48 protein-coding genes and 2 pseudogenes (2 of these 50 running past the window's edge) are annotated in these 57,671 nt (G+C 28.3%); 5 read left to right on the forward strand and 45 right to left on the reverse strand.

The genetic code is table 11. From position 1 onward, the window contains the following. Together AACH12_RS08185 and AACH12_RS08190 are read right to left on the reverse strand one after the other, a co-directional pair. Nucleotides 1-30 carry the 5' portion of a protein kinase domain-containing protein gene (locus AACH12_RS08185; RefSeq protein WP_338534931.1) on the reverse strand. It extends 2,853 nt beyond the left edge of the window, so only the first 30 of its 2,883 coding nucleotides appear in the window; it begins with the start codon at nt 28-30; its stop codon lies off the left edge, out of view. 14 nt (nt 31-44) lie between these two features. Continuing rightward, nucleotides 45-479, reverse strand: a complete 435-nt coding sequence (locus tag AACH12_RS08190) for a hypothetical protein (RefSeq protein WP_338534932.1) — start codon at nt 477-479, stop codon at nt 45-47. Between the two features lie 387 nt (nt 480-866). Between AACH12_RS08190 and AACH12_RS08195 the strand changes: the two genes are divergently transcribed. Beyond that, complete coding sequence (locus AACH12_RS08195) at nt 867-2,168, forward strand: D-serine ammonia-lyase (protein ID WP_338534933.1); 1,302 nt, start codon at nt 867-869, stop codon at nt 2,166-2,168. A gap of 49 nt (nt 2,169-2,217) precedes the next feature. Here AACH12_RS08195 and AACH12_RS08200 read toward each other — a convergent pair whose 3' ends face one another. The 5 genes from AACH12_RS08200 to AACH12_RS08220 all read right to left on the reverse strand — a co-directional run bounded on the left by AACH12_RS08200 (nt 2,218) and on the right by AACH12_RS08220 (nt 7,477). Then, on the reverse strand, nt 2,218-3,606 hold the full coding sequence (locus AACH12_RS08200; protein ID WP_338534934.1) for a S1C family serine protease: 1,389 nt from the start codon (nt 3,604-3,606) through the stop codon (nt 2,218-2,220). A 20-nt stretch (nt 3,607-3,626) separates the two neighbouring features. Continuing rightward, nucleotides 3,627-4,079: an Hsp20/alpha crystallin family protein gene (locus tag AACH12_RS08205; RefSeq protein ID WP_338534935.1), complete on the reverse strand. Its 453-nt coding sequence runs from the start codon at nt 4,077-4,079 to the stop codon at nt 3,627-3,629. A gap of 97 nt (nt 4,080-4,176) precedes the next feature. Beyond that, nucleotides 4,177-5,601, reverse strand: coding sequence for a sensor histidine kinase (locus tag AACH12_RS08210; protein ID WP_338534936.1), 1,425 nt, complete (start codon nt 5,599-5,601; stop codon nt 4,177-4,179). 9 nt (nt 5,602-5,610) lie between these two features. Continuing rightward, complete coding sequence (locus tag AACH12_RS08215) at nt 5,611-6,297, reverse strand: response regulator transcription factor (RefSeq protein ID WP_338534937.1); 687 nt, start codon at nt 6,295-6,297, stop codon at nt 5,611-5,613. Between the two features lie 40 nt (nt 6,298-6,337). Then, nucleotides 6,338-7,477 carry an AlbA family DNA-binding domain-containing protein gene (locus tag AACH12_RS08220; RefSeq protein ID WP_338534938.1) on the reverse strand — a complete coding sequence of 380 codons (1,140 nt, stop codon included), beginning with the start codon at nt 7,475-7,477 and terminating at the stop codon, nt 6,338-6,340. A gap of 194 nt (nt 7,478-7,671) precedes the next feature. Here AACH12_RS08220 and AACH12_RS08225 point away from each other — a divergent pair, with 194 nt between their 5' ends. After that, nucleotides 7,672-8,556, forward strand: coding sequence for a selenium metabolism-associated LysR family transcriptional regulator (locus AACH12_RS08225; protein WP_338534939.1), 885 nt, complete (start codon nt 7,672-7,674; stop codon nt 8,554-8,556). Nucleotides 8,557-8,682: 126 nt separating this feature from the next. Here AACH12_RS08225 and recA read toward each other — a convergent pair whose 3' ends face one another. From recA to dapG, 6 genes are all read right to left on the reverse strand, one after another. Next, complete coding sequence (gene recA, locus AACH12_RS08230; RefSeq protein WP_338534940.1) at nt 8,683-9,723, reverse strand: recombinase RecA; 1,041 nt, start codon at nt 9,721-9,723, stop codon at nt 8,683-8,685. A 1,122-nt stretch (nt 9,724-10,845) separates the two neighbouring features. Further along, nucleotides 10,846-12,078: a competence/damage-inducible protein A gene (locus AACH12_RS08235; RefSeq protein ID WP_338534941.1), complete on the reverse strand. Its 1,233-nt coding sequence runs from the start codon at nt 12,076-12,078 to the stop codon at nt 10,846-10,848. A gap of 13 nt (nt 12,079-12,091) precedes the next feature. Continuing rightward, a complete protein-coding gene (pgsA, locus tag AACH12_RS08240; protein ID WP_338534942.1) occupies nt 12,092-12,631 on the reverse strand; it encodes a CDP-diacylglycerol--glycerol-3-phosphate 3-phosphatidyltransferase in 540 nt (179 codons plus the stop codon). Nucleotide 12,632: 1 nt separating this feature from the next. Beyond that, nucleotides 12,633-13,973, reverse strand: a complete 1,341-nt coding sequence (gene rimO / locus AACH12_RS08245; RefSeq protein ID WP_338534943.1) for a 30S ribosomal protein S12 methylthiotransferase RimO — start codon at nt 13,971-13,973, stop codon at nt 12,633-12,635. A 61-nt stretch (nt 13,974-14,034) separates the two neighbouring features. Further along, the gene (locus AACH12_RS08250; protein WP_338534944.1) at nt 14,035-16,611 is read right to left on the reverse strand and encodes a DNA translocase FtsK; all 2,577 of its coding nucleotides are present in this window, start codon (nt 16,609-16,611) and stop codon (nt 14,035-14,037) included. Nucleotides 16,612-16,855: 244 nt separating this feature from the next. Further along, nucleotides 16,856-18,055 (reverse strand): aspartate kinase, encoded by a 1,200-nt coding sequence (gene dapG, locus AACH12_RS08255; RefSeq protein ID WP_338534945.1) that lies wholly within the window; start codon nt 18,053-18,055, stop codon nt 16,856-16,858. Nucleotides 18,056-18,375: 320 nt separating this feature from the next. On the opposite strand from dapG, the gene AACH12_RS08260 reads away from it, so the two are divergent. Continuing rightward, the gene (locus AACH12_RS08260; protein ID WP_338534946.1) at nt 18,376-20,076 is read left to right on the forward strand and encodes an oleate hydratase; all 1,701 of its coding nucleotides are present in this window, start codon (nt 18,376-18,378) and stop codon (nt 20,074-20,076) included. Nucleotides 20,077-20,117: 41 nt separating this feature from the next. Here AACH12_RS08260 and AACH12_RS08265 read toward each other — a convergent pair whose 3' ends face one another. The 19 genes and pseudogenes from AACH12_RS08265 to AACH12_RS08355 form a co-directional block, all read right to left on the reverse strand. Then, on the reverse strand, nt 20,118-20,681 hold the full coding sequence (locus tag AACH12_RS08265; protein WP_338534947.1) for a TetR/AcrR family transcriptional regulator C-terminal domain-containing protein: 564 nt from the start codon (nt 20,679-20,681) through the stop codon (nt 20,118-20,120). A gap of 61 nt (nt 20,682-20,742) precedes the next feature. After that, a complete protein-coding gene (locus AACH12_RS08270) occupies nt 20,743-22,149 on the reverse strand; it encodes an ATP-binding protein (RefSeq protein WP_338534948.1) in 1,407 nt (468 codons plus the stop codon). Nucleotides 22,150-22,271: 122 nt separating this feature from the next. Then, complete coding sequence (gene ltrA / locus AACH12_RS08275) at nt 22,272-23,555, reverse strand: group II intron reverse transcriptase/maturase (protein WP_338534949.1); 1,284 nt, start codon at nt 23,553-23,555, stop codon at nt 22,272-22,274. Nucleotides 23,556-24,288: 733 nt separating this feature from the next. Continuing rightward, entirely contained in the window at nt 24,289-25,743 is a 1,455-nt protein-coding gene (locus AACH12_RS08280) for an HlyD family secretion protein (protein ID WP_338534950.1), read from the reverse strand. Next, the gene (locus AACH12_RS08285) at nt 25,740-27,965 is read right to left on the reverse strand and encodes a peptidase domain-containing ABC transporter (protein WP_338534951.1); all 2,226 of its coding nucleotides are present in this window, start codon (nt 27,963-27,965) and stop codon (nt 25,740-25,742) included. Before AACH12_RS08285 ends, AACH12_RS08280 begins: the two co-directional genes overlap by 4 nt. Nucleotides 27,966-28,057: 92 nt before the next feature. Then, complete coding sequence (locus AACH12_RS08290) at nt 28,058-28,525, reverse strand: hypothetical protein (protein WP_338534952.1); 468 nt, start codon at nt 28,523-28,525, stop codon at nt 28,058-28,060. A 335-nt stretch (nt 28,526-28,860) separates the two neighbouring features. Beyond that, nucleotides 28,861-29,130 carry a hypothetical protein gene (locus tag AACH12_RS08295; protein ID WP_338534953.1) on the reverse strand — a complete coding sequence of 90 codons (270 nt, stop codon included), beginning with the start codon at nt 29,128-29,130 and terminating at the stop codon, nt 28,861-28,863. A 484-nt stretch (nt 29,131-29,614) separates the two neighbouring features. Next, nucleotides 29,615-29,830, reverse strand: a pseudogene (locus AACH12_RS08300) (cysteine peptidase family C39 domain-containing protein); the annotation flags it as partial. A gap of 91 nt (nt 29,831-29,921) precedes the next feature. Continuing rightward, a complete protein-coding gene (locus tag AACH12_RS08305) occupies nt 29,922-30,389 on the reverse strand; it encodes a hypothetical protein (RefSeq protein WP_338534955.1) in 468 nt (155 codons plus the stop codon). 449 nt (nt 30,390-30,838) lie between these two features. After that, nucleotides 30,839-31,270, reverse strand: coding sequence for a hypothetical protein (locus AACH12_RS08310; protein WP_338534956.1), 432 nt, complete (start codon nt 31,268-31,270; stop codon nt 30,839-30,841). A gap of 261 nt (nt 31,271-31,531) precedes the next feature. After that, the gene (locus AACH12_RS08315; protein WP_338534957.1) at nt 31,532-31,687 is read right to left on the reverse strand and encodes a hypothetical protein; all 156 of its coding nucleotides are present in this window, start codon (nt 31,685-31,687) and stop codon (nt 31,532-31,534) included. Nucleotides 31,688-32,069: 382 nt separating this feature from the next. Beyond that, nucleotides 32,070-32,291, reverse strand: a complete 222-nt coding sequence (locus AACH12_RS08320; protein ID WP_422388918.1) for a cysteine peptidase family C39 domain-containing protein — start codon at nt 32,289-32,291, stop codon at nt 32,070-32,072. A gap of 255 nt (nt 32,292-32,546) precedes the next feature. Continuing rightward, a complete protein-coding gene (locus AACH12_RS08325; RefSeq protein ID WP_338534958.1) occupies nt 32,547-32,771 on the reverse strand; it encodes a hypothetical protein in 225 nt (74 codons plus the stop codon). A gap of 170 nt (nt 32,772-32,941) precedes the next feature. Next, nucleotides 32,942-33,376, reverse strand: a complete 435-nt coding sequence (locus tag AACH12_RS08330) for a CPBP family glutamic-type intramembrane protease (protein WP_338534959.1) — start codon at nt 33,374-33,376, stop codon at nt 32,942-32,944. A gap of 57 nt (nt 33,377-33,433) precedes the next feature. After that, a pseudogene (locus AACH12_RS08335) lies at nt 33,434-33,664 on the reverse strand (cysteine peptidase family C39 domain-containing protein); the annotation flags it as partial. 40 nt (nt 33,665-33,704) lie between these two features. After that, nucleotides 33,705-34,217: a CPBP family glutamic-type intramembrane protease gene (locus AACH12_RS08340; RefSeq protein ID WP_338534960.1), complete on the reverse strand. Its 513-nt coding sequence runs from the start codon at nt 34,215-34,217 to the stop codon at nt 33,705-33,707. A gap of 70 nt (nt 34,218-34,287) precedes the next feature. Further along, nucleotides 34,288-34,482 carry a hypothetical protein gene (locus tag AACH12_RS08345; protein WP_338534961.1) on the reverse strand — a complete coding sequence of 65 codons (195 nt, stop codon included), beginning with the start codon at nt 34,480-34,482 and terminating at the stop codon, nt 34,288-34,290. A gap of 739 nt (nt 34,483-35,221) precedes the next feature. Continuing rightward, nucleotides 35,222-35,656 carry a dUTP diphosphatase gene (gene dut, locus AACH12_RS08350; protein ID WP_338534962.1) on the reverse strand — a complete coding sequence of 145 codons (435 nt, stop codon included), beginning with the start codon at nt 35,654-35,656 and terminating at the stop codon, nt 35,222-35,224. Nucleotides 35,657-35,673: 17 nt separating this feature from the next. Beyond that, nucleotides 35,674-36,945: a M16 family metallopeptidase gene (locus AACH12_RS08355; RefSeq protein WP_338534963.1), complete on the reverse strand. Its 1,272-nt coding sequence runs from the start codon at nt 36,943-36,945 to the stop codon at nt 35,674-35,676. Nucleotides 36,946-37,224: 279 nt separating this feature from the next. Between AACH12_RS08355 and AACH12_RS08360 the strand changes: the two genes are divergently transcribed. Beyond that, nucleotides 37,225-40,599, forward strand: a complete 3,375-nt coding sequence (locus AACH12_RS08360; RefSeq protein ID WP_338534964.1) for an efflux RND transporter permease subunit — start codon at nt 37,225-37,227, stop codon at nt 40,597-40,599. Further along, on the forward strand, nt 40,589-41,686 hold the full coding sequence (locus AACH12_RS08365; RefSeq protein ID WP_338534965.1) for an efflux RND transporter periplasmic adaptor subunit: 1,098 nt from the start codon (nt 40,589-40,591) through the stop codon (nt 41,684-41,686). Before AACH12_RS08360 ends, AACH12_RS08365 begins: the two co-directional genes overlap by 11 nt. 118 nt (nt 41,687-41,804) lie before the next feature. Here AACH12_RS08365 and pnp read toward each other — a convergent pair whose 3' ends face one another. From pnp to AACH12_RS08430, 13 genes are all read right to left on the reverse strand, one after another. After that, nucleotides 41,805-43,898, reverse strand: a complete 2,094-nt coding sequence (gene pnp / locus AACH12_RS08370; RefSeq protein ID WP_338534966.1) for a polyribonucleotide nucleotidyltransferase — start codon at nt 43,896-43,898, stop codon at nt 41,805-41,807. Between the two features lie 196 nt (nt 43,899-44,094). Continuing rightward, nucleotides 44,095-44,358 (reverse strand): 30S ribosomal protein S15, encoded by a 264-nt coding sequence (gene rpsO / locus AACH12_RS08375; protein ID WP_338534967.1) that lies wholly within the window; start codon nt 44,356-44,358, stop codon nt 44,095-44,097. Between the two features lie 157 nt (nt 44,359-44,515). After that, nucleotides 44,516-45,436 carry a bifunctional riboflavin kinase/FAD synthetase gene (locus tag AACH12_RS08380; protein ID WP_338534968.1) on the reverse strand — a complete coding sequence of 307 codons (921 nt, stop codon included), beginning with the start codon at nt 45,434-45,436 and terminating at the stop codon, nt 44,516-44,518. Between the two features lies 1 nt (nt 45,437). Further along, complete coding sequence (gene truB, locus AACH12_RS08385) at nt 45,438-46,349, reverse strand: tRNA pseudouridine(55) synthase TruB (protein WP_338534969.1); 912 nt, start codon at nt 46,347-46,349, stop codon at nt 45,438-45,440. 1 nt (nt 46,350) lies between these two features. Continuing rightward, nucleotides 46,351-47,343, reverse strand: a complete 993-nt coding sequence (locus AACH12_RS08390) for a DHH family phosphoesterase (protein ID WP_338534970.1) — start codon at nt 47,341-47,343, stop codon at nt 46,351-46,353. Beyond that, nucleotides 47,333-47,719, reverse strand: a complete 387-nt coding sequence (rbfA, locus tag AACH12_RS08395; protein ID WP_338534971.1) for a 30S ribosome-binding factor RbfA — start codon at nt 47,717-47,719, stop codon at nt 47,333-47,335. The genes AACH12_RS08390 and rbfA overlap by 11 nt, the downstream gene beginning before the upstream one ends. A gap of 15 nt (nt 47,720-47,734) precedes the next feature. Further along, the gene (gene infB / locus AACH12_RS08400) at nt 47,735-49,852 is read right to left on the reverse strand and encodes a translation initiation factor IF-2 (RefSeq protein ID WP_338534972.1); all 2,118 of its coding nucleotides are present in this window, start codon (nt 49,850-49,852) and stop codon (nt 47,735-47,737) included. A 19-nt stretch (nt 49,853-49,871) separates the two neighbouring features. Further along, nucleotides 49,872-50,186: a L7Ae/L30e/S12e/Gadd45 family ribosomal protein gene (locus AACH12_RS08405; protein ID WP_338534973.1), complete on the reverse strand. Its 315-nt coding sequence runs from the start codon at nt 50,184-50,186 to the stop codon at nt 49,872-49,874. Further along, nucleotides 50,176-50,448 carry an RNase P modulator RnpM gene (gene rnpM / locus AACH12_RS08410; RefSeq protein ID WP_338534974.1) on the reverse strand — a complete coding sequence of 91 codons (273 nt, stop codon included), beginning with the start codon at nt 50,446-50,448 and terminating at the stop codon, nt 50,176-50,178. The genes AACH12_RS08405 and rnpM overlap by 11 nt, the downstream gene beginning before the upstream one ends. Nucleotides 50,449-50,453: 5 nt before the next feature. After that, complete coding sequence (gene nusA, locus AACH12_RS08415) at nt 50,454-51,560, reverse strand: transcription termination factor NusA (protein WP_338537360.1); 1,107 nt, start codon at nt 51,558-51,560, stop codon at nt 50,454-50,456. 33 nt (nt 51,561-51,593) lie between these two features. Next, nucleotides 51,594-52,058: a ribosome maturation factor RimP gene (locus tag AACH12_RS08420; RefSeq protein WP_338534975.1), complete on the reverse strand. Its 465-nt coding sequence runs from the start codon at nt 52,056-52,058 to the stop codon at nt 51,594-51,596. Between the two features lie 325 nt (nt 52,059-52,383). Then, the gene (locus tag AACH12_RS08425) at nt 52,384-52,974 is read right to left on the reverse strand and encodes a class I SAM-dependent methyltransferase (protein WP_338537361.1); all 591 of its coding nucleotides are present in this window, start codon (nt 52,972-52,974) and stop codon (nt 52,384-52,386) included. Nucleotides 52,975-53,431: 457 nt separating this feature from the next. Next, nucleotides 53,432-57,671, reverse strand: partial view of a PolC-type DNA polymerase III gene (locus AACH12_RS08430; RefSeq protein ID WP_338534976.1) — the 3' portion only. The gene runs 53 nt beyond the window's last position; 4,240 of the gene's 4,293 nt are visible here — the last part of the coding sequence; its start codon lies off the right edge, out of view; it ends in the stop codon at nt 53,432-53,434.

The raw sequence follows: 57,671 nt of genomic DNA on the forward strand, positions 1-57,671 counted from the left end.
AAATTCATCAATTAGATTTTCTTTTTCCATAAATACCATCCCCCTTATTTATCACTTAAAAAAGTTGATTCTTTTAAATCATAAAGTATTTCATCGGTATCAAATAGCGACATTTTCTTGTTTATGCAAAAAATCACAACTGCATCCCTTTTAACTTTTGCATATAGTGAATTAAGATTAAAATATCTTAACAGTTTTTGCGTTTCATTAAAATCAAGTTTTAACCCATATGCCAACTGAATACATTTGTTCCTTGTAGGTTTTTTAAAACCATTAAATAATTCATATACATAAGCACTAGATAATCCCGATAACTTAATAACATCCGATTTTTTAAGTTTATTATTTATAAGTAATTCATTTAAAAAATTTTTAGCTTCCTTATCTATAAAATACTTATCAGTCTCATTAAGTATTTCATCTAAATTATTTCCTTCAATTAATTTATTGCTAATCCACTCTGTATCTTTTAAAGTCATGTCTCCCCCTAGTACATAATTAATTTTATATTATTTATAGTTTATAAACTTCTGCTATAAGCAGAAATAATATTTTTTATATTTATATAAGAAACTCAATTATCTTTCTATATTTCACATAATTAATTTATCATAATTTTATAATAAACACAATTTGTTAACATATTTTAAACCGGTATATCTAACTAATACAAACGATTACAAGATATGTTAAAATAATATTTATTCATATTATAAAATTTAATGTATCTATATTATATTATTATAGTAATAGCTTAAAATTAAGGAATTTTAACTAAACTGCTTTTATATAAAGAAAATATACTATTCTAACTTGCTTATGCTATAATAAGCACAATAACATACATACTTAAAGGAAGTGATTTTATGTTTTCTAATCTTGAAAAAAAGTACGAAGAAATTAGCCTTCTAAAAACTCAAGCTCCTATTTTTTGGCAAAATACTAATTATATAAAAGACTACGATTTAATAAAAAACTCTGATTTTTCAATGGATAATGTAATTGATGCAAGAGAAAGATTAAAAAGATTTTCTAAATATTTCATCTCTGCTTTCCCTGAAACAAAAGAAGATAATGGACTCATTGAATCTCCAATATATAAAATTGATAATATAAAAAATAAATTAATTAAAAATTTTAATGGTAATTTGTATCTAAAAGCTGATAGTGAACTCAAGATATCTGGATCAATAAAGGCAAGAGGCGGTATATATGAAGTTTTAAAATTTGCAGAAGAAATAGCAATTAATAATAATATGATTACAATAAATGATGACTACATTATTTTTAATACTGAAAAATTTAAATCGTTTTTTTCTAATTATAGTATAGCTGTAGGTTCGACTGGAAATTTAGGCCTTAGCATTGGTATTATTAGTGCAAAACTCGGATTTAAAGTTGATGTTCATATGTCAAATGACGCAAAAAAATGGAAAAAAGATAAACTACGCTCTTTAGGTGTAAATGTAATAGAATATGAATCAGACTATAGCGTAGCAGTTGAAAACGGACGTAAAATTGCATTAAATAATCCCCTTTGCCATTTCGTAGATGATGAAAGTTCAATTGATTTGTTTTTAGGTTATTCAGTAGCAGGACAACGGCTTAAAGACCAATTAATGAGACTTAATATAACTATAAATAAAGACCATCCCCTATTTGTATACTTGCCTTGCGGAGTTGGTGGTGGACCTGGCGGAGTAACTTTTGGACTTAAATTAGCTTTTGGTGAAAATGTTTATCCTATATTTGCCGAACCAACTAATTCACCTTGTATGATGCTTTCAGTAATGACTGGTCTAAATGAAAATATATCAGTTAATGATATCGGACTTACTAATATAACTTTGGCTGATGGACTGGCTGTTGGAAGAGCATCTGGACTAGTAAGTAAAACATTAAGCCATTCAATTGCTGGTTTTTATACTACTAGCGATGATAGACTTAAGTTTTTATTAAAAGAAATGTATAAAGAAGAAAATATATTTCTTGAACCTTCCGCTCTTATTGGACTTGAAGGACCAAACTATATTTTTAATAGTATCGAAGGAAAAACTTTAATAAACAAATTTGATTTAACCGATAAAATGAATAATTCTATTCACATTGTTTGGGCAACTGGCGGAAGTATGGTTCCTAAAAGTGAAAGAGAGTTATTTTTAAAATAATACAAAATAAAAGCTATGCAATTTAAGCATAGCTTTTATTTTGTCTATATTAATTTTTTTGTGTTGGAACTTTATTCTTGTCACCAAGTTTAACTTTTAAGACCATTTTATCTTTACTGTCTCTTACAATTTTAAGATTTACTTCGTCTCCTACTTTATAGTTTTTCATAACGTTTAATAAATCATCCATTGTGTTAATTCTATTGTCATCAAGTGAAATTATTATATCACCTTTTTTAAGTCCCGCTCTAGCAGCCCCTGAGCCTTCAATTACATCATATACAAAAACTCCAATTGGAACTTCATATGTTTCAGAAGCATTTTTATCTATATCTTTTCCGTAAATTCCAATATAAGGTCTAGAAATATATCCATTTTCTAAAAGCTCTTTTATAATTGGTTTTGCAGAGTTAATAGGTATAGCAAATCCAATTCCTTCAACGCTAGTTTCTGCAATCTTAACTGAATTTATTCCAATTACTTCACCCTTACTATTTAGAAGTGGCCCTCCACTATTTCCTGGGTTAATTGCAGCATCGGTTTGAATTAAACTTAATGAATTTGATCCTTTAAGTTCACGATTAAGCGCACTTATAACACCTACTGTAACTGTATTATTATATCCTAAAGGATTTCCCATTGCTATTGCAGTTTCTCCAACTTTAATATTATCAGAATCGCCTAATATAAGAGGTTTAATTAAGGAAAGAGTTTCAGCTTTTATATCGCTTTTTTTAACTTTAATTACAGCTAAATCTGTTGATTCATCAGCACCTACAATTTTAGCATCAACCATTTCGCCTTTAGATATTTCTGCTATAAGTTGATTGGAATTAGCAACAACATGATTATTTGTTAGAATATATACATAATCATTATCTATTCTAAAAATAATTCCCGAACCTGCGTCTTTACTCATTCTTGTATTATTAAAATAATCTTTATAATAAACCTTATTTGTAATTGCAACCACGCTTGAACCAACTTTATCAACTACATTTGTAACTTCATTTTTAGAATCAGTATAGCTGGTATTAACTTTTTCGGCGCTATTTGATGAAGATGTATAATAAGCGGGCATTAAATCATTTCTATAATAGTGATTTATTGAACCAATGCCGACTCCAGTTCCAATTCCACCAAATAAAAATGCAACTAGTACAAGCGACATAATCTGTCTAAAAGTAAGTGGATTTCTTTTTTTATGTTCTTTTTTATTTATAATTTTACTTTCAGTTTTAATATCTTGATTTAAATTATAATTATTAATAGGTCCACTAGTACTTTTATTTGCCTCAATGCTACTTGTAGCTTCTATATTTTGATTTGAATCATCTAATACAATTTCTTCTATATTTTCTTTATCATTTATAATTCCGTTTTCATTTTCATTCATATTATCATTTAAATCTGTATTTTTATTTTCTTCGTTAATCATATTGTCACCACCAAATTTTTTTATTTAATTTGAATAATTTTTTTGATATTATTGGCTTTTGACTTTTTTAAATTAACTGTTAAAACTCCATCTTCAAACGTTGCTTCAATATCAGACGATATAACATTATCTATTAAAAAACTTCTTCTAAATTCTCCGCACCGTCTTTCTTTTCTAATGTATTTTCCAATTGTACAATTTTCTTCTTTATTCTTTTTTGCAGAAATCGTTAAATAATTATTATCATACTCGATTGCAACATTTTCTTTGCAAAATCCTGGAAGATCTGCAATAATAGCAAATTCATCTTCAGTTTCTATTACGTCGACTTTAAATGAACTGAATTTTTCTTCTAATTTGTTATTGAAAGGTTGTAAAAATTCTTCAATAAAATTATCAAATATTTTATCAAAAACCTCTTCTTTTTTTTCATCGCGATTAATTAATTTATTACCGGTAATTCGCCTAAGCATTGCACACCTCCTAAACCAACAATATCAATTTATATATTATTCATCTATATAAATATTAAATCAAATATATAAAGTAATTATGAATAAAATGTTAATTCTAATTGTTTTTTTTAAAAATTTGTGTAGCTACTGAAAATATAAACATAACACCTATTTTTTCGTCGCTATAAACTTCTATTTTCTCTTCATGAGCTTTAATAATTTCTTTAACAATTGAAAGTCCAAGACCTGTAGATTTTCTTTGCATTCCTCTTGAATCATCTAATTTTGTAAATCTAGTCCATATATTTTTAATATCTTCTTTTGGAATAATCGCACCACTATTTTGAATTCCTATAATAATTTTTTCATCTTTAATTTCTGATTTTATAGTTAATTTCCCCTCAATATCAATAAATTTAAGTGCATTATCCATTAAATTATAAATAACTCTTCTAATACTTTCAACATCACCGTGAGCTAAAATAGATTCTTTAAATAAATTTAAAGTTAATTTAACTTTTTTTTCAATTATTCTACTTTCAAATTTATCAAGTTCATTTAAAAGCATGGAATTAATATCAAAATCTGTTTTATTTAAAGTTAAATTCCCACCTTCCATCGCCGAAAGATCAAGCATATCATTTACCATTTTTGTTAATCTTTCACTTTCGTTAAATACAATTTTTAAATATCTATCTTGCTTATCTCTTTCAATCGTTCCATCAAGTATTCCTCTTGTATATCCTGTTATTGAGGTAAGTGGACTTCTTAAATCATGTGATAAGTTTGAAATAAACTTTTTCTTTTTAGCCTCTTGCTTACATAGTTCATCCGCCATATAATTAAAACTTTCTGCAAGCTCTCCGATTTCGTCGTTTCTATTTACTTTGATTTTTTTATCAAAATTGCCTTTTGCTATATATCTAACTGCATCTGTTAAACTCGAAATTTCTTTATTAATCCTTCTTGTAATTGTAAAAAGAATTATAATTGCAATAAGTCCAGAAATTGATAGGGCAATAACTGTTATCATAAAAATTGCCGATGTAGTTTTATATATTTCCGGCATAGGTACCATCATAAACATACCAAGATGAGCAGAATTATCAACAATTATTGGATAACCAATTACTAAAACTTGATCAGTTACACCATTCATATAACCACGTTTCGTAATTATATTTTTTTCAAAAACTTTTTTAAGATCACCTACAGTAATACCTGAATCACTAAATACTAAGCTATTTTTTTCATTGTTAAGTAAGAATCTTCCATCTGACTTTATAAGCCATATACTTGATCTAGTATATTTTTGAAAAGAAATTAATTCACTTCTCACTTTATCAACATCTAAAACACCTGTTTGACATGCTTCTAAATACATTTCTTGAAATGACTCCGCTTGCTTTAATAAGGTCGCTTTTTTTTCATTAATAAAGAAGTACTGGAGAACAGAATTCGCTCCAGCACTAATAATAATATACGCTATAAAAAGTACAACTAAATATACAATTAATAATTTTTTAAAAATAGTTTTCATAATTTCACCTTACTTGTCTAATCTAAATTTATATCCAACACCCCATACCGTTTTTATTTCCCATTCTGTTTGGTTACTAAGTTTCTCTCTTAATCTTTTAATATGAACATCTACTGTTCTTGTTTCACCTATATAATCATAACCCCATATCTGATCAAGTAACTGTTCTCTAGTAAAAACTCTATTTGGATGACTTGCAAGATGATAAAGAAGCTCCATTTCTTTTGGTGGAATTTCCATCTTCTTACCAAAATAAGTTAAATTAAAATCAGTCATATTAATAATTAAATTCGGAAGAACTAATACATTCGAATCATCAGTCGTATCTGAATATCTTCTTATAACAGCCTTTACTCTAGCAAGCATTTCTTTAGGATCAAATGGTTTAACCATATAATCATCTGCCCCAAGTTCAAGCCCTAACACTTTATCAAATGTATCATTTTTTGCAGTAACCATAATAACGGGAACTTTGCTTATTTTTCTAATTTCCCTTAATACTTCATATCCATCCATTTCAGGAAGCATTATATCAAGTAAAATTAAATCAGGAATATTTTCAGAAAACTTTGTTAACATTTCTTTTCCTGATAAAAATTCTGTTGTAGTGTAACCTTCTTTTGATAAATATAGTGAGATTAGTCCAGATATATTAGGATCATCATCTACTATAAACACTTTTTTATTTCTGCTCATTTCATCCTCTCCATTTCAATTGTTTTATTTAGCTTTTACCTTAGTTTTTGTTTAAACTATTCATTCCTGGCATTACTACTTTAAAAATATTTGTTTTTCTAATATTTATAAATTGTACTCTTTCTTCGAAACTTGATTTTATAAAAAATAATCCTCTATCAAGATTTTTGCCACTATCTACTATTAAAAAAACATTATACAACCAGTTATTTCGTCTTCTAGGATTCGAATTATGTATTAAATTATTAACCCTTTCTTTCCCAAATGTACTACCTGGATTACTTACAACAATTTTTCGCTTTCCAACATTTATAAGTATTTCTCTGGATATATCAAAATAATCCCTATGTATTAAAGCATTAATAACCGCTTCTTTTACAGCATCAACAGGATAATTAATATCTAAATTCATAAAATAGTTAACCACTTTATCAATCATATCAAAAATATTTCCTTTAACAAACACAACCTTTTTATCTTTTGAAAATCGATTTACAATTCTTATACCAGTATAGGGCAAAAAAAGTTGTGGATTCTTACAAAACATAAGTACTCCGCCAAGAGTAGGAACAAAAGAATCACTATCTTTATCATAATGAAAAATGCCAAGATTATTCAGAAGAGAATAATTATCTACTTGATTAATTAAATTTATTTTTCTCAAATAGCTATCAATCAAATCTTTATCATATACATCTAAGCTCATATTAAATAATGGTGTCTTTTCATTGTTTATAATGCCATTATATTGAAGCATACTCGCAATTTCATCTCTTCTAGCAACATCTGTAGTTGAACCCCGTCTAAGATAGAACGCGCCTGTTTGACGCATTTGATGCGGTTTTTGAAAACTCCTAAATATAATAATTACGCAAACTTCTTTTTTTTCAACCTTAACTTTTTCTACTCTTACAACAAGTGGAGGGTCACATCTTAAACTGAGTAATTGCTGAATAGATTCTTCCCTATACTCTTTATCACCAATTCCTTTAATAACTTTTGTCTTATCTACAACACCAATTATTATATATCCTCTTCCGCCTTGGCTGTTTGCAATCGCAATAATATCTTTTGCCATTTCTTTTTTACCTGATTCACATGTAATATCAACTTCTTCTTTAAAATCAAGTTTTGGTCCTTCATTTTGTTTTAGTAAAGAATATAATTTTCCTTTATTCATATATTACTCCTATAAGAATTAATTAGCTTTCAAAAACTTAAAATTTTATTATTAATAATAACTACTTCTAAAGCAAATCTATCTATACATATATTTTAACATACAAATGCATACAATATATTAAAAAAATATTATAAAATCTGTTATAATGTACATGAATGTAAGTGAATTATTCTAAATTATAGAGGTGAAAAATGGATTTTAAACAATTAGAAAGTTTTGTGACAATAGCTAAATTAAATAGTTTTTCTAAGGCTGCTGAAAAATTATTTTTAACACAACCTACAATTAGCAACCATATTCATATACTTGAAAAAGAACTCGATACAGTATTATTAAATAGATCAAACAAGAAAGTTACATTAACAAAAGCAGGAGAAATACTTTTTGAAAATGCAATAAATTTATTAAATAAAAAAGAACAAACCTTTTTTGCGCTTAACGAATATAAAGGCAAACTTGAAGGTAAACTCGAGATTTCTTCTAGTACTATACCAGAACAATATTTTTTAAGCACAGTTATTAAGAAATTTAGTAGCAAATATCCCGATGTAAAATACACGCTCCTTAGAAATGACACAAAACAAGTTATAGATAAAATACTACTTGGGGAAATTGATTTCGGACTTGTAGGAGCCATGGAAAACAATAAAAACTTAGAATATATCAATATACTAGAAGATGAAATCGTTTTAATAGCTCCTAATAATTCAACATTTAAAAACGTTAAAGAGTTGTCAATCGAAAATGTACTAATGTATCCTATAATTTTTAGAGAAATTGGTTCTGGCACAAGAAAAACTGTTGAAACTGCCCTTAAAAATGCAAGAATTGATATAAGTAAATTAAATGTTATTGCTACAATTGAAGATAATGAAACAATAAAAAAAATGGTCGAGAGTGGCTTTGGAATAAGCTTTATGTCTAAAAAAGCAATAATTAATGAAGTAAAACTTAATCTTGTAAAAGAAATTAAAATTAAGGATATTGACATCGTTAGATATTTTTATTTTGTTTTTCATAAAAAACGATCTTTATCACCACTAAGTGAAGAATTTAAAAATTTTATAGTAAACTAAAAACTAAAATATTTTCAAAAAAACAAACTGCTAAAAGCCTCGTTACTTAGACTTTTGCAGTTTATTTTTTGTTTTCTATACTATTATGCAGTTAACATTTATACAGTTTTTCACTATATGATCTTCCTAAATTTCTCCAGTTTCTTGATTCGGAGCATCTACAGTCTCAATCAAATTATAATGAATTCTTACTCTTTCTTCAATTTCATTTAAAATATCTAAATTCTCAAGCAAGTAATTTTTTGAGTTATCTCTACCTTGACCAAGTTTTTCATCTTTATAGCTGAACCAAGAACCAGATTTATTAACAATATCAGCTTTAACAGCACAATCTAAAATACTTCCTTCTTTAGAAATACCCTTACCATACATAATATCAAATTCAGCAATTTTAAATGGAGGAGCCACTTTATTTTTAACAACTTTTACTTTAGTTCTATTACCAATAATTTCTCCATCTTTTTTTAGTGTATCAATCTTTCTTACATCAAGCCTAACACTTGCATAGAATTTAAGTGCATTACCACCAGTAGTAGTTTCAGGGTTACCAAACATAACTCCAATTTTCATTCTTAACTGATTGATAAAAATAACACTTGTATTTGACTTTTTAATAGCACCAGTAAGTTTTCTAAGAGCTTGTGACATAAGTCTTGCTTGAAGACCCATATGACTATCACCCATCTCACCAGTAATCTCAGCTTTTGGAACAAGAGCTGCAACTGAATCTACAACTATAATATCAACAGCACCAGACCTAACTAATGCATCGACAATCTCAAGAGCTTGTTCACCAGTATCTGGTTGAGATAGAATTAAATTATCTGTATCAACACCAATATTTTTAGCATAAACAGGATCAAGAGCATGCTCAGCATCAATAAATGCCGCTACACCGCCTTGCTTTTGTGCTTCTGCTAGAGCATGAAGAGAAACCGTAGTTTTACCTGAAGACTCAGGACCATATATCTCTATAACTCTACCTTTAGGAATTCCGCCTATACCAAGCGCTATATCTAAATCCAAAGAACCCGTTGGAATACTTTCAACATTTAACCTTGAACCCTCATCACCTAATACCATAATTGAACCCTTACCAAATTGCTTTTCTATCTGACCTAGTACAGTATCAAGTGCTTTTTTTCTATTATCATTTACTTTTGCCATTAAAATTTCACCAACCCTTTAAAATTAGAACAAATGTTCTGTTAAGTATATTATATCGAAAAAAACCAGTATGTCAAGACTCGTGAACAAAAAAAGCAGTGCGATTAATTGAAATAAAATAATATTTAAAACAAGCTCCTAAGTTTTAAATATTATTTTATTTCAATTAATCATAGGGCTAAAAGCCCGCGGCCAAGCAAAACGAAGTTTTGATAGGCTGCACTGCTTATATAACCTTAACAAATAATTATTCCACTCAATTAATCATAGGGCAAAGAGAGCGGTGAGTTTAACAAAGTTAAACGTTCCGTACTGCTTATATACCCTTTACAAGCATTAATCATTAAGAAAATTTTTAAAATAATTATTTAATCCAATTAATCATAGGGCTAAAAGCCCGCGGCTAAGCAAAACGAAGTTTTGATAGGCTGCACTGCTTATATACCTTTTACAAATAATTAATCATTAATAAATTTTAAAATAATTATTTAATCCAATTAATCATAGGGCTAAAAGAGAGCGGTGAGTTTAACAAAGTTAAACGTTCCGTACTGCTTATATACCCTTTACAAGCATTAATCATTAAGAAAATTTTTAAAATAATTATTTAATCCAATTAATCATAGGGCTAAAAGCCCGCGGCTAAGCAAAACGAAGTTTTGATAGGCTGCACTGCTTATATACCTTTTACAAATAATTAATCATTAATAAATTTTAAAATAATTATTTAATCCAATTAATCATAGGGCTAAAAGAGAGCGGTGAGTTTAACAAAGTTAAACGTTCCGTACTGCTTATATACCCTTTACAAGCATTAATCATTAAGAAAATTTTTAAAATAATTATTTAATCCAATTAATCATAGGGCTAAAAGCCCGCGGCCAAGCAAAACGAAGTTTTGATAGGCTGCACTGCTTATATACCCTTTACAAGCATTAATCATTAAAAAAATTTTAAAATAATTATTTCATCCAATAAATTTAACAATTTTAACTTTTCTCCGCATAACTTCTATTTTTATTTTAACACAAAATACATATTTTTACAATTCGTTCTTCTACAATAAAATAAAATTCTAAATTTTAAGCCATGTAAAACTTAAAATTTAGAATCTATTACACATTAAGTCGTCACTATTTTCCTAATTTCATTAAATGCAAATAAAGCAGTATTCATCCTAATTCTTTCTCTACCACCTCTAAAGTTCTTTTTAAATATAAAGGTATTATCAAAATATTTTATACCGATATATACAAGTCCAACAGGCTTTTCTTCACTTCCACCATTTGGACCTGCAATTCCTGTAACAGTGATACATATATCAGATTTTGTTTTTTCATAGAGTCCATCTAGCATTTCTAGACAAACTTCTTCACTAACAGCTCCAAATTCATCTAAAGATTGTTCGCTTACATTTAATTCTTTAACTTTTGCTTCATTTGCATAAGTAATTAAAGAACATTTATAAATATCAGATACGCCAGAAAAATCTGTAATTAATTTTGCAATAAGCCCACCTGTGCATGACTCTGCTGTAGATATTGTAAATTTCTTTTCTAAAAGAAGATTTATAGTTGTTTCAGGGAGTGACATATCTTCATAATTAAAAATATATTCACCTATTCTACTTGTAATTTCATCAACTATAGGATTAATCAACTTATAGTTTTCTTCTTCATTTTCACTACTCGAAGTAACTCTAATAAGCACTTCTCCACTTTTAACATATGTGGCAATAGTTGGGTTGCTTTGATTTTCAACTATATCCATAATTTTATCTTCAACTTTTGATTCACCCATACCAAATACTTTAATAAATTTTGAAGTAATTATATTTTTATTCATCTTTTGAAGTTCTTTAGAAGCGTAATTTTCAAACATTGGATTTACTTCTCTAGGCGGTCCAGGAAGTAAAAGAGCCATCTTTTTACCTTTTTTAACTATACACCCTGGCGCTGTACCAAAATCGTTATCTAAAATAATAGAATCTTTAGGGAAATATGCCTGTCTAAAATTATTCTCAGTAATATTTCTTCCGTATTTTTTAAACCTTTCGATTAAACCAAGCTTAACTTCTTCATTAAGTACTAAATCAAGTCCTAATGCATTTGCAATAACTTCTTTAGTAATATCATCCTTTGTCGGCCCAAGTCCACCAGATGTAACTATTAAATCAACTTTTTCGTAAAGTCTATTAATATCCTCAATTATCCTGTCTTCATTATCCCCTACAGTAGAATGGTACATAACGCTAATACCAAGTTCATTTAATTTTCTAGATAGATACTCACTATTAGTGTTTAATGTCATACCCATTAATAGTTCAGTTCCTATTGTAAGTATAGCTGCCTTCACATTATCATCTCCATTAATTTAAAACATTTCTATTTTTATAAATATAATCGATACCAGAAATTACAGTTGCAATAGTTGCAATATATAAAGTAATCATATCAATTCTAATATTTAATCCATTAAATGGTGCATTATTTAATAAAAGCATAATTATAGCTAGTATTTGAGTATTAGTTTTAATTTTGCCCCATATACTTGCAGATATAACGACACCTTCACTTGCTGCAACTGCTCTAAAAACACTAATAATTAATTCTCTTGAAATAATTATAAATACGAAATACGAACTTATTTGGTCCGTTTGTACAAAACCGATTAAAGCCGCAGCAACTAATAATTTATCTGCAAGTGGATCCATAAATTTACCAAGTTTCGATACTAAATTTAATTTTCTCGCCAAATACCCATCTAAAAAATCAGTTATTGATGCAAGAATAAATATAATAAGCGCCACATAATTTGGTGAATCTACACTAAAATTATTAAGTAAAAAATACAAAAATACAGGTACTAATAATATTCTGCTAAGTGTAATTTTATTAGGTAAATTCATATCAAAACTCTCCTATCAAATCATATTCCATAGAATCAATTATTTTTACTGATATAAATTCGCCTGTTTCAAGTTCTTTTTCAGTATTAACATATACGATTCCATCTACTTCCGGTGCATCATATGAACTTCTACATAGGTATACGTTCTCTTTAGGCACTTTTTCTTCTACAATTACTTCTATTTCTCGTCCAAAAAATTTATTAAGATTATCTGATGAAATTTGTACTTGAATAGCAAGAAGTTCATTTTTTCTATTTTCACGAATTTCTTCATCTACTTGGTTTTTCATTTTAGCTGCAGCTGTGTCCTCTTCAAGTGAATAGGCAAACACTCCAACTTTATCAAGTTTTACATCTGAAATAAATTCTTTAAGTTCATTAAATTCCTCATCAGTTTCACCAGGAAAACCAACTAATAAAGTCGTTCTAATAACAATATCACTAACTTTTTCTCTAAGTTTATTTATAACACTGTAAAGCTGCTCTTTAGAAGTATTTCTATTCATTCTTTTTAACACAGAATTAGATGCATGCTGAATTGGTATATCAATATATTTAACAACCTTATCAAGAGTCGCTATTGCATCAATTAATTCATCATCAATTACATCTGGATAACAATATTGCAGTCTAATCCATTTTAAACCTTCAATTTTATTAAGTTCTTTTAAAAGAGCAGAAAGCTTATATTTACCATACAAATCAATTCCATATCTTGTAGTGTCCTGTGCTATTATAATTAATTCTTTAACTCCACCACTAACTAAATCTTTTGCTTCAAGAACTATATCTTCCATTTTTCTACTTCTATATTTACCTCTTAATTTGGGAATAATACAATAGGTACAAAGGTTATCACAACCCTCTGAGACTTTTAAAAACGCATAATAATTGGGAGACAAAAGTATTCTTGGAATATTTTCATCAATATCATCGTCTATATCTCCAGTTGCAGTAATTCTTTTGCTATTAATTTCTTTATTACTTAAAATTTCATCAATAATATAATAAATATTTACAAATTTTGTTGTTCCAATAAATGCATCAACTTCTGGAAGTTCTTTTTCAAGTTCATCCGCATATCTTTCAACCAAACAACCCGCGGCTACAAAAACTTTACATATACCATTTTTTTTATGTTCTAATAGCTCTATAATCGTATTAATTGATTCTTCTTTTGCATCTCCAATAAAACCACAAGTGTTTACAACAATAATATCAGCTTTTGATGGATCAAGTTCAATATTATAATTATTTTTGCTCATTATACCAATCATCATCTCAGAGTCTACTTGGTTTTTAGCACAGCCAAGTGTTTCAAAATATATTTTTAAATTCATAATTTTCCTTTCTTTTATATAAGTATTTATTATTTTATTGATTTACTATCGATCAAATACATCACAGATTTTCGCTAGTAGTGTTAAGATTTTCTCCGCTTGAATCCTCTTCTAAAAAACTTGGTCCAACTAATACTTCTCTTGGTTTACTTCCAGCACTTGGACCTACAATACCCCTTTCTTCCATTTCATCAACAATTCTAGCTGCCCTATTATATCCTATTCTAAACTTTCTTTGAAGCATTGAAACTGAAGCCTGCTTAGAATTAATTACATGCTCTATTGAGGGTCTTAAATATTCATCATCATTATTATCAATAAACAAAGTGCTTGAAGTGTTTTCTAAAATTCCTTCATCATAATTAACTTGACCAGATTGTCCTTTAACAAATGCAACTAAATTTTCAACTTCTTCATCGGAAACAAAGGCACCCTGAACTCTCATAGGTTTAGATAATCCAACTGGTGAAAATAACATGTCTCCTTTACCAAGAAGTTTTTCTGCACCACCCATATCAAGAATTGTTCTTGAGTCAATTTGGGAACTAACTGAAAATGCGATTCTTGACGGAATATTTGCCTTAATTAAACCAGTAATTACATCAACTGATGGTCTTTGAGTTGCAACAATTAAATGAATACCAGCAGCTCTAGCCATCTGTGCCAATCTACATATCGCGTCTTCAACTTGGTTTGGCGCCACCATCATAAGGTCGGCTAGTTCATCTATAATAACAACTATTTTAGGCATTTTTTCAAGATCATTTTTCTCAGCTTTTTTATTGTATGAATTAATATCACGAACAGAAGTTTCAGCAAAAGTATTATATCTATTTGTCATTTCCTGAACAGCCCAATTTAATGCAATAGATGCTTTTTTAGGATCAGTCACTACAGGAAGTATCAAATGAGGTATACCATTATAATTATTAAGCTCAACAACTTTAGGATCTATCATAAGGAGCTTTACTTCATCAGGCCTTGCATTAAAAAGAATTGATGCAATTAAGGTATTAACACATACACTTTTACCAGAACCTGTAGCGCCTGCAATAAGTAAATGTGGCATTTTAGATAGATCACTTACTATAGAGTTACCTGAAATATCTTTTCCAAGTGCAAAGCTTAATTTCGATTTACTATCCCTAAACTCTTTAGTATCAAGGACATCTTTTAAAGTTACAAGCGAAGTATTTTTATTTGGAATTTCAATTCCTACTGCTGCTTTTCCTGGAATTGGAGCGATAATTCTAATTTGCTGAGCTGCAAGTCCAAGAGCTATATCATCTGAAAGATTAACTATTTTACTAACCTTAACACCAGGGCTTGGTTGAAGTTCAAACATTGTAATAGCTGGCCCCTTACTAATTTGAACAACTTTTGCTTCAACTTTAAAGCTAGCTAAAATTGATTCAAGTTTCCTTGCAATATCTAAAATTTCTTTTTTATTTGATGTTCCTGTAACTTTACTATTACTAAGCATTTTTACACTTGGAATAATATAATTTTCATACTCCATATGTGATGCTTTTTCTAGATCATTTTCAATTTTCTTAACTTCTTTTTTACTAATTTTTGAATTTTCTTTTTTTATCTCTTTATTTGTTTTTACTTGAACGTTTTGAGTTTCACCGGACTTATTCATTTCATTATTATTAATACTACTAGCTGTACTTGGCTCACTCACAACATTTGATTTTACTTCGTCATCAAATGCATTGATTTTAATACTCATACTTTCTTCTGACGAAGTATTTACAGCATTACTGGGTAAACTTACACTAGTAGAAGTTTTTTCTATATTTTTATCAAGAACATAATTATTGCTATCAAAGTCGCTAAATTTTTCAGTTTTTTTCTGCTTTATCTCTTCTATATTTTGTTTAATGTTTTCTTTTGATACAGCTTTCTTCTCTTTGTATTGTCTATTAGCATTTGTAACTACATTCGTTGCAAATTTCTTTTGTGAATTAAAGATATCTACAATTGAAATTTTGGTGCCGATTACAATTGCAATAAATAAAAGAATAAGGGAAACAACATAAGTTCCAATTTTTCCAAACAATCCAACTAATGCATAGGATAAAAGCGTACCTATAGAACCAGACGACGTACCAATTACGCCGTAGTTAAATGCAGTAATCACTCCATCTATAGATAAAACTTTAATATTAGTAAGTTTATAACCTTCCATAGAAATATCATAAATTAAATTACTATATATTGCTAAAATACTAAAAAATCCAAGTAAAATAGAAAATATATACTTTTTTCTAACAGTTTTAAGGTTATTGTTTATAATGAAAAATATAATAAAAAATACAACATAAGGTACTATATATGCAGTTTTAGAAAATAGGCCAAGATATATTTTTTTTATGGTTTCACCAACAATTCCCATAGCAAAAGTGTGTAAACTAAATACAGAGATAACTGTAAAACCTATCAAAAGAATCAATTTCACTTCATAAATTAATTTAGATTCAAAGTTACTCTTTTTTTCGCTTTTTTTTGAACCATTAGTTTTTTTAGTATTCACTTTTTTAGATTTAGTAGATTTTTTTACACTACTACTTTTTTTAGCATTAGGTGATTTTTTTGTTTTACTTTCTTTTTTTACGCTATTTTTCTTATTCATAAAAACCTCCCCATCCAGAGTATTATATCATAGGTTTGGTGATTTAGGGTAAAAAAAGCCCATAAAACATAGCGCGCTGTAACAGCTAACCATATTCTATGAACTATTTGTCCGATGCCTTAGAGTTCTAATACCCCCACTTCTTAAAAAAACGGGGGATAAAGAACTCTAAAAAGGCCCTGGATTATGTTTTCTAAGATTCAGTGGGAGTAAAAACTCCCTCCGAATCCAAGAAATTCATTTATTAAAGATTAAATTCATTATGAAGCACATTTATGGCATCATTTTTTCTACTACTATCAATTAAGCACCAAATTGTAGTATTTGAATCACTTGATTGTAATATTTCAATGCTATTTCTACTTAAGGAAAGTACAATCCTTTTCATTACTCCAGGTATTCCATTAATTCTATGTCCTATAACTGCTATTTTTGAGCAATTATATTTTATTTCATATTTTAAAGAAAGTTCTTCAATTATCTTATTCAATTCTTTTTCTTTTTCCATTTTAATTGTAAACACTTTTTCATCTTCAAAGAAATTTATCATATCAATAGAAATTTTTTCTTTTTCCATCTTATTAAGTAACATTTCATTTCTATAATCACTTGAACTTATATAAATAGTATATTGCAGTATATCGCTTTTAGCTGTTACCGCTGTAAACAAACCTTCTTTTGAAAACATTTTACCCTCATTATCAATCCCAATTGTAGTCCCTTTAGAATCATTAAAGGTATTCTTAATTTTTAACTGTTTATTACTATGTTTTGCAACTTCAACTGCTTTATGATCTACTACTTTTGCACCATCTATTGCCATCTGATATATTTCATCATAAGTTACAGTATCAAGAACTCTAGCACTCGAAACTATTCTTGGATCCGCAGTCATTATCCCATCAACATCTGTATATATTTCTATAGACTCAGCATCAAGTGCAGCTCCAAGTATTGCAGCAGTGTTATCACTTCCACCCCTACCTAAGGTAGTTATTTCTCCATTTTCACTAACACCTTGAAATCCTGTTACTACAACTATATTATTTTCTTTTAAATACTTTAATATTTTTTCAGGATTAACTCTTATAACATTTGCATCGCTAAAATTATCATCTGTAATAATTCCTGCCTGAAACCCTGTAAGAGCAACAGAAGAAGCACCATATTTCCTTATTGTGCTTGACATAATTGTTGATGAAATTATTTCACCACACGACATTATAAGATCTAAGTCGCGTTTTGATGGCTCTTCATATGAACTTTTTACAAGATTTATAAGAGTATCAGTTGCATAAGGGTCACCCTCTCTACCAATTGCAGATACAACAATCACTGGATAAAAGCCTTCATTTTTAAGTTTTACTGCTCTTCTTGCAATAAGTTCTCTTGTTTCACTTGTTTTTACGGATGTTCCTCCGTATTTTTGAACTATAATTTTCATGTATTTATCCTTTATTTTAGACTCTTAGTCATTAGTATATTTTTTTTACAATAGCAATTATATCATACCAGTTTCTTAACTTCTACAAATAGAATATATCAAAATTATAACAATAATGTAGCTTTAGAGCACCTGATTATTATTTTACCTAAAATTAAGTGAATTGTTTTTAATTATTAGTTGATTACACTTACAATGCCATCATCTATCTACACAAATCCCCCATATTGTGTATTTCCTTTTAAGCTAATAATTATATAATTTAATTAATCAAATATTTTATTAACTTATTTAAAAACAAATAAAAGGAGATGCTATTTATGGGTAGTTATAATAATATTAATACTGTAAAACCTAAAGGAATTGAAGATAAAAAAGCATACTTAGTTGGAAGTGGAATTGCCTCATTATCGGCTGCTTTTTTCTTAGTACGCGATGGTAAAATGCCAGGTGAAAATATTAGTATTTTAGAAAGAAAAAATATAAATGGAGGTGCTCTTGACGGTTCTGGTAATGCTGAAGATGGTTATGTAATTCGTGGTGGAAGAGAAATGGAAGACCATTATGAGTGTACTTGGAATATGTTTGGCGATATTCCAACTATAAAAAATCCTGATCGTTCTGTTTTAGATGAATTTGTTGAAATCAATAAGTGGGATCCTACTAAGTCTGTTGCAAGAGTAATTTACGATAGAGGAATTAAAGCTGATACTTCAACTTTAGGACTTTCTGAAAGTCATGTTAAGCAACTTGCTAAATTATTTTTAGTTAAAGAATGTGATCTTGGTGCTGCAACAGTTGAACAATTTTTTGATCCAACATTTTTAGAAACAAATATGTGGTTATTTTGGAGAACTATGTTTGCATTTGAAACTTGGCACAGCGTTGTAGAAATGAAAAGATATATGCAAAGATTTATCCATTTAATGCCTGGTATGAATAAACTTCAAGGAATTTTATTCTCAGAATACAACCAATACGATTCTTTTGTTAAACCACTCGTTAAATGGTTAAAAGACCATAAAGTTAATTTTGTTAATAATACTTTAGTAACTGATTTAGATATTGATATTACTGACTCAGAAAAAGTTGTTACTGGTATTCATATTGTAAAAGATGGAAAAGTTGATCTTATTAAAACTTCTAAAAAAGATCTTGTGTTTGTAACTAATGGTTCGATGACTGAAAATTCAACAATTGGAGATGATAATAACGCTCCCGAGTTAATTAGAGGACCCGGTGCTGTATGGAACCTTTGGGATAACATTGCATCAAAAGATCCATCATTTGGAAAACCTGAAGTTTTTCATGGTAATATTGATAAAACCAAATGGGAGTCATTCACTGTTACTTTTAAAAAATCTAAATTTGCTAAAGTATTAGAAGATTTAACTGGTATTGATCCATATTCTGGTAAAGGTGCAACTGGAAGTGTTATATCAATTAAAGATTCTAATTGGCTAATGAGTTTTACTATGAGCAGACAACCGCATTTTGAAAATCAACCTGATGATGTATTAGTTCTTTGGGCATATGGATTGTTTATTGATAATGAGGGCAATTACATTAAAAAGAAAATGAGTGATTGTACAGGACGAGAATTATTAAAAGAGCTTCTTTATCATTTAAATGTAGATGAAAGTCTTATGGATGAAATAATAGATAGTGCAATTGTAAAACCTGTTATGATGCCTTATGTAACTAGTCAATTCATGCCTAGAGTAAAAGGTGATAGACCTGAAGTAATTCCAACTGCAAGTAAAAACTTAGCTTTCTTAGGCCAATTTGCTGAAGTTGAAGACGACTGTGTCTTTACTGTTGAATATTCTGTTAGATCTGCAATGATGGGTGTTTATGGACTACTAAATTTAGAAAAAGAAGTTCCAGAAATATATGCTAGTAAATTCGATATTAGATCTCTTGCTACTGCTGGAAAAGTAATGAATTCTGGTAGACCTTTCCCTGCTGAGGGTATAATTAAAAAACTCTTAAAAGATACAACTATGGAAGGTTTAATATAATTCATTTAAATGTATTGTAACTAAATTAAAATGAAGGCTATTTAGCCTTCATTTTCTTTATACTTACATAATGCATTATAAATATCACCATCTAAAATAATATCTAAATCTTCAACTATAACCTTTGGATCTGTTTCCATTTTATTTTTTATCCAATCGAGTATAATACCTACAAGAGCAATTTCATAAAATTTAGCAATTTTATTTTTGCTTATATCGGACACTTCCAGATTTGAACTTACTTCATTAATCACGTTTAAAATAAGTACTGTTACATCTGAAATAAGATGACTTTCTATATAATCCCTATTAATCGTTGCATAAATATTTAAAATTATTTTTTTATTATCATTTAAATAATTTAATAATTCTAAAAATCCCTTTTGCCAAGTATTATAAGTTTTATTTTTTCCTAAAATATCTGAAATTTCCGTTTTTAAAGTCCATTCCAATAAATCGTAAATATCCTGAAAATGATAATATAAAGTTCTTCTATTAAAACCACTTTCACTTGTAATATCATTAATTGTGATTTTATCAAGTGGCTTATTTAACATTATTTTTTTTAATGATTTAGCTAAAGCTTTCTTTGTTACATCGGACATTTTCCACCTCACTAAAATCTACAAATTGTCTAAATACATTCTAACTACTACTTTTATTATTTTAAATTAATGTGACGACATCTTTAGAATAATCCACTAAAAATAAATTGTCTTCCCGTTTTGAGCACTCAATAAGTTTACTAGTAAAACCTGATTTTGAAAATAATATATAATATGATTTTTTAGGTGTAATTTCAATTTTATCGCTTTTCAATTTTAATTGATTAAGGATTTTAACCCCAACTTTTTCATTTCTCCATTTGCATTCGCCAAATATAAAATTATTATTAATATCAAAAGCTAAAATATCAATTTCTTGATTTTTATCCCACCATTTACCTATTTTAATAGGTCTAATAGGTAATTTTTTCTCAATACCCATTTTTCTAACATATTCTATAGATATTTTTTCAAATTCATTTGATACAAACATTAGCATCCGCTCTCGAATAACATCTTCAATAATAATATCTTCTGAGCCTTCCAATAATTCAGATAAATATGGATATACAAAGGAATAATGAAATCTAAAATAGCCATTATCAATTTTGTAAATTCCTGATCTTTTTTTAACTTGCTCTTTTATTTTAATTGTTGCCGAATATTCTTTTTTTATTATCCCTAAATCTATTAGGCTGTTTATATAAAATGGTAGTTTAGTCTTTTCTATTTTTGTTTTTTGATAAATATCATTTAATTTGGAATCTCCAAGTGCTATTGATTCAATAATTGCATTATAATTAGAAACTTCTCTTAATTCTTGTTTTAACAAAAACTCAATTTCATTAAAAAGAACTGAACCATTACTTAAAATGTTTTTCTTCAAATTTATTTCAAATGTATCTTTAGGATTAATTAAACTTAAATAATACGGAACTCCACTAAATACACTATAATAATTTAAATGTTCCTTTAGATTTCCTTTGCCCATAAAAGCTCTTGATGATTCAAAGTCTAGCTCTCTCACTTTATAAATACCTGTTGTTCTACCATACAAAGGATTTTTCTCACTAAGTATCTCTTTTTCCATAAAACTCATTGAAGAACCACATATTATTATCATAATGTTTAATTTACTAAAATAATGATCCCAATGATTTTGCAAAACAGATGGAATGCTCTTATTATTTTGAACCATATATGGAAATTCATCCATTACTATTACCATTTTCTTATTATATATGGTTTGATCTGAAATAAATCTAAACAAAGCTTCCCAATCAGAAAATTGTGTATTATAAATTTGTGCATTATAGTGATTAATAACTATATTAGACATTTTATTTAACTGTACATTATCAGTTATCTGAACAGCTGAATAAAAAATATGATTTTTATCTTTTACAAATTCCCTGATAAGAGCTGTTTTACCAATTCTTCTACGACCGTATAATACAATAAACTCAGCTTTTTTGCTAGTATATTTTTCCTGAAGAAATTCTAGCTCTTTTTTTCTGCCAACAAACATACGACGTCGAGTAGACAACTCTCGACTCCACCTCCTTATTTAGCAAGGGTAGTCTATTTGCCCCTCACAGAACCCAACGTGCCCTATTAAGGCATTAGGCTCTTCATATAATTCTTACAAAATTACCATATATCCACATAAATTTTAGGTTCTTTTATTGGAAAATGCTCCAATAATAATCTATAACGTTTAACATTCAAATAACTTCTTTGACTACGTCTTGTTAAAACTTTATAAAACGCTTCTAGTATGAACCTTCGAAAGTTAACAAGGCTTCTATAGTTTCCAGATATACCATAATATGCATAGTGACCAATTAATTTCTTATTTATTTTCTTAATAAGTTCAGGTATTCCTATATGCATATTTACTTTCAACCAATTTTTAACATTTGCCTTCTTAACTTTTAATTTCTTCATACTTGTTTTATGCATCACTCTATATCTACCGGTAAGCGTTTTACCATTAATATGTGTGAAACCAAGAAAATCGAAGCTTTCAGTTTTACCATCCAAACTATTATCTCTAGCGAATCTACCAAATTTTATTATCTTACTTTTATCTTCTGATAATTCCAATCCAAATTTATTTAATCGCTTTATTAACGATTGATAGAATTTATTTGCTTCATTTTCATACTGAAAGAAACACACAAAGTCGTCTGCATATCTTACGATATAAGCGTCACCTTTAAGTTTTGATTTTACAACTTTTTCAAACCAAATATCAAGTACATAATGCAAGTAAACATTTGCAAGTACTGGCGATATTATTCCTCCTTGAGGTGTACCTTTATCACTTTCATAGTAATTCATTTCCTCAATTATTCCTGCTTTTAGGAATCTTTTGATATATCTAATAAAATTTTTATCTTCAATATCATGTTCGAGAAACTTTATTAACCACTTATGGTCTACATTATCAAAGAAGCCCTTAATATCCGCATCTACAATGAAATTAATTTTCTTTCTCATTATTATTTCATTAACTTTCTTTATTGCTTGATGAGCATTTCGGCCTTTTCTGAAACCATATGAGAAATTGTAAAACTTATTTTCATATATTTCATCTAATATATTTCTCATTGAACCTTGGACAAGTTTATCCTCATACGAAGGTATACCCAATGGACGCATTTTATCACTTGCATCTTTTGGAATATAGGTTCTTCTAACTGCTTTTGGCTTATAACTAAATCTTTTCATTCTACTAATTAGATTACTCACATTATCATCTAAATTTGCATCATAACTTTCTTTTGTTATGCCATCAATACCTGCTGTCTTCCCTTTGATTTGCCTATTATGTTCTTCCTTAATAGTCTTTTCATTAACGTAGTGCATTAAAGTTTGAACCTTTTTATGCTTTCTTGTTAATTTTGCTATTCCACTAAACTCATTTTCCATCTTTTCTTTACCTCTAGTGTAATTGATGTTTCATCTAACAAAACGATTTATATGTTAGTCCCTTCCCTCCACCTTCGTTACGGGTTTCATTAGTACTATGAACTAATCCGACTTCTTATATATCTTTTCCAATACCTTAGATTAAATGATCCTTGTGTACTAGATACTCCTTTGAAAAAAAAAACATTAGAGAACATATAAGATCTCACAGGTATGCAGTGTGTAACACTCTTAGACTCGCCATGCTCTAGGACCCCGGTGGACTTAAGTTATTCTCGCATTTTACGAACAACTTATTTTGCTTACTATCGAGGTGACAATATCAGCTTCCACTTTCTATAATCTAACGAGGCTCAATCACTTCACGCTTTCGCATTACGGCTCGAATAGTTTCTTGTCTACGCTTAAACCTTATCTCGCGACTTCGGCTCCAAGACTAGATACTAGCGATTTGCTAAATCTTACTAGGTTGGATTTCCACCAACTATACACACGACACCGAACTGTCGCACCACCTCAATTTAAGATTAACATAAGGCGTTTGTATAGTCAAGACTATATAAGTCGTGACTATATAAATATATTTGCGCAAATATTCCTTTAGGGTAGAAAATAAGAATTTAGCAAAGTATGTATCAATCTACTTAACGTGAAATAGTTTCCATTAAAGTAAAATTAATTAAAAATGACTATAGATATTATTTATTAATATCTATAGCCGCTTTTTATGTTTTTATCCCCAAAGATCAATCTTCTCTAGCAAGAAAAACAATAATTTCTTTGATTTTGTAACAACCTTTGCTTGGCATGTCATACCAATCTTTATCTCAGCTTTTTCGCCTTTATAACTGTAAAGAGGCTTATTTTCTACATTTGCCTCAACTATAAAGTAGTTTATTCCAGATTTACTTATAGAAGAATCTTTACTTATCTTTTTTACTATTCCTTTAAGTTCACCGTATTCTCTGTAAGGAAGCGCATTAAAATGATATTTTATTGTATCTCCAACTTTTATATTTGATATTTCTGACTCTGGCATTGAGATTTGAACTAAATATGCACTATCGCTTTTAGGTATTATTGTTGCTATTTCTGTTCCCGCTCCTATATAATCTCCTACTGTATATTTTTGTTTTATATTTAAGTATCCATTTGCTTCTGCTCTAACAACACTTTTTTCAATATTAATTTTAACTTTTTCTAAATTTTCTTTTAAATTTCTTAATGTTTGATTTTCATTTACAATACTATTATTTATATCTATTATTGTTTTCATTTCAATCGGTAGGTATACTCTTCCATTTACCTTGTTATTGGGTGAGAGCTTTTTTACATTTGACTCTAAATTTTTTATTTGTTCTTCTAAATCTACCATTTGATTTTTTATTGAAGTTTGAAATGAATTTATATATTGATCATATTGCAGTTTACTTTTTTCATAATTTACTTTCATTATTTGATAATCATCTTTTGAAATAGCTCCACTACTATAAAGTGTTTTCGACGATTCATATTTTTTCCTATATTCAGTCAAACTTTGACTAAGTTCTTCAATTTTTAGCTTGTATTCAGTATATTTTAAAGAATATAAATCTTTTTCGCTAAAAATACTTTTACCTTGTTTTACAGAATTATCTAAATTTTTAATTCCTTTTAACTTTGTATTTAATGAATTTAATGAATTTTTACTTGAACTTATACTTTCTTTTGATGCAATTAAATTATCTGCAAAACCTATATATTTAAAATAATATTCCTTTTCTTTTTCATTATTTTCATCAAATAAATTTTCTTTATTTAATATGCTTATTTTATACTTCTCTAAATTATTTAATTTAATCTCATTTGTATTTACTTCTTCTTCTAATAATTCCTTAGTAGCAAGCAAATCATTATGACTTATAATATATAAAATATCACCTTTTTTTACTAGTTTACCTTCAATTAAATTTGTTTTTTCAATCTTTCCAGTAACCTTATTATTAACTAGGCTTACGCCTTCATTAGGTCTTACTATTCCACTTCCTTTTGACACTATATCTATATCTGAAAAATACATCCATGTAAGGGAAACAATTATAATTGAAAGAACTATATATATAAAATACACTACTATTGGATAAGGTTTTGACTCCATTACTTCGCGGCTATCAGTAAGTTCTGATAGATTCATAGTAAATTCCTTCATCTCACTTCCTCCCCTAGCATATTTATTTCTATCTCACTTGCTTCTTTTACTTCCTTGTCCATAGTTTGTCCTTTCCAAAGATCAAAGTATCTTCCCTCTTTCTCTATTAATTCTTTATGAGTACCTGATTCAATAATTTCACCTTTATCCATAACAAAAATTCTATCACACCTCATAATTGTACTTAATCTATGCGCTATTATAAATGTTGTTACATTTTCTGTTACTTCATTTATAGTTTTTTCTATCGCTTTTTCAGTTATAGAATCTAAACTACTTGTAGCTTCATCTAATATAAGAATATCTGGTTTTTTTAGTATTGCTCTTGTAATTGATAATCTTTGCCTTTGTCCACCAGAAAGATTTGCACCATTTTCATCTAATCTTGTGTTATATCTAAGTGGAAGTTCATTTATAAAATCATGTGCCTTAGCAAGTTTTGATGCTTCTATCATTTCTTCTAAAGAATCATTTTCCAATCCTAAAGATAAATTTTCTCTTATACTACCACTAAATAAAAACGTCTCCTGAGGAACATATGCTATTTTTCCCCTTAATGACTCTATATTTATATCTTTAATATTATTGCCATCTATAAGGATTTCTCCTTTTGTTGGCAAGTAAAAATTTATTAATAATTTAACCAATGTAGTTTTTCCAGAACCACTTTCGCCAACAAAGGCTATCTTTTCTCCCTCTTTTATATGCATATTTATATTCTTTAAAACCATTTCACGAGTTCCATATCTAAAATCTACATTCTTTAAAATAATATCTCCTTTTAAAGATAGGGGAGAAAGTTTTTTATGTTCATCATCTTTTTTTTCAACTTCAAGATCAAGTATTTCTCCTAGTCTATCAGATGCGACTATTGCAGTTTGCATCATGGGTTGAAGATTAATTAAGTTTTTTACTGGATCAATAAAATATGCTAAAAGTGAATTGAAAACTAAAAGCTGACCCATTGTAAGTTTTCCATCAAGCACATTAATTGCACCAACCCAAAGAATTACAACACCACCAATAGAACCTACAAAAGTAGTAATTGATCCTCTTACATTATCTATAACTCCACCTTTAAAAACATGTTTAAGAAGAACAACAAATCTTTTTTCTGTTTTTAATTTTGATTCCTTTTCAGCATTAAATGCTTTTACCGTTTCTATACCATTTAAAGATTCAACTAAGTATGAAGTAAGCTGTGAATTTTCTTCCATTTGCTTTCTATTAATGTCCTGAATAGGCTTATTAAACATAAAGACTATAAGACCATATAAAATAAGCATAATTACTGCAATGCCAAATAGCATAGAATTATAATTATAAAGAATAATACCTCCCGCTATCGCCATTAATGTATCTATCATAATACTTAAAGTAGCACCAGAGATTGCTTCACGAATTTTAGATGCATCCATAAATCTTGATATAATTTCACCCGTTTTACGAGTTCCAAAAAAATTCATAGGTAAATCTAAAACGTGGTTATAATAGCCAAGTATCATTGGTATATCTATCTTTTGACTTAAATGAAGTAATAACTGAGTTCTAAATGCATTAAGCATTATTTTAAATAAATATAAAAGTATAATTCCTATGCTTAAAACATTTAGAGTGTGTCTTAGATTTCCTGGTACAATATCATCGAGTAAAAATTTAAAATAAAATGCTCCTAAAATTCCAAGAACCGTATATAAAATAGATGCAAAGAAAATATGCATTAAAAATTTTTTCTGAGCTTTTAAAAGACCAAAAAAACGTTTAAAAAGACCAATAGTTTTATCACCCTTTTCAAACGACGCCGTTGGTGTCATTATTATTAAAACACCTGTCCAAATCTTAAAAAACTCTTCTGATGTAAATTTAGTAAGACCTTTTGCAGGATCACTAACCACAACTAGATCTTTTTTTTTATCAATCTTTTGAATAACCATGTAGTGAAGAAGCTGTCCATCAACTACAACATGAGCAACTGCCGGAAGTGGAAAACCAGAAAAAAACGCGTCTTTATCGCCCTTTACTCCTTTAGAAGAAAAACCAAGTTTTTCAGCAGCTTTTATCATGCCAAACGCATTAGTTCCTTTTTTATCAGTTCCAGCTACTTCTCTTATTTTAGTTATTGGTATTTTAAGTCCATATTGTTTGGAAATTGTAGCAAGACAAGCAGCACCACAGTCTGTTATGTCGTGTTGTTTTATGCAGTAGTATTTTTTTTTGAACATTTTGGTTTCCTTTCTATGTATGAAGTTAGTAGGTATGTACTAACTTTTTTTGACTACTTTTATTCTGCGCTTCATAGTTATTATTTTGATGCTTAAAGCTTATTTGGATTTACTCCTATATAACATTCTATCTCTGGGTTATTTACATCTGTTACTTGCATAGGCTGTACACAATATAATGATGTTATACTTTGATAATTATTTTGATTTATATAATTAATCATTTCCTCGGCAGACTTTCCTAGTCCATTTGGGTCACCTATATGCTTTTTGTATATTGCATTTTTTAAAACAAATTCTTTTTTCAATGTATATTCATTTGGAAGTTTTACTTCTCTATCTACTGATAAAAGAATTTCTACATCTAAAAATTGTTTTCCTTCTTTTAACTGCATACTATATGTAGATGTTATAAGGCCACTTTTTAAATTTAGTTTTTCTTCTTTAACTATTTCACCTATTTTTTGAATTTCTTCATTTAGTTCTTCTTGGTATAGTTTTTTTCTTATTGATATTACGTTTGTTAGGTTTATTTCTTGGTTTTCTTTTATTGGTTGCATGGGTTTCTCCTTTGGGTATATTGTGATTTATACTAGCAAATTGAAATTTTAAATTTACAATCTGCTAGTATGGTAAATTTTTACATACTCAACAAATCAAAATAACCAGGTTTTGGAATCTTTCCTAATCCCCTTATTATTTATCAATCTGCAATTATTTTATTATATAAGTATATACACTTAAAAAAATCACAGCTAAAATATATCCCAAAATAAAATCTTTTATATTCCTTTTGAATTTATTTGGTAATAATTTCTTTTCAGAAACTACGAATTTTATATAATAAATTATTAATGGAATTAATGGCATTAAAATTATTGTTGAAGAAATCATCTTAGTTATGTCTCCAGTATCCTTCATTATATAAATTTCTAGACGTACTTTCACTAGAATAATCTGTTCTAGGTGCGTCATTAACAGCTAAACCTACTCCACCCGATATTACACCAGCAACAAAATAACCTACCGCTCCAGCAGTTATAGCTACTGGTAAAACAGGAGCTACAGCAATAAACATTGCTCCTGCTGCAGCCCCCATTACTACTGCAACCATATCTCCACCATCAACCATCATCATTTCATCATAACTCATTTCCTTAAACATTCTCTTTCCTCCAAATTTTGTTTTAGCCTTACAAGTAAAAATAAATATGTTTATCTAATATGTAAACTAGTTTTTCATGATCATACATTTCAAATTCATACTACAATTTATTGCAAAAGCTTGATTAAAGTTTAACACCCCCCGACTTTTTGTCAATATTTTCTTTTGAAAATATATGTATATTTTCAATTATTTTACTAAAGATATTGATTTCACTTATGTACAAATTTTCTTTTATTGAAATTAGTTTCAATTTGTTTTGTGTATTGAAAGAAATCTATGTGATTTCTTAAAAATTTCTATTTATTGTTTTTTGAACTCGAATATTAAACTTCTAGTTAGAACGATATAATTTTAACATCATCGTGTGTATTTCGTACGCACTTTTCATATTAACTTTATATATTTTTATAGTTAGAACATTCTAGATACTTATCTTCAGTATATTTTTTAGTTAATTTTATATATATTGTTTATTTTAGTTTTCATCTGTTTTTACTCCTTTAGCAGAAAATATTAACTTTTCATCAACTTTAATCATACCTAGAGCATTAGTTCCTTTTTTATCAGTACCAGCTACTTCTCTTATTTTTGTTATTGGTATTTTAAGTCCATATTGTTTTGAAATTGTAGCAAGACAAGCAGCACCACAGTATGTTATATCATGTTGTTTTATGCAGTAGTATTTTTTTTTGAACATTTTGGTTTCCTTTCTATGTATGAAGTTAGTAGTTTTTACTAACTTTTTTTGACTACTTTTATTCTGCGCTTCATAGTTATTATTTTGATGCTTAAAGCTTATTTGGATTTACTCCTATATAACATTCTATCTCTGGGTTATTTACATCTGTTACTTGCATAGGCTGTACACAATATAATGATGTTATACTTTGATAATTATTTTGATTTATATAATTAATCATTTCCTCGGCAGACTTTCCTAGTCCATTTGGGTCACCTATATGCTTTTTGTATATTGCATTTTTTAAAACAAATTCTTTTTTCAATGTATATTCATTTGGAAGTTTTACTTCTCTATCTACTGATAAAAGAATTTCTACATCTAAAAATTGTTTTCCTTCTTTTAACTGCATACTATATGTAGCTGTTATAAGGCCACTTTTTAAATTTAATTTTTCTTCTTTAACTATTTCACCTATTTTTTTAATTTCATCATTTAAGTCTTCTTGGTATAGCTTTTTTCTTATTGATATTACATTTGTTAGGTTTAGTTCTTGATTTTCTTTTATTGGTTGCATAGGTTCTCCTTGTGGTTAGTAGTATTTTTATACTAGAGTATTGAAAATTTCTTTTTTATATGTTAATGAAACAAGGTATTATTTAAATTCGATATATTCCACCTTGCAATTCTTGTCCATAGTTGTATTTTTAATATTTGAATTTTATTATTACAAGTTAAATATGTTAATTCAATTTATAATGTACCTCCTAAGCGTATTTTAAGTTAACAAAATGCATAAACTTTTTTCTTTACCTATCAATTTTTATTTTTTCAAGTTTTTGTTTTTTATTTTCTTTATACACTAAAATCGAAAATTTAAAAAGTATCTCTTAAAACATATCAAAGAATGGCATAGCAGCATCATAAGAACTCATAGAAGTGAATTTTTCTCACAGGTTGGACTAGATCCATTAATTTCTTCGTTCTGGTTCATTTATTGTTTTTTATCTCACAACGTCTAATTTATTATTTCATTTTATGCTTCTTAATAAGCTCATTAATAATTCGAACCGAATTTATAGTATTTACTCCTCCACCCATTGCACCCCACGCGATTATTCTATGAAATTTAGAATAGTCATTTTCGAAATTCACAAAAATACTTATAATAGCAAATAATCCTAAACAATAAATGATAGAAATAGCAATACTAAATTTACTCCTTTTAAATTCTAAAACTGCATATACGATTAATAAAAGTAATGGTATATACATCCAAGCGAAACTATATTTAATAAAGAAAGTTGTTACCAGCATAATTACTGATATTCCAGGTATTAATTGTTCTAAAACTTGTTGTAAAATATCCTTTTTGCATTTTTTTTCAACTTGCTTCACCTCATTCAATATTTTACAAAATAAATTTCTTAAATGTTTATTACATATCACAATTAACATAAATTCAGTTCTTTCCAATGTTGATTGACTAAGTAATTTCTATTAACAATCATAATTTTGAGACCCTTGAAACACTCGTATTAAATTTATTAGCTACATCTACTATTATAATAATCAACTGACTTCAGAAAGAAACATAAAACCAAACTATTGTCATGACAAATTTTCCACAAAAATTATTACACGTAATTTTCTATATTATCGTATCCTAAATTAAGATAAAAAACTAAAAAAGGGGAGTATATCTCCTTTTTTTATAATTTATTTTAGTGCAGCATAGATTGAAAGTCCAGCTATCATTATTCCAAAGGCAATCAAAAGTACACCACCTGCAATCACTGCACCTTTAACCATTTGTTCATTAGTAAAGCCACCATGTACTGTGTAAAATTCATTTATATTTAATTCTTGAAACATAAGTAATCCTCCCCCAATTTAATCATTTGCAAAAATATTTGATTTCCAGCATATACATATGTAATTATGTATATTTTTTTCTCCAAAGGGTTATAAATGAAAGAAAATTTGGTTTTTATTTAATATATTAAATTTTCACTTTTCCAAACAATACATCTAAGTGAAATCTATTGTCTTAATTATAGTTTAACACTTACATGTGTATTTTATAATTATTTTTTATAATTATTTTACTTTTTTATATATATACTTTTTTGGTTTAAAACTAATATATTGTTATTATTAGTGATATACCTCGATTATGTTATTATTAACAATATGTATTCCTTATTTAAATTATTATGTATGTAAATTAAATGTTCTCGTTAAACTTACACCTAATTTAGTTATTTAGAAACTCTTCCTTATTGCCCTTTACTCCATTAGCAGAAAAATCAAGCTTTTCAGCAGCTTTAATCATTCCAAAAGGATTAGTTCCCTTTTTATCATTTCCTGCTGCTTCTCTTATTTTTGTTATTAGTATTTTAAATCCGTATTGTTTTGAAACAACTAAAAGACAAGCAGACCACAGTCTGTTACGTCGTGTTGCTTTATGAAGTAGTATTTTTTTTGAACATTTTGGTTTCCTTTCTTAATTTATGTATGACACTATTAAAATTTACATGATTTAATTTGTACTTTCGCATCTTATTGCATCTCAACAAATAGAAATAAATAGTATGGCTAATACAATATTTGGAACTACACTACCACCAACTATTCTATATGTTTATTGTAGTATTTTGAATTTATACCAAAATATATTAAGTTAAACAATATACATTTTCGTGGATGATTTTTTTTATTACAAACTACAAATTTATTCATCATTTTTTTTCATAGTCTCAATTATTTTAATCTTCTCAAGTTCATTCACAACAAATATCAAGACATACGTCAATAAAATCATTGTATATCTATTAAATGATTTATTAATTATTTGAATTACTACTATAACCATAAGTCCAATAGTTCTATGTAATAATTGTGAATTTTTTTTTGCTTTTGTACTTTTTATCTGCGATTGAATATATCTATCAAACATTTAAAACACTCCTATGATTTTTGATTAACCTAACAAGTTGTTTGGACTACCTAAATAAACAAAGACTTCAGCTATTTTAAAATTCAGTTTTTCATATTTCTAATACAATCATATGGCAAATACAATCATTAAAGTTACACATAAATTTCTTAAACTATGTATTATAAATACTATTTTAAAAGATGATAATTTCGTTTTTTATTTTCATATAATAAATATACATAGGCTAAATACAAATCTATAAGTGTTATATTTATAATATACAACATATCATATGAGTGACTTATTCCAAATAAAATTCCTGAAATAATACATATTAGTAATTTATTTTTTGATATATATTTTGTTTTTTTAAGAAATTTAATTACTAAATGCTGAAATATTAAAGTTTCTATTAGAGGGCCTATTAAAGAACCTACTATTATTTTATAAAAAAATGTTGAATCTATTAAATTTACAGATCCATTTGACTGTTGAATATTCGGAAATACATATGTCACAATCGGATAAATTAAAACCACAATAATAAAAGAAAAAACTACTGAAAAAATTATAAATATCCAGTCTGGCATTAAAAAAATGCACCTATTAATTTTTAATAACATTTATTTGTCTCCTACATTTGAATAAAAAAACTTACTCCAAATTAAGTTATTTAGAAACTCTTCCTTATTGCCCTTTACTCCTTTAGCAGAAAAACCAAGTTTTTCTGCAGCTTTTATCATGCCAAATTCATTAATTCTTTTTTTATCAGTTCCTGCTACTTCTCTTATTTTAGTTATTGGAATTTTAAGTCCGTACTGTTTTGAAACAGTTGCAAGACAAGCAGCACCGCAATCTCTTATGTCGTGTTGTTTTATGCAGTAGTATTTTTTTGAACATTTCGCTTTTATTTCTATAGTTATAGACAAACGCTAACAAAATTTGCATATTTTATGTAAAGCTTATTAATAGCACTGCTACTAAATTATAACTAGCATGAATTTTTACAATAAACCAAAATGATTTTTCTAAACTTCCCGATTCTTTCTTTTCTAAAATTATCAACTTCGCAAATAACACACCAATCGGAAATGCATATAACGCATACACAAGACTATATCCCAAATGAGCTAAAGCAAAAAAAGACGATGAAAATAAAATATATATATAATTAAACTCCCTATCTTTTTTTCGTTTTTTTAATATTTTATTAATTAATAAAAATGGCATCAATTGATATATCAATGTTTCAGAAAAACCTGCAGCTATAGTCGCCATAAACAAATCAATTATAAATAAAAAATATGAACTTTTATTTAGCATATTATCTGTTGTATCTTTTATATTTAGTAATACTAATATATAGTATATCAGCACATTATATATTAGTATTACACAAACCCAAAACAGAATTTGTATATATTCATTTTTAATCTTAAATTTTTTTCCTAATGATAAAATCATATTATCTCTTCCTAAAAAATTAAAACAAAAGTAACATTAAATACTAATATCACTTTTGCTTTTTAGTATATTACTTTGGTGTATATGCAGAAACATGATATATTTTTCCGCCTCTATGGACATTTCTAGCTGGCCTTGATATTTTAGATGTAAATTTAGTAATTTTAACACATGTTTTAATCAGTTTAAACATTGGTATACAGTCACTAATTCTACCACCACCATCACACTTCATCATTTCTTCATTACTCATTTCATTAAACATTCAATTACCTCCAAATTTTATTTTTTCAAATATATCCGGCCGAAATATTTGTTAATCAACGAATTTATTACTTTTTATGTTATAAAAATTAATTAATTCAATTGACATTTATACAATATCACGCCCCCGACTTTGTCAAGAGTTTGTCAGTAAATTAATGTACTTTTTTGTATTTTTTTCTAAAATGGTTATAAATGAAAGAAAATTTAGTTTTTAATTGATATATTAATTTTTATTTTTCTAAACAATACATCTAATTGAAATCTATTGTATTAATTATAGTGTAACACTTACATGTGTATTTTATAAGTACTCTCTATAATTATTTTATTTTTTTATATGTATACTTTTTTTATTCGCACCTAGAGATTTGTTGTTATTAGTAATGTATATCGATAACATTACTAATAACAATATTAATTTATTATTTATATTGTTATTTACGTTAATCTTAAAAGTATCATTTCTTTATAAGGCAAACAAATCTATTTAATACATCATACTATAAAAATCATTAAAATAATCACAAATGGTATGAGATGTATTAAAAAAGTACATAGGATGTATATATTTTATGAATTTTAAGTAAAATATCAAAAAAACAAGATAAATTTAATTAAATTTATCTTGTTTCATAATATTTAAAATATTTGATAACGATATTCTCTTGAAAAATATTTTAATAACACAACTTGAAGAATACTAAAAATGCTATAAATAATGGTATAAATTAAAGCTATTAATTAACCCCAGTTGAACCAAAGCCACCATGACCTCTTGAGGTATCGCTTAAAGTCTTAACTTCCTCTAGTTCTACTCTTTCATGTTTTATAATTACTAATTGAGCAATTCTAAGTCCTTTTTTAATAGTAAAGTCTTCCGTGCTTAAATTAACAACAGGTATTTTAAGTTCACCTCTATAATCGCTGTCAATTGTTCCTATTCCATTAATTAATGTTATTCCGTGTTTTATACTTAGTCCACTTCTAGCTCTTACTTGTCCTTCAAATCCTTTAGGAATTTCAACAAATAATCCCGTGGGAACTAGCGTCCTTTCAAGTGACTTTAATACAATATCTTCATCGTTATTTGTAAGTAGATCTAGACCCGAAGAGCCTGTAGTCTCATATTTTGGTAGTTTGTTTTCACTAATATTTACAATTTTAAGTTTCATAACTCCTCCAGTTTCATTTATATATTGTTAGTTAAATACTCATAAACTCGTTTTGAATTAATATCTGCTTTTTTACCCACTGCTGTAAGTGCAATTTTCCCTTTTCCAAATACAATTTTAATCAGATTATTTACTTGTTCAACCGTTATTTTTTCAATATTGTTTTCAACTTCTTTCTCAGTTTTAACTCTATCAGAATGTATAATGGACCTTCCAAGCCAGTTCATTACGCTTACAGAGTCTTCTAGACCTAGTAGATAGCTTGAAAGCAGCTGTTCTTTAGCAATATAGAGTTCCTCTTCAGTTATACCGTCTTTCCTTAGTTGATCAATTTCACTTACCAATAGTTTGTTTAATTCATCTATATTATCATCATTAACACTGTATTCTATATCAAATGTTCCAGAATCTGAAAGAAAATTATTGGATGTGTCTATTGAGTAAACTAAACCATTTTTCTCTCTTATTCTTTGAAACAACCTTGAACTTACGCTTCCACCAACTATATTATTTAATGCCATTATTTGATAAACTTCAGCTGAATCATAAGAAATTCCTGGAAAGCTTATATTAAAATGATTTCCCTCAATATCCTTATTTTTTGATAAAATTCCAGCGTTAAAGCAATTAGAGATTCCTTCTTGCTTGATTATTTCTTCATCTTTAATATTTTTAAATTTATTATATATTGTATTTTCTAGAGTTCTTTCATCGAAATTCCCTGCTACTGAAATAATTAAATTTTTTGCCACGTAGTGTTTATTATAGTATTCCAATATGCTCTGCCTATTCAATCTGCCTATTGATTCTTTTGTGCCTAATATAGGTCTCATTAATGGTGTGCCTCTAAAAACGACCTCTGACGTCATATCAATTAACAAATCCTCTGGAGAATCCTCATATAGATTAATTTCTTCTAGTACTACTGACTTTTCCTTTTCAATCTCTTCATTTAAAAAAAGTGGATTTATTATAATATCAGAAAGAATTTCAAGTGCATCATTCATATGTTTTTCAAGCACTGAAGTATAAAAACAAGTTGATTCTTTTGAAGTAAAAGCATTAAGCTCTCCTCCCATTTTATCAGTAAACACAGCAATAGCTTTAAAGTCCTTTGTTTTTGTTCCTTTAAATAGCATATGCTCAATTAAATGTGCAACTCCATTATTTGTTTCATTTTCGTTAATTGATCCTGTTTTAAACCAGCATCCAATTGAAACACTTCTTACATATGGCATTTGTTTTGAAATTAATGTAATACCATTTTTAAGCACTTTTTTTTCTATCATATTTTAATAATACCCTCTCTAAGATATAAGATAATTCTAATATAATATTAATGTTTGTTTATTATCATTAATATAGACAACTTTTGTTTTGTACTTTACATATCAGTACATTTTAGCATAAATCTAAGTAGAATATCAAGAACTTCGAAAAAGTCTAATTCAATATTTTACAATTCTACTCAATTTTTTGTTATACTAATTATTGTTAACACTTACCTAAAGTAATAAGTATACAATTTATATAGAGAATAAATAAAATAAATATGAAAGGATGTACATATGGATAATGAATCAAAAAAAACAAATGAACAAAATAATGAATTTAAAAAAGAAAATTTGAATTTTTTAGGTAAATGGTCTGCTTTTTTTATTGAAAGGTATAGAATAGTTTTTCTAATTATACTTATAATTTCAATACTTGGAGTATCTTCTTTTCTAACAATTTCAAGAGAACTTCAACCTGAGGTTATATTACCTTATGGTAATATTTTCACACTTTATAGTGGAGTCTCTCCGGAGGAAATTGAAAGTCTAATTACTGATAAAATTGAGAAGCAAATTTCTGATGTAAGCGATATTAAAAATATATCTTCTTACTCTGGATTTGGTTATTCTCAGATTTTTGTAGAATTTAACCAAGGTGTAGACATTGATTCAAAAGTAAGTGATTTAAGAGAAAAAGTATCATCAATTCAAAACTCGCTCCCTAGTGATTCTGAAACTCCAACAGTTGAATCTTTTGAAACTAACAATTCACCTATTTTAATTATTAACGTTACTTCAGATAGGCCAATTACAGAATTAAAAAATATTGCAGATGATATATCTGATAGATTAGAATCTGAAGCGGATATTAAAGAAGCTCTTGTAATTGGTGGGTTAAAAAAACAAATCAATGTTATTGTAGATCCAAAACTGCTTTACAACTATAAAATTTCACTAGATGATATTAATAATGCCATTAACTCTTCAAATCTAAACTTCCCAGGTGGTAATATTACATTAGATAAAAAAAATTATACTATTCGTACAGTTGGAGAATTTACAAATCTTGATGAAATAAAAAATACTGTTATTAAGTATAATGGTAATACTCCAATTTATTTAAAAGATATTGCTAAGGTTGAAAATGGATTTAAAAAAGTAACATCCTATTCAAGAATGTCTGTAACTAATGCTAATAGCGATGTTAATATTAAATCATCGATTTCTATCTCCGTTAAGAAAAAAGCAACTGCAGATATAATAAATACTTCTGTACTAATTAAAAATATATTAAAAGATGAAAAAGGCACTCTTTATCCAGATGATATAACTATAAAAATAAGCGGAGACACAGCAAAATTTGTTGTAGATCAACTTGGTGGAGTTACAAGTAATGCTATCTCAGGTCTTTTACTTGTTTTAATTGTCTTATTCTTATTTATTGGCCTAAGAGAATCAATAATTGTTTCAACAGTAATACCACTAGCAATTATGTCTACCCTATGGCTTTTAAAGCTATATGGGCTTACTCTAAATACTATAACTTTATTTTCTATAGTTCTCGCAGTAGGTATGCTAGTCGATAACGGAATCGTAATTATGGAGAATATTGATCAATTAAGATTTAAAGGTTACTCGGCTAAAGATGCTTCTATTATTGGTACAAACCAAATTGCCCCAGCTGTTTTGTCATCAATGTTAACAACGGTTGCTGCCTTTTTCCCAATTGCTTTAACCTCTGGGATTATGGGCGCTTTTATAAAATCAATACCTATTACAGTTATTTTTGCTCTCGTTTCTTCTTTTTTAATCGCCATGACTGTAACACCCGCGCTTTCTGCAATTATTCTTAAAAAGCATCGTTCAGATAAAGCAGAAAAAATCGATACAAAAAAAGTGTTTTTAATAAAAAAATCGCTTAGTGTAATTTTTATTTTTATATTAGGTTTACTCGCTTTTAGAGAAGACGGTAACATAACAACACTTTCTTATGTATTTGGTGCTATTTTTGCTTCTTTAATGCTTGTAAAAATAATTACAGCTCATAGAGGTGGCGAAAAACTACCTATTATAAAAAAATATTCGGATTTCTTATATAGTATTGTAAAATCACGAAAAAAACGTTTGATAGTAATTAGCGCAACTTTTATAGCTTTTATGCTTAGTATGTCTCTTATATTTACTGGAGCATTAAATGTTAATATGTTTGCTAATGACGATATGGATCGTCTTTATATTGCTGTTCAATCGCCTAATGGATCAACAATTGATTTAACAGATGATGTAGTAAAGAGTATTGAAAAACATTTAGTCAATATTAAAGAAATAGATACTTTTGTTTCAAATATTGGTATTACTGGAGCAGATAGTTTCGAAGGTTTTGGTGGTGCAGATAATAGTGATCCTACTATCGCAAAAATTGTTATTGATTTAGTTGATAAATCAAAACGAGATAAAACTTCAATAGTTCTTGCAAAAGAACTTAGAGCTTCACTTAAAAATATTCCAGGAGCAACTATCGATGTTCAAGAATTACAGAATGGACCACCGCAGAACAATCCGGTTTTAATCAAAATCAATGGAACAAATCTTGATAAGCTTAGAAAAACTACTCGTGATCTTGAGAAAATATTATCCACTATTCCTGGAACACGCGATATATCTTCCAGTGTAAAACTTGGAAATCCCGAACTTCAAATAGTAGTTAATAAAGAAAAAGCAGCAGAATTTGGACTTAATGACCTTTCCATTGCTCTTCAAGTTAGAAATGCAATTAACGGTATTACTTCAACCACATTCACAAAAAATAAAACGGACACAGATATCGTTATTAGAACTAGTGAAAATCTTCTTACTAGTAAATCTGATATTGATTCCATCTATATTTTTAATCGAATGGGTCAAGCAATTAGTCTAAGTCAAGTTGCAAAAATTGTTGAAAAAGAAAGTCTTACTTCGATTCAACACGACGATAAAAAAAGGTATATGTATGTTTCTTCAAAAGTAATAACTGGTTACAATGCAACAAATATAGTTTCTCAGTTTAAAGATAAAGTAAAAAATTACAATTTGGATGATAATACAACAATAAACTATGGTGGAGAATTTGAAGATATTAATTTATCTTTTACAGAGATGTTTAGAAATATGCTAATTGCAGCTATTCTTGTTTTTCTAATACTTTCTCTACAATTCAATTCTCTATCACAGCCAATAATAATCCTCATTACTGTACCAATGGCAATGATTGGAGTTATGCCTGGCCTATTAATTACTGGTAATGAATTTGGATTTGTCGCTTTTATTGGAGTTGTATCTCTTGTTGGAATTGCAGTAAACGATGCAATAGTATTAGTTGATTATATTAATTATTTAAGAAAAAGTGGAATGGATTTATATGAGGCAGTTAAAGAAACTGGGAAATCAAGATTTATGCCTGTTATGGCAACAACAATTACTACTACCGGAGGTATTCTTCCACTTTCATTAAAAGAAAAATTCTTCCAACCACTTGGTGTAACTTTAATATTTGGTCTACTTACAGCAACCGTATTAACTTTAGTAATAATTCCCGCAATCTACACTTCACTAGAAGAGAGAAAAATAAGAAAAAAAACTAAAAAACTAAAAAAACTAACACTAAAGGGAGGTACGTTAAATGAAGCTTAAAAACATTTCAATTTTTATTCTAATTATAGTTATTTCGTTTTCATTTGCTTCATGTACAAAAAATGATGAAAAAGATGCAATTCCTAAAGAAATATCTACAAGTACAAAAGAAGCTATACATGTTAAAACCGAAAAAATAGCTTACAAAGATTTTAATACTAATTTATCTATTACTTCAGTTGTAGTTCCAAAAGACAGTGCTTATATTTCTTCAAAATCAAGCGGTATTGTTAAAGATATTTACTTTGATGTTGGCTCCAATATTAAGGTGAATGATGAACTTATCAAACTTGATGATGAAAACTTAATTGTTCAAAAAAATAAAATTCTTCTTTCAATTAAAATTGCTAGATTCAATTTAGAAAATAATAAAAAGGATTTAAATGATTATAAAGCTCTTTATGAAAAAGGTGCTGTTACTAAAAAAAATCTTCAAGCATTAGAAAACAAGTATAAAGCATCTGAATTTTCACTTGAGAGCGCTAAATATGATTTTGATTCACTTCAACTAGCTATAAAAAATACTTCAATCAAATCACCAATTGATGGTATAGTAACTGAAAAAAATATTGCTAGTGGTGAATCAATAAACCCAGGAACAAGATGCTTTAAAATAATTGATATTTCAAGCGTATATTCATCAGCAGGTGTTTCAGAAAGTTTTATAAATAATATAAAAAAAGGACAAGAAGTTAAAGTAACTTCGGCAGATACTGGTAAAGTTTACAGCGGAGTAATTGCAAGTATCAATCCTGAAATGAATCCCTTAACAAAAAAATATGATATTAAAGTACTAATTGATAATAGTGACTTAAATTTAAAACCTGGTATGAGTACAGTTCTCTCTTTCGATGTTAATAAAACTTTAAAAGTTTTATCAGTAAATAAACTTTCTCTTATATTAATTGATTCTAAAAATTATGTTTTTATTAATGATAATGGAACTGCTAAAAAAACTGAAATTACTATTGGTAATTCAACTGATAATTACTATGAAGTTCTTAGCGGATTAAATGCTAATAGTGAAGTAGTTACTAGCGGAAGTGGTTTATTAAAAGATGGAGATTTAATTGTAGTAGAGAAATAAATATATTATTTTTATTTCTAGGTTTAAGAAAATAACATTGAATTTACTATTACACACTAAAAAAAGGTGATAATGCATTTTGCATTATCACCTTTTCTATAGTAAATTTAATAATTATTTATTTTTTTTCGTCTTCTAAAAGTACTTTTCTTGAAACATTTACTCTTCCTTGCTTATCAACTTCTAAAACTTTAACTAGAATTTGATCTCCTACTTTAAATTCATCTTCAACCTTTTTAAGTCTTTCTTTTGTAAGTTGAGAAATATGACAAAGTCCATCTTTTCCTGGTAATAATTCTACAAATGCACCAAAAGTAGTTATTCTAACTATCTTACCATTGTAAATTTCGCCTTTTACGATGTCTTTTACTATTGATTCTATTTCTTTAAGTGCATTTTGTCCGCCAATTCCATCATTAGCAGTAATTAAAACTTGACCATCATCATTAATATCAATTTTAACATTATGTTCTTGTGTAATTCTAGAAATTACTTTTCCACCTGGTCCTATGATATCTCTAATTTTATCTGGTTTAATCATAATTTTATAAACTCTAGGAGCGTATTTAGACATTTCTTCACTAGGTTGGCTAATTACTTCATTCATCTTTCCAAGTATAAACAATCTTCCATCTCTAGCTTGGTTAAGCGCTTTTTCTAATATATCTTTGCTTAGACCATCTATTTTGATATCCATTTGAAGTGCTGTAATACCTTCTGTAGTTCCAGCAACTTTAAAGTCCATATCTCCTAAAGCATCTTCCATACCTTGAATATCTGTAAGAATAGCAATGCTATCTTCTTCTTTAATAAGTCCCATTGCAATACCCGCTACAGGCGCTTTAATTGGAACACCAGCATGAAGAAGAGATAATGTAGAACCACATATACTTGCCTGTGAACTTGAACCGTTACAAGTAAGAACTTCTGATACTACTCTAATTGCATATGGAAAATCACTCTCACTTGGTAATACAGGAAGAAGCGCTCTTTCTCCAAGTGCACCATGACCAATTGCACGTCTATTAACTCTGTTAAATCCAGTCTCACCAACTGAATATGGTGGGAAGTTATAATGATGCATATATCTTTTAGTTTCTTCAAGTCCTAGTCCATCAATTCTTTGAGCCTCTCCAAGAGCACCTAAAGTTGTAATGCTTAGTGCTTGAGTTAATCCTCTATTAAACATACCTGAACCATGAACTCTTGGAAGTAAATCTACTTCACAAGAAATTGGTCTTATCTCATCAATTGTTCTTCCATCTGGTCTAATTCCTTCAACCGTGATTATCTTTCTAACAAATTTTTTCTCAATTTCTTTGAACATAATACCAAGGAAAGATTCTTCTTCAGGATAATCTTCTAAAAACTCTTCTTTTAATCTATCTTTTAGTTCTGATAAAGCATCATTTCTTTCAGCTTTTCCTGGAATTCTTACCACTGTATTCATGTCTTCCGATAAAAATGCTACAATTTTATCAACAAATTCACTATCTCTTTCAGGTTCAACAAATTCAAATTTTTCTTTTCCGATTTCTTCTTTTATAGTTTCTATAAATGTAATTATTTTTTTTATTTCTTCATGTCCAAACATAATAGCATCTAAAACTACTTTTTCTGTTTGAATATTTATTCCCGCTTCTACCATAACTACGGCTTCCTTAGTACCAGAAACCATAATGCTCATAAGTGATTTTTCACTTTGCTCAATCGTTGGATTGATAATATATTCGCCATCAACATAACCAACTAAAACTGAAGCAGTAGGTCCATTAAATGGAATATCAGAAATTGAAAGTGCAATTGAAGATCCAATCATTGCAACTACATCTGGTTGACAATCTTGATCAACTGACATAACAGTAGCAACTACTTGAACTTCATTTTTAAATCCTTTTGGGAATAATGGTCTAATTGGTCTATCCATTAATCTTGCAGTTAATGTAGCTTTATCAGAAGGTCTACCCTCTCTTTTAAGAAATCCTCCTGGTATTTTTCCAACAGAATATAATTTTTCTTCGAAATCACAACTTAGTGGAAAAAAATCAATACCTGATTTTGCTTTTTTACTTGCTCCGGCAGTAACTAATACAGAAGTTTCACCGTACGTTAAAAAACATGAACCATTTATTAATTTTGCCATTTTACCTGTTTCTACTTTTAGCGTTCTTCCACCAATTACGGTTTCAAAACTTCTTACTTCACTTGACATAAAATTCCTCCTATAATGAAAACTTTTTTGGAATTCATCCTACTTATTATATTTACAAATAATTTTCTAAACATAATAAGTAGGATAAATAAAATAAATCCCAATCTGTCTTCTATTTTTACATTTCACCTTATTATATTACTAAATTTCCTTTAATGCAAAAAATAATTGAGCAGGAATACCTGCTCAATTAAAATTATTTTCTTAAACCTAATCTAGCGATTAAAGTTCTATATCTTTCAATATTTTTAGATTTTAAATATTTAAGTAAGTTTCTTCTCTTACCAACCATTTTTAATAATCCAAGTCTTGAATGATGATCTTTTTTATGAATTTTTAAATGCTCATTAAGTTCATTGATCTTTGCAGTTAATACCGCAACTTGAACTTCTGGAGAACCTGTATCTCCTTCTTTAGTAGCATATTCTTTCATAATTTCTGTTTTTGTAATTTTAGTCATTTGACTACACCTCCATATTATTTTTGCCAAAATCCATGTATAACGTTGGTGAATCGAGATACATAGAAAAAGGTCACTAAGTCAGTATACTATAATTAAAGTAATTTGTAAATATTAATTTAATTTGTTTTACAGTTTAGATATTCATTTATCTATCTTATTTTTCAAAATATTCTTTTGCGTAAATAACATCTTTTTTGATTTCATCAATTAGTAAATCTATTGAAGAAAACTTAATTTCACCTCTAATATATTTCAAAAATGAAACTTCAATATTCTCTCCGTATACATTCTTATCAAAATCTAGTATATATGTTTCAACGTTAAAATTTGTTTGGTTAAAAGTCGGGTTAACACCTACATTAGTCACACTTTTATATTCTACGTCATTGATAAATGTTTTAGTAATATAAACTCCTGCTTTTAATTTACACATGCTATTGTCAACTTCTAAATTAGCTGTTGGAAATCCTAATTTTCTACCAACTTTTTTCCCTACAACAACTTCACCTTGAAGTTTATATTCACGACCTAAAAGATGATTTACTCTTTCAACATTTCCCTCTTTAATTAATTTTCTTATAAGTGTGCTACTTACATTAAGTTCTTTATAATAAACCGCTTCAATAACAATTGATTCAAAAAAAGAATTGTAAAGTTTGAGAAGTCTTACGTCTCCACTAGCATTTTTCCCAAATTTATAGTTATATCCAACGGAAAGTAATTTTACTTTTAATTTTTTGATTAAAATTTCTTCTATAAAACGCCTCGGGTCTATATTCATAAATTCATTATCAAAGTCAATAATAATTAAATAATCTATGCCCATATCACTTGCTATTTTAATTTTTTCTTCAAATGTAATAATATTTGGAACAACTAATGATCTATTTATTATTTCTCTTGGATGATTTTTAAATGTAAATAACACTGTTTCTAGTGATTTGTCTTTTGCTTCTTTCATTAAATTTAAAATCACCTTTTGATGTCCAATATGAAATCCATCAAAAGTTCCTAAAGCAATTCCAGTGTTATTTTTAAACTCCCTAATTTCTTCTAATGTTCTTATTATTTTCATTTTAGTCACCTATAAAAAAAAGTTTATCCATTTTTAAACTATTATCGCTTAAACGGTAGTTTGCAATTCCTAGAAATTTCTTTGAATCGTAAACAAGAACTTTTTCTGACTCAATATACTTTGAATTTTCATTATTATTTATCTGAAAATCTAGCAAATTAAATTTTACGCCATTTAGTACCTGTTTTAACACTTCATTTTTAATATAAATTTTTTTAAAATTAGAAACTGCATTATCTGCAGTAACAATTAATTTATCTATTTGTTCATATGTCATTTCTTTAAAAGCTTCAATAGTCACTACATTTTCAATAGTAAAATTACCACTAGAAATCCTTGTAAGAGCCGACATATGAGCTCCACATCCAAGTTTTTCACCAATATCATAACATAAAGTACGAATATAAGTTCCTTTTGAACATTCAACATCAAAACTTGCTGTTTTTTCATCAATACTTATAATATCAATATTAAATATTGTGCGCTTTCTAGGTTTCCTTTCAACAGTTATTCCCTCTCTAGCTAATTCATAAAGTTTTTTACCTTTATGCTTTAAAGCAGAGTACATTGGTGGTATTTGCTCAATCTCACCAATAAAACTTTTGATGCAAGAAGTCATTTCAACAGATGTAACATTAACATCTCTTTTTATTAATTCTTTACCCCATTTATCCTGAGTATCCGTTGTAATTCCAAGCGAAATTTCGCACCTATATTTTTTCTTATCTTGAACTAAATATTCAGCAATTTTAGTTGCTCTACCAATACATATGGGAAGAACACCCTCAGCCATAGGATCTAGTGTTCCTGTATGACCTACTCGCTTAATTTTTAATTTTTTTCTTACTATTGCTACAACATCATGAGATGTCATATTTTGTGGTTTATAAAAATTGATTACTCCATCTTTCATTTTACACTTCACTTTCACTTTCGCTTTCAATTTCGTTTCTAATTTCTTCAATTAGTTTGAATGTAACTTCGCTCAAAGTACCAGATATTTTACAACCTGCAGCTTTAACATGCCCTCCACCACCAAATTTAAGAGCTATTTTGCTTACGTTTATATCGTGTTTTGATCTTAAACTAACCTTATAAATCTTTTTTTCAATTTCACGTAAAAATACCGCAACTTCAACACCTTCAATATTTCTTAAAAACTCTACCATTCCATCAGAACTAACTTCTTTAAGATTTTTTGTTTTCATTCTATCAATAGTTATTGAACTAATGGCTACTTTATTGTCAAATTTAAATAAAAGTGACTCTAGCATTAAATTTAGTGTTTCTATTTTGCTAAGTGGTGTATTTTGATATAATTCAACGTTTACATAATTTACATCTAATCCATCTTCAATTAATTCCGCAACAATTCTATGAGTTGAAGATGTTGTATTAGAGTATTTAAAAGATCCTGTATCTGTACTAATTGCGGAATACAAGGCATTTAAAGTCCCAATGTTTTCACTAAAATTATAATTTGAATCTTTTAATATTTCAAAAATAATCTCTCCAGTTGAAGATACATCAGTATCAACTAAATTTTCATCAGCAAAATTTTCATTTGTTATATGGTGATCAATATTATATTTATAGCTTGCTTCATCAAACACAAACATCCTATCTGCAATTCTTGTTAAATCGGACGAATCAATTGTTATAACTGTATAATCTTTAATATTTAAAGACTTAAACTTTTCACTACTAATTATATTATTTTGATTTAAAAACTCGATTTCTTTTGGAATATCATCATTTAAAACTATGTATACATCTTTAGAAATTGTTTTTAAAAAATTATATAATGCAATTGAAGAACCAATTGTATCTCCATCTGGAAAAATATGCGGCAAGACTATATAAGTCTTGTCCGCATTAAATAAATTACCATAATTTTTATTTTTCATCTTCATCATCGTCCTTGTTCTTATCTTCATTACTATTAGATAATTTACTTAAAATATCATTAATATGCATTCCATTTTGTATAGAATCATCTTTCTTGAAAATTGGCTCAGGAGTATAATGAAGTTTTAATTCTTTACCAATTTCTTTTCTTATATATCCTTTTGCGCTATTTAGTCCTTCTATTGTGTTATCATCTTCAACGTTTGGATCATATACACTAATAAAAATATTAGCAAATCTTAAATCTCTTGTTACTTCAACATGAGTTATGCTCGTAAGTTTTGAAATTCTAGGATCTTTTAATCCATTCATTATTATCTTACTAACAATTTTTTTTATTTCTTCAGATATCCTTTTACTTCTATCTAAGCCCATAAGACACCATCCTTTTTATTTTCTAGGAATTTCTTCTATAATGTAAGCTTCAATTTCATCATTGATTTTAATATCATTATACTTTTCAATACCTATACCACATTCGTAACCTGTAGCAACTTCTTTTACATCATCTTTGAATCTTCTAAGCGAAGAAATTTTACCGTCATGAATTATGATTCCATCTCTAACTATTCTAACATTTGCATTTCTTACAACTTTTCCTTCAAGCACATAGCCACCACAAATAACTCCAATATTTGGAACTTTAAATGTCTCTCTAACTTGAATTTTACCAAGTACAACTTCTCTAAATACAGGATCTAACATACCTGTAAGTGCTTCCTGAACATCTTTAATTGCTTCATATATAATTTGATATGTTTTATAGTTTACTTTTTCTTTTTCTGCCTTTCTCTGAACAGCAGAACTTGGTCTAACGTTGAATCCTAATATTATTGCATTTGATGCTGAAGCAAGTAAAATATCCGATTCAGTTATTGTACCAATATTTGCATGAATAATATTAACTTTTACTTCTTCATTTGATAATTTAAGCAATGAACCTTTAAGAGCTTCTATAGAACCATGAACATCAGCTTTTATAATAATATTTAATTCTTTTAATTCACCTTCTTTTATTTTATCAAATAAATCTTCAAGTGAAATATGCTTTGTTTCATTAAGGTTTTCTTCTCTTAATTCGATTTGTCTTTTTTCTGCAATAAGTCTAGCTTGCTTATCATCGTTTGCTACATAGAATCTATCTCCAGCTTGAGGAATATCGTTTAATCCAGTTACTTCAACAGCAGTGGCAGGTCCAGCTAATTTAATTTTTTTACCTTTAAAATTATACATCGCACGCACTCTACCATAAGTAGATCCTACAACTACAGGATCTCCAATATTTAAAGTTCCTTTTTCTACAAGAACCGTTGCAACAGTTCCTTTACCTACATCAGTTTTAGCTTCAATAATTGTACCAACTGCTTTCCTATTTGGATTAGCTTTAAGCTCCAACATTTCAGAAACTAAAAGAACCATTTCAAGAAGCTGTTCGATTCCTTCTCTATTTTTAGCCGAAACAGGAACGCTAATTACGTCTCCACCCCATTCTTCAATAAGGACACCCTTTTCAGAAAGTTCTTGTTTAACTCTATCTTGATTTGCATTTGGCTTATCTATTTTATTAATTGCAATAATAATTGGAACTCCAGCTGCCTTTGCGTGATCAATCGCTTCAATGGTTTGTGGCATAACACCATCATCAGCTGCAACAACTAAAATAGCAATGTCCGTTACTTTAGTACCTCTAGCTCTTAAAGAAGTAAATGCCTCATGGCCAGGTGTATCTAAGAATACAATTTTTTGATCATTAATTATAGCTTCAGATGCTCCAATATGTTGAGTAATTCCACCTGCTTCGCCAGTTGTAACTGCTGTATCACGTATAGCATCAAGTAATGAAGTTTTACCATGATCAACATGTCCCATTACTGTTACAATTGGTGCTCTTGGAAGTAAATCTTTAGGATCATCTTCAAAATCTAAATCAAATCTTTCAGCTGCATCTATTCTTACTTCTTGATTAATCTCAACACCATAATCTTCTGCTAAAGTTTTAGCAACTGCAAAGTCAATATCCTGATTTAATGTTGCCATAACCCCTAAGTTCATAAGTTTCATTATTATTTCTGCTGGACTTTTATTTAACTTACTAGCAAAATCTGATACTAAAATTGTGTCACCAATCATAATTTCTTCAGAATTTGTCGATTCAACTAATTCGTTTTCACCTTTAAATTTACTTCTTTTATTTCCAGCATTTTTTTTCTTTTTTCTATTTTTTTTATTTGCTTTTCTTTCACTAACTACATCTTCTTGATCTTCAAGTGCATTAAAAGTATCAACTAAACTTTCTTTACTTTTATCATTTTTGTCAATCTCTTCTACGACTTCTTCATCCTGCACTTTATCTTCTGCTAAATACTCTTCTACAATCAAAGCGTCTCCATCTTCAATTGAAGACATATGATTATGTACATCTATTCCAAGTTCCAATAATTTATCTATCAATTCTTTGCTAGAAATTTCCATTTTTTTCGCTAACTGGTATACTCTGATTTTTGACAAATGCTCCACCTCCGTATTTTTACGAATCGCCATTACTATCATAAATTTTAATCAATTCTCTGGAGAACTTCTTGTTTTTTATACCATACAATGTTCTATTATTTTTTCCAATCGCACCTGAGAGAATTTCTCTATCAAAACTGATAATACATCTGATTCCTAACTCATTACATTTAAAAGAATATTTCTTAATAATAGCTTTAGAAGCATCCTCTGAAATAATAACAAGCGATATTTTTCCTCTATATAAAGCTTTTTCAACTAATTCGTCTCCGTTTATTACATTGCCAGATTTTTGAGCAAATCCTAACATTGCAAGAAATTTATTTTTCATAGTCAGTAAGCTCCTTTTTTAATTTTTCATAAATCTCATCACTTACTTTTACATGAAATGATCTTGAAAAAGAATCCTTTTTAAAGGCAATATTAAAACATTCAATTTTAGGACAAATGTACGCGCCTCTACCATTTGCTTTTCCCGTAAAATCAACAAAAAACTCATTTTCTTTAGTTTTTACAACTCTTATAAGTTCTTTTTTAGTTTTCTGCTCATTACAAGCAACGCATTTTCTTAAAGGTATTTTCTTTTTTTTCATAAAAATCACCCTTCTTGATTTATTTCTTCTTTAGTAACTTGTGTTTCTTCTTCAGTAACTTTTACCTCTTCTACTGGTTCATTAACTATAAGAGATTCTTCGTATTGACTTAGACTCTTTATATCTATTTTCCAATTAGTTAATTTTGCAGCAAGGCGCGCATTTTGACCTTCTTTACCAATTGCTAAAGAAAGTTGATAATCAGGAACAACAACTAATGCACTTTTGTTTTTTTCATCAACAATAACTTTTTCAACTTTTGAAGGACTAAGTGAATTTGCTATATAAACTTCAGGATTTTCATCCCATTTGATTATATCTATTTTTTCACCTTTTAATTCATCTACAATGCTCTGCACTCTTGAACCTTTAGAACCAACACATGCTCCAACAGGATCCACGTTTTCATTAAGTGAAAATACAGATATTTTAGTTCTTGAACCCGCTTCTCTTGATATACCTCTTATCTCAACTTCTCCATCATAAATCTCGGGTACTTCAAGCTCAAAAAGTCTTTTTACGAGACCTGGATGCGTTCTTGAAACAAGTACTTGTGGTCCTTTTGATGTTTTCTTAACTTCAACAATATATGTCTTAAGTCTCGCACTCTGTGTGTAATTTTCATTAGGAGTTTGTTCACTAGGCAATAAAACTGCTTCAGTATTTCCTAAGTTTATAAAAATAGTTCCTTTTGAAAATCTTTGTACAATACCATTTACTATTTCAGACTCTCTTTCAAAGTACTGATCATATATGATACTTCTTTCTGCTTCTCTAATCCTTTGTACTACAACTTGTTTTGCAGTTTGTGCTGCAATTCTACCAAAATCTTTAGGAGTAACTTCTTCCTCAATTACATCACCGATTTTATATTCCGGATCTTTTTCTTTAGCATCAATTAAACTTATTGTGTCAAATGCAGTTTCACCTTCAATTACTTCCATTCTTTTAAAAACTTTAACAACACCAGTATTCTCATCGATAACTACTTTAACATTTTGTGAAGTTCCAAAATTTTTCTTATATGCAGTAATAAGAGCTGCTTCAATAGTTTCAATTAATAATTGTTTTGATATGCCTTTTTCTTTTTCAAGTTGTGTCAAAGCAATCATCAATTCGTCTTTATCTTTCACCTTTTTCCCTCCTTAAAAATCAACCGAAATTCTTATAGTTGCAATTTTTTCTCTTGAAATTTTATTAATACTATCATCACTTCTTTTAATGCTAACAATTTTATTTTCAAGACCTAATAAAATTCCATCAAATACTTTTTCACCATCAATGGGAGTATAAAGTTTTACATTTACTTTTGAGTTCTTGAATTTTTCAAAATCTGTATCTCTTTTTAATTCTCTCTCAACTCCAGGAGAAGTAACTTCTAACAAGTAATTTTCTTCAATTGGATCAATTGAATCTAATTTTTTGTTAAGATATTTGCTCACTAAAGAACAATCATCCAAAGAAATACCTTCCTCTTTATCTAAGATGAGTCTTAAATAACGAATCGATCCCTCTTTAACAAATTCTACATCAATTAAATCGAGTTTGTTTTCCACACAATATGGAAGAGCGATATCGCGTACAATATCAACTACTCTTCTTTTTTTCATTTTCATTCCTTCCTTTCGTCAAAACAGCCTTATAATTGTTATAAAATGCCATTTAATATAATAACAAAGAGTGGGAAAATCCCACTCTTTAAGCTTTTTTATTAATTTGTTTCATTATATCATAAGAATACAATTATTGCAAACACTAAAACATAGTCTGTTACCATAAGCTTAAGCAAAAGAAAAACTTCATTTATCCGATGCCTTAGAGTTCTAATACCCCTCTTCTTAAAAAGTTGGAGATAAAGAACTCTAAAAAAGCCATGGATTATGTTTTCTAAAATTCAGTGGGAGTAAAAACTCCCTCTGAATCCAAGAAATTCATTTATTTTGGTCTACATATATACCAATTTGCTCTGATATCTACATTAACTATATCTACATTAGAAAAAGCTTCATCCATTTCATCTTTATAATTTTTAATAAAATAGAAATAATTTCCGCCTTCTAACCATTCAATAACAGATGTAAATATTCCTTTTTTTTCATTATAGTCATGTATAATGACTATATTCTTTGCAACTCTACTCATTTCTTTATACATATGTTTTCTTTCATGAGGCTTTAGTCCATGTGCAACATAAGATGAAATCGCAATATCAAAACTTTTATCCTTAAAAGGCAATACTTTTAAAACACTAGCCTGAGTAAATTTAATACTTTTATTATTATTGTTATTCTTAGCTATTTTCAGCATATTTTTAGCTGGATCAACACCAGTTACAAGCATTCCCTTTTCAGCTAGTACTGAACACAAGGCACCTGTACCGCATCCTATATCAATAATTGTTTCATATGACAATATATCAATATCATTTGATATTTCATTAATTATATTATTAAATATTGTCTTCTGACTTTTATAAAACAACCCGTAGATAGGTGCTATAAAATTAAATAACAATTGGCTCTTCATTTCTCCCAAAATAAACACCTCCAAACTTTATACAATTTCTTAGTTTTCGCAGTGCTGACCAATCAAATCTGCTTCGCAGCCTTGCTTTGTCAGGGCTTTCAGCCCTATGCTAAATATCACAAATTCTACTTTTAAAGCAAGCTTTAAGTTGAATGCATTATAATTAGTTTATTGTTTTTCTTGGTTTCGCAGTGCTGACCAATCAAATCTGCTTCGCATCTTTGCTTTGTCAGGGCTTTCAGCCCTATGTCAAAATAGAATAAATCTACTCTTAAGGCAAGCCTTAAGTTGAATGCATTATAATTAGTTTATTGTTTTTCTTGGTTTCGCAGTGCTGACCAATCAAATCTGCTTCGCAGCCTTGCTTTGTCAGGGCTTTCAGCCCTATGCTAAATATCACAAATTCTACTTTTAAAGCAAGCTTTAAGTTGAATTTGTGATATTTAGCGCACTGCTTTTAGAAAAATGAAAGTTGATTACTTTCTGGTAGGCCTGTTATGCAGCCGTGTTCTCTTAGGGCTTCTATTACTGTTTTGGTTGATTTTGTTCGTTTTTTTATGTCTTCTATTGACAGGAATTCACTATCATCCCTAACTAGGGCTATTGCTTTTGCGGCGTTTTCACCAAGTCCTTGTAGTCCTCTTAGTGGAGGTAGTATTTTACCATCAACTATTTTAAACTTTTCTGCGTCTGATTTATATAGGTCAACTTTTAAGAATTCATATCCTCTTGAATACATTTCGTCTATTACTTCTAGCATTGAAAATAAGTCTTGCTCTTTTTTTGTTAATTTAACAAGTGAATTTGATAACTCTTTCATTCTGTTTCTTACAGCTTCTTTTCCTTTATTAGCTAAATCTGCATCAAAATCATCTACCTTAATTCCAAAATAAGTTGAATAGAATGCTAATGGATGATGTACTTTAAAATAAGCAATTCTAAATGACATCATAACATATGCAACTGCATGTGCTTTTGGAAACATATATTTTATTTGATTACACGACCATATATACCATTCTGGAACATTAAATTCTTTCATCATTGCGATATTTTCGTCCGTTAGGCCTTTTCCTTTTCTAACTCGCTCCATTATTGTAAATGATGCTTTTGGTGGTAAATTCTTGTATATTAAATAGTTCATAATATCGTCTCTTGTTGATATTACATCTTTTAACATTGCTTTTCCCTGTTTAACTAGATCTTGTGCATTGTTTATCCAAACATCTGTACCATGTGATAAACCAGAAATTCTAACTAGTTCTGCAAACGTGGAAGGTTTGGTATCTACTAGCATTTGCCTAACAAACTTTGTTCCGAATTCCGGAATTCCAAGACTTCCGGTTTCACACGAATAATCTTTATCAATAATATTAAGTGTATCCGTTGAAGTAAATATCGAAACAGTTTCTTTATTATCAAGTGCGATGTCTTGTACATTTACTCCTGTTAACTCTTCTAGTTCTTTTATAATTGTTGGAACATCATGTCCTAATATATCTAATTTTAATAACCTACCACTAATCGAATGATAGTCAAAATGAGTAGTTATAACTCCGCACTCTGTATCATTTGCTGGATACTGTATTGGGCAAAAATCATATATTTCTTTATAATCAGGTACTACCATAATTCCACCTGGATGTTGTCCACTTGTTCTTTTTACACCAGTGCATCCTTTTGCTAGTCTAACTATTTCCTTCGAATTTGCAGTTAGTCCTCTTTCTTCAAAGTACTTTTTAACATAACCATATGCTGTTTTATCTGCTATAGTTCCAATTGTACCTGCTTTAAATACGTAGCCTGTTCCAAATAATACTTCTGTATATTTATGTGCGTTAGCTTGATAGACTCCAGCAAAGTTAAGGTCAATATCTGGTTCTTTATCGCCTTCAAAACCTAGGAATACTTCAAAAGGTATATCATGTCCATCTTTTATATAAGTTGCTCCACACTTCGGACAAATTTTATCTGGTAGATCAGCACCACTTCCTATTGATCCATCTAAAATAAATTCTGAATTTTTACAATCCGAATTTGGGCAAACATAATGAGGAGCAAGCGGGTTTACTTCTGTAATATCACTCATCGTTGCAGCAAAAGACGAGCCAACAGACCCTCTTGAACCTACTAAATATCCGTCATCGAGTGATTTACATACTAATTTTTGTGCAATTATATACATTACCGCGTAACCATTGCTAATTATTGAGTTAAGTTCTCTTTCAAGTCTTGCTTCAACAATTTCTGGAAGTTCATCCCCATATATCCTTCTTGCTTTTTTATAGCACATATCTCTTAATTCATCATCTGACCCCTCTATTCTCGGAGGTGATGTTTCTGATGGTACTGGTAAAATATCATCAATCATATTAGAAATATCGTTTGTATTTTTGACAACTACTTCATAAGCTTTTTCCTGTCCTAAATATTCAAATTCATCAATCATCTCATCAGTTGTTCTATAATACAGGGGAGGTTGATTATCTGCATCACTAAATCCCTTTCCTGCCATAAGAATTCTTCTATAAACTTCATCATCAGGGTCAATAAAATGTACATCACCAGTTGCAACAACTGTTTTAGAATATTTTTCTCCATAATTAACTATTCTTCTATTAAATTCTTTAAGCTCTTCTTTGTCTTTTGCAATACCTTTTTCCACTAGAAATTGATTATTACCAATGGGTTGAATTTCCAAATAATCATAAAAATCAATAATATTTTTAATGTCATTTTCAGTTTTATTTTCGAGTATTGCTCTAAAAAGTTCTCCAGCTTCACATGCAGTTCCGATTATCAAGCCTTCTCTCATAGCAGAAAGTCTACTTTTAGGAATTCGCGGTTTTTTATAAAAGGTTTCAAGATTAGATTCACTTACAATTTTATATAGATTTTTTAGTCCAACATAATTTTTAACCAATATAATTACATGATATGTGTCTTGCATTTTATAGTCCATTTCTTTTAAAGCATACTCATTAATTTCATTTAGTGTATTAATTTCTTTCTCTTTAAGTCTACTAATAAATTCAATAAATATTTTTGCTGTAGCAAGTGCATCATCTATTGCTCTATGATGGTTTTCTAACTTAATTTTAAGATGTTTTGCAACTGTACTTAGTTTATGTCTTTTTATACTTTTTAATAGTAATCTACTTAAAGACAAAGTATCAAGTACCCTAGGATTAAATTCAGCGTTAATTTTTCTAGCATTTTCTTTAATAAAAGAAACATCAAATTTTGCATTATGAGCAACCACTGGAGAATCTCCAACAAATTGTAAAAATTTGGGTAGGATTTTATCAATTGTTTCTTTGTTTTTTACCATTTCATCAGTTATTCCTGTAAGCTCTACTATATTATCAGGAATCATAATTTCTGGGTTAACAAGCTCTGAAAATCTATCAACAATGCTTCCACCAACAACTTTAATTGCACCTATTTCAGTTATTTTAGAGTTCTTATAAGATAAACCTGTAGTCTCAATATCAAAAACAACAAACTCTTGATCTAAGTTGCTATCATCTGCATTAATAACTATTTCAGCATTATCATTTATTAAATAGCCTTCAAGGCCATATATAATTTTAATATCATCACCAGATTCATTCATAGCATCTGGAAATGCTTGAAGCACGCCATGATCAGTAATTGCAATAGACGGATGCCCCCATTTTTTAGCCCTTCTTACTAATTCTTTTACAGGTGTAATCCCATCCATATCACTCATATTAGTATGACAGTGTAATTCTACTCGCTTTACTTTTGCATTATCTTCTTTTTCAATTTCCTTTTTTCCACTATTTATATTCATAATATAAAAAGCCATCTCTTTATCAAAAGTATCGTATCTAAGTGTTCCTTCTACTTTATACCAATCACCAATATTTAGTTTATCAAATAATTCATTTTTTTCTTTTTCCTTAGCAAAAAGTTTACAATTTATAGAATTTGAGTAATCTGTAATTGCAAAGCTTATTAATCCCTTTCCATTTTTTAAATCTCTTAAGTTTTTTTCAAATATTTTTCCTTCAAAAGCAAATATTCCTTCTTCTTCATTTGCTTCATCTATCATTGTTATAAGTCTAGTTATTTTATTTCTATAGACATTATTTGAATTATTTTTTTTATTATTATATTTCATTCCGCCACTAGTATTATCACTTCTTTTTTGTGTAGTTTTTTCTCTAGGGGCAGTATTTAAAGTCTTTAAATGTTCTTTAATATCATCATTTTTTTTATCATCAATTGAGCTTGTAAGTGCAAAATCTTTTTCTTTATCAAGCAAAAACTCTAATTTCAAATCAATACCTAAATGTTTTTTTAAAATTCTAGACAAATACTTATCATAATTTTTATAAATAATCGTTTCTATTGCATATGCATCATTAAGTGTTATCTCTAAAACATTATCTATTATGGTCCACTTAGCTTCTCTAAGCCATACATCAAGAGATGAAGATTTTTTTGACATGGCATATAGTATATTATCCCAGTAATTTTCAATTATTTTTCTAGTATCTGTTTCTTTAATTCTAAATTTATAATTGATTTTAATTTCACTAATATCAGTTAATTCATTTTTGATTTTCTCTTTCAATTCCTCTATTGAATTAAGTAATACAATTTCATTAAAAATCATATCAACTGTCAAAGTCAATTTAGATTTTTCAAACACAATTTTTTGAATATCA

Source organism: Helicovermis profundi (assembly GCF_033097505.1).
In the GTDB taxonomy this organism is placed as follows: Bacteria; Bacillota; Clostridia; order Peptostreptococcales; family Acidaminobacteraceae; genus Helicovermis; species Helicovermis profundi.

Excerpts from the sequence above, each read along its gene's own strand:
- AACH12_RS08305 (WP_338534955.1), bottom strand. The coding sequence starts at position 30,389 with ATGCAACCAATAAAAGAAAATCAAGAACTAAACCTAACAAATGTAATA.
- AACH12_RS08365 (WP_338534965.1), top strand. The coding sequence starts at position 40,589 with ATGAAGCTTAAAAACATTTCAATTTTTATTCTAATTATAGTTATTTCG.
- recA (WP_338534940.1), bottom strand. The coding sequence starts at position 9,723 with ATGGCAAAAGTAAATGATAATAGAAAAAAAGCACTTGATACTGTACTA.
- AACH12_RS08360 (WP_338534964.1), top strand. The coding sequence starts at position 37,225 with ATGGATAATGAATCAAAAAAAACAAATGAACAAAATAATGAATTTAAA.
- AACH12_RS08355 (WP_338534963.1), bottom strand. The coding sequence starts at position 36,945 with ATGATAGAAAAAAAAGTGCTTAAAAATGGTATTACATTAATTTCAAAA.
- AACH12_RS08210 (WP_338534936.1), bottom strand. The coding sequence starts at position 5,601 with ATGAAAACTATTTTTAAAAAATTATTAATTGTATATTTAGTTGTACTT.
- rimO (WP_338534943.1), bottom strand. The coding sequence starts at position 13,973 with ATGAATTTAAAAATATATTTTGAAACACTTGGCTGTGCTAAAAACCAA.
- AACH12_RS08260 (WP_338534946.1), top strand. The coding sequence starts at position 18,376 with ATGGGTAGTTATAATAATATTAATACTGTAAAACCTAAAGGAATTGAA.
- dut (WP_338534962.1), bottom strand. The coding sequence starts at position 35,656 with ATGAAACTTAAAATTGTAAATATTAGTGAAAACAAACTACCAAAATAT.
- AACH12_RS08205 (WP_338534935.1), bottom strand. The coding sequence starts at position 4,079 with ATGCTTAGGCGAATTACCGGTAATAAATTAATTAATCGCGATGAAAAA.
- truB (WP_338534969.1), bottom strand. The coding sequence starts at position 46,349 with ATGAAAGATGGAGTAATCAATTTTTATAAACCACAAAATATGACATCT.
- AACH12_RS08295 (WP_338534953.1), bottom strand. The coding sequence starts at position 29,130 with ATGTTTAAGGAAATGAGTTATGATGAAATGATGATGGTTGATGGTGGA.
- AACH12_RS08405 (WP_338534973.1), bottom strand. The coding sequence starts at position 50,186 with ATGAAAAATAAATTTCTTGCAATGTTAGGATTTGCTCAAAAATCTGGC.
- rnpM (WP_338534974.1), bottom strand. The coding sequence starts at position 50,448 with ATGAAAAAAAAGAAAATACCTTTAAGAAAATGCGTTGCTTGTAATGAG.
- AACH12_RS08215 (WP_338534937.1), bottom strand. The coding sequence starts at position 6,297 with ATGAGCAGAAATAAAAAAGTGTTTATAGTAGATGATGATCCTAATATA.
- AACH12_RS08290 (WP_338534952.1), bottom strand. The coding sequence starts at position 28,525 with ATGCAACCAATAAAAGAAAACCAAGAAATAAACCTAACAAACGTAATA.
- AACH12_RS08270 (WP_338534948.1), bottom strand. The coding sequence starts at position 22,149 with ATGTTTGTTGGCAGAAAAAAAGAGCTAGAATTTCTTCAGGAAAAATAT.
- AACH12_RS08380 (WP_338534968.1), bottom strand. The coding sequence starts at position 45,436 with ATGAAAATAATAAGAACATTAGAAGAAATTAGGGAGTTTAAAAATAAC.
- AACH12_RS08225 (WP_338534939.1), top strand. The coding sequence starts at position 7,672 with ATGGATTTTAAACAATTAGAAAGTTTTGTGACAATAGCTAAATTAAAT.
- dapG (WP_338534945.1), bottom strand. The coding sequence starts at position 18,055 with ATGAAAATTATAGTTCAAAAATACGGAGGAACATCCGTAAAAACAAGT.
- AACH12_RS08285 (WP_338534951.1), bottom strand. The coding sequence starts at position 27,965 with ATGTTCAAAAAAAAATACTACTGCATAAAACAACACGACATAACAGAC.
- AACH12_RS08325 (WP_338534958.1), bottom strand. The coding sequence starts at position 32,771 with ATGTTTGATAGATATATTCAATCGCAGATAAAAAGTACAAAAGCAAAA.
- rpsO (WP_338534967.1), bottom strand. The coding sequence starts at position 44,358 with ATGACTAAAATTACAAAAACAGAAATTATGAAAGAATATGCTACTAAA.
- AACH12_RS08420 (WP_338534975.1), bottom strand. The coding sequence starts at position 52,058 with ATGAAAAAAAGAAGAGTAGTTGATATTGTACGCGATATCGCTCTTCCA.
- AACH12_RS08265 (WP_338534947.1), bottom strand. The coding sequence starts at position 20,681 with ATGTCCGATGTAACAAAGAAAGCTTTAGCTAAATCATTAAAAAAAATA.
- AACH12_RS08330 (WP_338534959.1), bottom strand. The coding sequence starts at position 33,376 with ATGTTATTAAAAATTAATAGGTGCATTTTTTTAATGCCAGACTGGATA.
- pnp (WP_338534966.1), bottom strand. The coding sequence starts at position 43,898 with ATGTCAAGTGAAGTAAGAAGTTTTGAAACCGTAATTGGTGGAAGAACG.
- AACH12_RS08250 (WP_338534944.1), bottom strand. The coding sequence starts at position 16,611 with ATGAATAAGAAAAATAGCGTAAAAAAAGAAAGTAAAACAAAAAAATCA.
- nusA (WP_338537360.1), bottom strand. The coding sequence starts at position 51,560 with ATGATTGCTTTGACACAACTTGAAAAAGAAAAAGGCATATCAAAACAA.
- AACH12_RS08340 (WP_338534960.1), bottom strand. The coding sequence starts at position 34,217 with ATGATTTTATCATTAGGAAAAAAATTTAAGATTAAAAATGAATATATA.
- AACH12_RS08345 (WP_338534961.1), bottom strand. The coding sequence starts at position 34,482 with ATGTTTAATGAAATGAGTAATGAAGAAATGATGAAGTGTGATGGTGGT.
- pgsA (WP_338534942.1), bottom strand. The coding sequence starts at position 12,631 with ATGAATTTACCTAATAAAATTACACTTAGCAGAATATTATTAGTACCT.
- ltrA (WP_338534949.1), bottom strand. The coding sequence starts at position 23,555 with ATGGAAAATGAGTTTAGTGGAATAGCAAAATTAACAAGAAAGCATAAA.
- AACH12_RS08190 (WP_338534932.1), bottom strand. The coding sequence starts at position 479 with ATGACTTTAAAAGATACAGAGTGGATTAGCAATAAATTAATTGAAGGA.
- rbfA (WP_338534971.1), bottom strand. The coding sequence starts at position 47,719 with ATGGGCTTAGATAGAAGTAAAAGGATATCTGAAGAAATAAAAAAAATT.
- AACH12_RS08390 (WP_338534970.1), bottom strand. The coding sequence starts at position 47,343 with ATGAAAAATAAAAATTATGGTAATTTATTTAATGCGGACAAGACTTAT.
- AACH12_RS08310 (WP_338534956.1), bottom strand. The coding sequence starts at position 31,270 with ATGTTAATTGTGATATGTAATAAACATTTAAGAAATTTATTTTGTAAA.
- AACH12_RS08280 (WP_338534950.1), bottom strand. The coding sequence starts at position 25,743 with ATGAAGGAATTTACTATGAATCTATCAGAACTTACTGATAGCCGCGAA.
- AACH12_RS08220 (WP_338534938.1), bottom strand. The coding sequence starts at position 7,477 with ATGAATAAAGGAAAATTATATTCTTTACTAAAACAAAATGAAGGACCA.
- AACH12_RS08425 (WP_338537361.1), bottom strand. The coding sequence starts at position 52,974 with ATGAAGAGCCAATTGTTATTTAATTTTATAGCACCTATCTACGGGTTG.
- AACH12_RS08200 (WP_338534934.1), bottom strand. The coding sequence starts at position 3,606 with ATGATTAACGAAGAAAATAAAAATACAGATTTAAATGATAATATGAAT.
- AACH12_RS08315 (WP_338534957.1), bottom strand. The coding sequence starts at position 31,687 with ATGTTTCAAGAATTAAATATAAATGAATTTTACACAGTACATGGTGGC.
- AACH12_RS08195 (WP_338534933.1), top strand. The coding sequence starts at position 867 with ATGTTTTCTAATCTTGAAAAAAAGTACGAAGAAATTAGCCTTCTAAAA.